The sequence below is a fragment of the Echinicola arenosa genome (assembly GCF_014841125.1).
Lineage (GTDB): Bacteria > Bacteroidota > Bacteroidia > Cytophagales > Cyclobacteriaceae > Echinicola > Echinicola arenosa.
In genome coordinates, this window is sequence record NZ_JACYTQ010000011.1 from 57016 (window position 1) to 114686 (window position 57671).

45 protein-coding genes and 1 pseudogene (2 of these 46 only partly in view) are annotated in these 57671 nt (G+C 39.3%); 27 read left to right on the top strand and 19 right to left on the bottom strand.

From position 1 onward, the window contains the following. On the top strand, nucleotides 1-512 hold the 3' portion of the coding sequence (locus IFO69_RS20765; RefSeq protein WP_192012075.1) for a DUF3298 and DUF4163 domain-containing protein. It extends 319 nt beyond the left edge of the window; the window shows 512 of its 831 coding nt (coding positions 320-831); its start codon lies beyond the left edge, outside the window; its stop codon occupies nucleotides 510-512. A gap of 9 nt (nucleotides 513-521) precedes the next feature. Here IFO69_RS20765 and dnaA read toward each other — a convergent pair whose 3' ends face one another. Continuing rightward, on the bottom strand, nucleotides 522-1949 hold the full coding sequence (dnaA, locus tag IFO69_RS20770) for a chromosomal replication initiator protein DnaA (protein ID WP_192012076.1): 1428 nt from the start codon (nucleotides 1947-1949) through the stop codon (nucleotides 522-524). Nucleotides 1950-2394: 445 nt separating this feature from the next. Here dnaA and IFO69_RS20775 point away from each other — a divergent pair, with 445 nt between their 5' ends. From IFO69_RS20775 to IFO69_RS20785, 3 genes are read left to right on the top strand one after another with little or no spacing between them, the layout of a single operon-like run. After that, entirely contained in the window at nucleotides 2395-3783 is a 1389-nt protein-coding gene (locus tag IFO69_RS20775; protein WP_192012077.1) for a methylmalonyl-CoA mutase family protein, read from the top strand. Next, nucleotides 3780-5903 (top strand): methylmalonyl-CoA mutase, encoded by a 2124-nt coding sequence (gene scpA / locus IFO69_RS20780; RefSeq protein WP_192012078.1) that lies wholly within the window; start codon nucleotides 3780-3782, stop codon nucleotides 5901-5903. Before IFO69_RS20775 ends, scpA begins: the two co-directional genes overlap by 4 nt. Before the next feature lie 14 nt (nucleotides 5904-5917). Further along, nucleotides 5918-7828: a TIGR00341 family protein gene (locus tag IFO69_RS20785; RefSeq protein ID WP_192012079.1), complete on the top strand. Its 1911-nt coding sequence runs from the start codon at nucleotides 5918-5920 to the stop codon at nucleotides 7826-7828. A gap of 71 nt (nucleotides 7829-7899) precedes the next feature. Here IFO69_RS20785 and IFO69_RS20790 read toward each other — a convergent pair whose 3' ends face one another. From IFO69_RS20790 to IFO69_RS20835, 10 genes are all read right to left on the bottom strand, one after another. Beyond that, nucleotides 7900-8220, bottom strand: coding sequence for a 2Fe-2S iron-sulfur cluster-binding protein (locus IFO69_RS20790; protein WP_192012080.1), 321 nt, complete (start codon nucleotides 8218-8220; stop codon nucleotides 7900-7902). Between the two features lie 15 nt (nucleotides 8221-8235). Next, nucleotides 8236-9240: an NAD(P)/FAD-dependent oxidoreductase gene (locus tag IFO69_RS20795; protein WP_192012081.1), complete on the bottom strand. Its 1005-nt coding sequence runs from the start codon at nucleotides 9238-9240 to the stop codon at nucleotides 8236-8238. A gap of 98 nt (nucleotides 9241-9338) precedes the next feature. Continuing rightward, nucleotides 9339-9770, bottom strand: coding sequence for a MarR family winged helix-turn-helix transcriptional regulator (locus tag IFO69_RS20800; RefSeq protein ID WP_192012082.1), 432 nt, complete (start codon nucleotides 9768-9770; stop codon nucleotides 9339-9341). Between the two features lie 138 nt (nucleotides 9771-9908). After that, complete coding sequence (locus tag IFO69_RS20805) at nucleotides 9909-10904, bottom strand: ABC transporter ATP-binding protein (RefSeq protein ID WP_192012083.1); 996 nt, start codon at nucleotides 10902-10904, stop codon at nucleotides 9909-9911. Further along, the gene (locus tag IFO69_RS20810) at nucleotides 10905-11921 is read right to left on the bottom strand and encodes an iron ABC transporter permease (protein ID WP_225444241.1); all 1017 of its coding nucleotides are present in this window, start codon (nucleotides 11919-11921) and stop codon (nucleotides 10905-10907) included. A gap of 44 nt (nucleotides 11922-11965) precedes the next feature. Then, nucleotides 11966-13105 (bottom strand): ABC transporter substrate-binding protein, encoded by a 1140-nt coding sequence (locus IFO69_RS20815; protein ID WP_192012084.1) that lies wholly within the window; start codon nucleotides 13103-13105, stop codon nucleotides 11966-11968. A gap of 100 nt (nucleotides 13106-13205) precedes the next feature. Further along, on the bottom strand, nucleotides 13206-13751 hold the full coding sequence (locus IFO69_RS20820) for a hypothetical protein (protein ID WP_192012085.1): 546 nt from the start codon (nucleotides 13749-13751) through the stop codon (nucleotides 13206-13208). 60 nt (nucleotides 13752-13811) lie between these two features. Further along, the gene (locus tag IFO69_RS20825) at nucleotides 13812-15071 is read right to left on the bottom strand and encodes an LVIVD repeat-containing protein (protein ID WP_192012086.1); all 1260 of its coding nucleotides are present in this window, start codon (nucleotides 15069-15071) and stop codon (nucleotides 13812-13814) included. 115 nt (nucleotides 15072-15186) lie between these two features. Further along, nucleotides 15187-15600 carry a nucleotidyltransferase substrate binding protein gene (locus IFO69_RS20830; RefSeq protein WP_192012087.1) on the bottom strand — a complete coding sequence of 138 codons (414 nt, stop codon included), beginning with the start codon at nucleotides 15598-15600 and terminating at the stop codon, nucleotides 15187-15189. Between the two features lie 93 nt (nucleotides 15601-15693). Beyond that, complete coding sequence (locus IFO69_RS20835; protein WP_192012088.1) at nucleotides 15694-17157, bottom strand: S1C family serine protease; 1464 nt, start codon at nucleotides 17155-17157, stop codon at nucleotides 15694-15696. 290 nt (nucleotides 17158-17447) lie between these two features. On the opposite strand from IFO69_RS20835, the gene IFO69_RS20840 reads away from it, so the two are divergent. The 5 genes from IFO69_RS20840 (at nucleotide 17448) to IFO69_RS20860 (ending at nucleotide 24972) form a co-directional block, all read left to right on the top strand. Further along, nucleotides 17448-18614, top strand: coding sequence for a 1-deoxy-D-xylulose-5-phosphate reductoisomerase (locus tag IFO69_RS20840; protein WP_192012089.1), 1167 nt, complete (start codon nucleotides 17448-17450; stop codon nucleotides 18612-18614). 3 nt (nucleotides 18615-18617) lie between these two features. After that, nucleotides 18618-19937, top strand: a complete 1320-nt coding sequence (gene rseP / locus IFO69_RS20845; protein ID WP_192012090.1) for an RIP metalloprotease RseP — start codon at nucleotides 18618-18620, stop codon at nucleotides 19935-19937. Nucleotides 19938-20075: 138 nt separating this feature from the next. Then, complete coding sequence (gene lon / locus IFO69_RS20850) at nucleotides 20076-22559, top strand: endopeptidase La (protein ID WP_192012091.1); 2484 nt, start codon at nucleotides 20076-20078, stop codon at nucleotides 22557-22559. Nucleotides 22560-22791: 232 nt separating this feature from the next. Next, entirely contained in the window at nucleotides 22792-24192 is a 1401-nt protein-coding gene (hslU, locus tag IFO69_RS20855) for an ATP-dependent protease ATPase subunit HslU (RefSeq protein ID WP_192012092.1), read from the top strand. 54 nt (nucleotides 24193-24246) lie between these two features. Beyond that, nucleotides 24247-24972 carry an SDR family NAD(P)-dependent oxidoreductase gene (locus tag IFO69_RS20860; protein WP_192012093.1) on the top strand — a complete coding sequence of 242 codons (726 nt, stop codon included), beginning with the start codon at nucleotides 24247-24249 and terminating at the stop codon, nucleotides 24970-24972. Here the strand turns inward: IFO69_RS20860 and IFO69_RS20865 are convergent. Next, the gene (locus IFO69_RS20865) at nucleotides 24969-25460 is read right to left on the bottom strand and encodes a SixA phosphatase family protein (RefSeq protein WP_192012094.1); all 492 of its coding nucleotides are present in this window, start codon (nucleotides 25458-25460) and stop codon (nucleotides 24969-24971) included. The genes IFO69_RS20860 and IFO69_RS20865 overlap by 4 nt on opposite strands. Nucleotides 25461-25549: 89 nt before the next feature. On the opposite strand from IFO69_RS20865, the gene IFO69_RS20870 reads away from it, so the two are divergent. Beyond that, a complete protein-coding gene (locus IFO69_RS20870; RefSeq protein ID WP_192012095.1) occupies nucleotides 25550-25741 on the top strand; it encodes a cold-shock protein in 192 nt (63 codons plus the stop codon). 55 nt (nucleotides 25742-25796) lie between these two features. Here IFO69_RS20870 and IFO69_RS20875 read toward each other — a convergent pair whose 3' ends face one another. Both IFO69_RS20875 and polX read right to left on the bottom strand, forming a co-directional pair. Beyond that, entirely contained in the window at nucleotides 25797-26087 is a 291-nt protein-coding gene (locus IFO69_RS20875; RefSeq protein ID WP_192012096.1) for a hypothetical protein, read from the bottom strand. A 9-nt stretch (nucleotides 26088-26096) separates the two neighbouring features. Further along, nucleotides 26097-27803, bottom strand: a complete 1707-nt coding sequence (gene polX / locus IFO69_RS20880; RefSeq protein WP_192012097.1) for a DNA polymerase/3'-5' exonuclease PolX — start codon at nucleotides 27801-27803, stop codon at nucleotides 26097-26099. A gap of 114 nt (nucleotides 27804-27917) precedes the next feature. On the opposite strand from polX, the gene IFO69_RS20885 reads away from it, so the two are divergent. The 6 genes from IFO69_RS20885 (at nucleotide 27918) to IFO69_RS20910 (ending at nucleotide 35984) form a co-directional block, all read left to right on the top strand. Next, on the top strand, nucleotides 27918-29522 hold the full coding sequence (locus IFO69_RS20885; RefSeq protein WP_225444242.1) for a transcriptional regulator: 1605 nt from the start codon (nucleotides 27918-27920) through the stop codon (nucleotides 29520-29522). A gap of 125 nt (nucleotides 29523-29647) precedes the next feature. Further along, nucleotides 29648-30199: a bifunctional pyr operon transcriptional regulator/uracil phosphoribosyltransferase PyrR gene (gene pyrR / locus IFO69_RS20890; RefSeq protein ID WP_192012099.1), complete on the top strand. Its 552-nt coding sequence runs from the start codon at nucleotides 29648-29650 to the stop codon at nucleotides 30197-30199. A gap of 2 nt (nucleotides 30200-30201) precedes the next feature. Then, entirely contained in the window at nucleotides 30202-31125 is a 924-nt protein-coding gene (locus tag IFO69_RS20895; RefSeq protein ID WP_192012100.1) for an aspartate carbamoyltransferase catalytic subunit, read from the top strand. A 166-nt stretch (nucleotides 31126-31291) separates the two neighbouring features. After that, nucleotides 31292-32659 carry a cystathionine beta-synthase gene (locus tag IFO69_RS20900; RefSeq protein WP_192012101.1) on the top strand — a complete coding sequence of 456 codons (1368 nt, stop codon included), beginning with the start codon at nucleotides 31292-31294 and terminating at the stop codon, nucleotides 32657-32659. Nucleotides 32660-32745: 86 nt separating this feature from the next. Continuing rightward, nucleotides 32746-33375 carry a hypothetical protein gene (locus IFO69_RS20905; RefSeq protein WP_192012102.1) on the top strand — a complete coding sequence of 210 codons (630 nt, stop codon included), beginning with the start codon at nucleotides 32746-32748 and terminating at the stop codon, nucleotides 33373-33375. Between the two features lie 56 nt (nucleotides 33376-33431). Beyond that, nucleotides 33432-35984, top strand: coding sequence for an ATP-binding protein (locus IFO69_RS20910; RefSeq protein ID WP_192012103.1), 2553 nt, complete (start codon nucleotides 33432-33434; stop codon nucleotides 35982-35984). Between the two features lie 5 nt (nucleotides 35985-35989). On the opposite strand, the gene IFO69_RS20915 is transcribed toward IFO69_RS20910, so the two are convergent. Further along, nucleotides 35990-37375, bottom strand: a complete 1386-nt coding sequence (locus IFO69_RS20915) for a sigma-54-dependent transcriptional regulator (RefSeq protein WP_192012104.1) — start codon at nucleotides 37373-37375, stop codon at nucleotides 35990-35992. A gap of 316 nt (nucleotides 37376-37691) precedes the next feature. Continuing rightward, nucleotides 37692-38048 carry a hypothetical protein gene (locus tag IFO69_RS20920; RefSeq protein ID WP_192012105.1) on the bottom strand — a complete coding sequence of 119 codons (357 nt, stop codon included), beginning with the start codon at nucleotides 38046-38048 and terminating at the stop codon, nucleotides 37692-37694. A gap of 334 nt (nucleotides 38049-38382) precedes the next feature. On the opposite strand from IFO69_RS20920, the gene murI reads away from it, so the two are divergent. The 3 genes from murI (at nucleotide 38383) to IFO69_RS20935 (ending at nucleotide 42517) form a co-directional block, all read left to right on the top strand. Beyond that, nucleotides 38383-39189 (top strand): glutamate racemase, encoded by an 807-nt coding sequence (gene murI / locus IFO69_RS20925; RefSeq protein WP_192012106.1) that lies wholly within the window; start codon nucleotides 38383-38385, stop codon nucleotides 39187-39189. A gap of 286 nt (nucleotides 39190-39475) precedes the next feature. Beyond that, nucleotides 39476-41359, top strand: coding sequence for an amidophosphoribosyltransferase (locus IFO69_RS20930; RefSeq protein ID WP_192012107.1), 1884 nt, complete (start codon nucleotides 39476-39478; stop codon nucleotides 41357-41359). 105 nt (nucleotides 41360-41464) lie between these two features. Next, nucleotides 41465-42517 (top strand): M42 family metallopeptidase, encoded by a 1053-nt coding sequence (locus IFO69_RS20935; RefSeq protein WP_192012108.1) that lies wholly within the window; start codon nucleotides 41465-41467, stop codon nucleotides 42515-42517. Between the two features lie 49 nt (nucleotides 42518-42566). On the opposite strand, the gene IFO69_RS20940 is transcribed toward IFO69_RS20935, so the two are convergent. Next, nucleotides 42567-43016 carry a hypothetical protein gene (locus IFO69_RS20940; RefSeq protein ID WP_192012109.1) on the bottom strand — a complete coding sequence of 150 codons (450 nt, stop codon included), beginning with the start codon at nucleotides 43014-43016 and terminating at the stop codon, nucleotides 42567-42569. Then, the gene (locus IFO69_RS20945; RefSeq protein ID WP_394354480.1) at nucleotides 43003-43599 is read right to left on the bottom strand and encodes an acyl carrier protein phosphodiesterase; all 597 of its coding nucleotides are present in this window, start codon (nucleotides 43597-43599) and stop codon (nucleotides 43003-43005) included. The genes IFO69_RS20940 and IFO69_RS20945 overlap by 14 nt, the downstream gene beginning before the upstream one ends. A gap of 81 nt (nucleotides 43600-43680) precedes the next feature. Here IFO69_RS20945 and IFO69_RS20950 point away from each other — a divergent pair, with 81 nt between their 5' ends. Beyond that, nucleotides 43681-45609 carry an AAA domain-containing protein gene (locus IFO69_RS20950; protein ID WP_192012111.1) on the top strand — a complete coding sequence of 643 codons (1929 nt, stop codon included), beginning with the start codon at nucleotides 43681-43683 and terminating at the stop codon, nucleotides 45607-45609. A gap of 36 nt (nucleotides 45610-45645) precedes the next feature. On the opposite strand, the gene IFO69_RS20955 is transcribed toward IFO69_RS20950, so the two are convergent. After that, complete coding sequence (locus IFO69_RS20955) at nucleotides 45646-46173, bottom strand: DUF4924 family protein (protein WP_192012112.1); 528 nt, start codon at nucleotides 46171-46173, stop codon at nucleotides 45646-45648. A gap of 174 nt (nucleotides 46174-46347) precedes the next feature. Between IFO69_RS20955 and lepA the strand changes: the two genes are divergently transcribed. The 7 genes and pseudogenes from lepA to IFO69_RS20990 form a co-directional block, all read left to right on the top strand. Beyond that, on the top strand, nucleotides 46348-48141 hold the full coding sequence (lepA, locus tag IFO69_RS20960) for a translation elongation factor 4 (RefSeq protein ID WP_192012113.1): 1794 nt from the start codon (nucleotides 46348-46350) through the stop codon (nucleotides 48139-48141). A gap of 196 nt (nucleotides 48142-48337) precedes the next feature. Then, nucleotides 48338-48505: pseudogene (locus IFO69_RS21880) on the top strand (four helix bundle protein); the annotation flags it as partial. Nucleotides 48506-48670: 165 nt separating this feature from the next. Then, a complete protein-coding gene (locus tag IFO69_RS20970) occupies nucleotides 48671-49555 on the top strand; it encodes a bifunctional 5,10-methylenetetrahydrofolate dehydrogenase/5,10-methenyltetrahydrofolate cyclohydrolase (RefSeq protein ID WP_192012114.1) in 885 nt (294 codons plus the stop codon). A gap of 130 nt (nucleotides 49556-49685) precedes the next feature. Next, on the top strand, nucleotides 49686-50315 hold the full coding sequence (locus IFO69_RS20975) for a 7-carboxy-7-deazaguanine synthase QueE (RefSeq protein WP_192012115.1): 630 nt from the start codon (nucleotides 49686-49688) through the stop codon (nucleotides 50313-50315). A 4-nt stretch (nucleotides 50316-50319) separates the two neighbouring features. Next, on the top strand, nucleotides 50320-52230 hold the full coding sequence (locus IFO69_RS20980; protein ID WP_192012116.1) for an OmpA family protein: 1911 nt from the start codon (nucleotides 50320-50322) through the stop codon (nucleotides 52228-52230). Nucleotides 52231-53371: 1141 nt separating this feature from the next. Continuing rightward, entirely contained in the window at nucleotides 53372-56350 is a 2979-nt protein-coding gene (locus IFO69_RS20985) for a SusC/RagA family TonB-linked outer membrane protein (RefSeq protein ID WP_192012117.1), read from the top strand. A 12-nt stretch (nucleotides 56351-56362) separates the two neighbouring features. Next, nucleotides 56363-57671: the 5' portion of a RagB/SusD family nutrient uptake outer membrane protein gene (locus IFO69_RS20990; RefSeq protein WP_192012118.1), read on the top strand. Its footprint extends 143 nt past the window's final position; only the first 1309 of its 1452 coding nucleotides appear in the window; it begins with the start codon at nucleotides 56363-56365; its stop codon lies off the right edge, out of view.

Sequence of the window (57671 nt, forward strand, 5' to 3'; positions counted from 1 at the left end):
TTGAGGCAGGTGCTGAAAAATTTCTGGATGGTTTTGTGGACTTTGGCAGGGATTATCCAGAGTCTGTCCACTCGTGGTTTAATAATACAGAGAGCGAAGTGAGCATGTTGGATGATGGGACGCTTTCTATTTTCTTTTCAAACAGCAGTTTCACAGGAGGGGCTCATCCCAATCATTCAGTAATGTTTCTCAATTTTGATTTGATCAACAAAAAGCTTTTGAAAGAGGAAGACCTCGTCTTGGATAAGCAGGAACTTTTGGAGTTGTCTGAGAAAAAGTTCAAAGAATACCATGATGTGGAAGTAGAAATTAACCTCAAAGATGATGGTAGGTTCTTTCTGGACGAGAATGAACAATTCTTTTTACCTGCTGCTATTGGCTATGAAGGAGAGGATTTTGTAATGATTTACAATAGTTATGAGATAGGTCCTTATGCTATGGGACAGACAGAACTTAGGTTTTCTCTGGAGGAACTGGAAGGAATCGTTAGGCCAATAAAAAAGGGGAATTGATTTCCCCTTTTAATATGATCTCATTTTGAATTTTTTTCTTTGTTCGTTGATGGCATTTCTGAAAGCAGTATCCGTTTCCATTAGGTCGTTGACGGTTTGTACAGCATGAATTACGGTACTGTGGTCTCTGCCTCCAAAATGATAGCCAATCGACTTTAATGAATGGTTGGTAAATTCTTTAGAAAAATACATGGCGACTTGTCTGGCTACCACAATTTCCTTCTTTCTTGTTTTGGCTTTTAGGTCATCCAGTTTGATGCCATAATAGTCAGAAACAGTTTTTTGAATAAAGTCAATGCCTACTTCTGTTTCGATGTCTTTGACGATGTTTTTCATGATCGTCTTTGCGAGGCCTAAGTCTATTTCCACCCTGTTGAGTGAAGCGTGTGCAATCAAAGAAATCAATACTCCTTCAAGCTCACGAATATTGGTGTCGACAGTATAAGCAAGATACTCGATTACATCATCGGGAATATAAATCCCTTCAGATTGCATCTTTCTTTTGATGATGGCTACTCTGGTTTCAAAATCAGGCATATGAAGATCTGCTGTCAGTCCCCATTTGAAACGGGAAAGTAATCGTTCTTCAAGTCCCTTTAAGTCTTTTGGAGGGCAGTCAGAAGTCATGATGATCTGCTTCTTACTTTGGTGCAGGTGGTTGAAGATGTGGAAGAACATCTCTTGGGTACGATCCTTTCCTGCAAGGAACTGAATGTCATCAATAATCAATACGTCTACTTGCATGTAGAAATTTGTAAAGCTCTTCACATTGCCATCTTTGATGGAATCCATGAATTGGTTTACAAACTTTTCAGAAGAAACATAAAGCACAAACTTTTCTTCGGGGCCGTTCTTGATTTCATTACCAATGGCTTGGATCAAGTGAGTCTTGCCAAGTCCTACTCCGCCGTAGACCATCAAAGGGTTAAAAGAAGTAACTCCTGGTTTTGTAGCAACGGCATATCCAGCAGATCTTGCCAAACGGTTACAGTCACCTTCTATGTAAGAATTGAAGGTGTAATTAGGGTTCAAGTTGGACTGAAGAAGGGCATCGCTGTCCAGTGACTTCATGTCAAAAGGACTTCGGCTTTCTTGTTCAGCCTTGTCTGCATTTTTCTTTTTATTGGGGCTGATATTGCCTTGCGGATAGCTTACGACATAGGGTTGGTTCTGGGAATTGCCCCTATCCACTACCACGGCATATTCTAACTTTCCGTTTGGACCCAAGGTGTTTTTTATGGCAAGTTTGAGCACTTGCACATAATTGTCTTCTAGCCATTCGTAAAAAAATTGACTGGGAACCTGAATGGTCAACGCAGAGCCGTCCAATCTCACCGGGTTAATAGGTTTAAACCAGGTGGAAAAGCTCTGTTCATTTACGTGCTCTTCAATGACACGCAGACACTCGTCCCATACTGCTTTTGCCTCTGAACTCATTTAAAATAGGTTACAAGAAAGAATTAAAGATGTCCCGCTTCACCTTGGAAGGGCAACAAATTTGGGGAAAATATATCTAAATTAAAAATCAAAGTTTGCTTGACTTAGCTAGTGTTTTGTGTTAATGTCATTGCGGTTACTAGTGAGAATTATGTGATTTAAATTATTGTATTTTCAAATTGTTGAATGCGAAAATTTGAGGTTTTTAAAGCAATTAGTGTCATAAACACTAGTTTCAAGTGAGAAACGTATGGATTGGATTTTCGCAAATCCTTTTAAGTCTTTAAGATGGAAGATACAAAAATATTGTCGGATTAGGAATATATAATTGAAAGAACTAGACTCACTAAAGTGAAGAGTAGAAAAATGGTATTTTAATTGCAAAATCTTATTTTTATAAAGTGCTCATAAGTAATGAAAAACTCTAAGACCTAGTAAACCCGATATGGCTGAACAATCTTTTTATGGCTTTCTTCCTCTGAATAAACAGGAATGGATCGCCAAAGCATTAAAGGATACCCGCCTCAATAATTTTGATGATTTGGTGTCCCATAATTCAATAGAGGATATTTCTATCCCACCAGTATTGTTAAGTGAAGATGTTGAAAAATGGGATTGGTTAAGGGCTTATGATATTGGTAAAAGAGAAGATAAGGACAAAAGAGGTTGGGATAATATTTCTTGGGTGGACTTGGACCAAGATGACCTACTTACATTCCAGTCCGTTTTGTCTTTTGGTATTGAGGGAGTTGTCATGGAGTGGTCTGGGGATGGAGATTTAGAGGAATTACTTTCTGATATCCATCCTGAAAATATCTCCATTTGGATTAAACCCAAGAAAGATCCAACAATGGTTTTAGAGTCCTTTTTGAAATGGTTCCATGTAAAGGGTTTGTCTCCGAGTGACTTAAAGGGAGGTTTTTTATGGGATTTTCTTCTGCTTTTTTTTGAAAAAGATGTTGACCAGTTCAAGTTAAAAGAAGAAACAGTAAAGGTATGTCAAATGACCAAAGAATTTCCTTTTTTTAGGGGGCTGTGTTTAGATTTTTCTATTTATCACAATGCAGGAGGAAACGCCATCCAAGAATTATCATTTGGCTTGTCCGCTTTAATAGAGTTGATGGATTTCATGACTGAAAAGGGGAATGCCCCTAGAGATATTTTTTCCAATCTCTTTTTGCTCACTGCAGTGGGGGGGGATTATTTTATGAATATTTCCAAATTGAAAGTGCTGAGGGTTATGGTTTCCCAGCTTGCAAAACTTTATGGATTAGATTGGAGTTCAGATGCTATTTATTTTTTTACCACATCAAGTGTTTGGACCAAGGATATTATGGAACCAAACAATAATAAGGTCAGAAACACAGCAGAAGGTTTGATGGCAATTCAAGGTGGATGTAATGCACTATTAATTCTTCCCCATGATTCTGGTAGTGCAAAGGTTTTTGAACGAAGAATATCATCCAATGTGTCCAATTTAATTAAATACGAAGGCCATTTTGATAAAGTGAACGACTTGACTGCTGGCTCCTATTTTTCACTGTTCCTTATGGGTACTGTTTATGATAAAGTAGAAGAAGCATTAAAGGAGATAGAAAGTAATGGAGGTTGGGTAAGCTTGGTAGCTAAGGGCACTATTCAGTCCCAAGTCAAAAGGGTAAGGTTACTGAGAATATCAAGAATGATATCTGGTGAGGATATTGTGGTAGGCTTGAATAAATATATTCAAGAAGAAATCTCTGAGTCAGAATTTGACTTTGAAGAGACGGCCCAACAGTTAAAAGCTGTTTCTAGGAGTTTGATTTTTTATAACAGTAGTAAGAAAGGAAAATGAGGCCAAACCTGAACCAACTAAGTCAGCACAGAAGTTTAATTCATTCAGTCACATCCTCAAGACATTTGTGGGAAACATCAAGTAAGATAAGTGTGCCGACTAGTTTTGATACAGAAAAGATCAAGGAACTGGGGCATGTGAAGTATGGATCTGGGATCCCTCCTTTTTTAAGGGGGCCATATACTACCATGTACAAAACCAGACCTTGGACAGTTCGTCAATACGCTGGTTTTTCTACTGCTGAAGCTTCCAATGAGTTTTATAAAAAAAACCTAGCAGCAGGCCAGAAAGGGCTGTCTGTTGCTTTTGATTTAGCTACCCATAGAGGTTATGATTCTGATCATCCAAGAGTGCAAGGAGATGTAGGCAAGGCGGGAGTGGCGATTGATTCAGTGTTGGACATGAAGGTGCTTTTTGATCAAATTCCTTTGGATAAGATGTCTGTTTCCATGACTATGAATGGCGCGGTTATTCCTGTAATGGCGTTTTACATTGTGGCTGCTGAAGAACAGGGGGTAAGCCCTGATAAGTTGAAAGGCACTATTCAGAATGATATTTTGAAGGAATTTATGGTTCGAAATACATACATCTATCCTCCAGAGCCATCAATGAAAATCATTGCTGATATTTTTGAATACACTGCTAAGAATATGCCGCTTTTTAACTCGATTTCTATTTCTGGATACCATATGTTAGAGGCTGGAGCCACACCCGATTTGGAGTTGGCCTTCACCTTGTCTGATGGCTTGGAGTATGTCAGGACCGGCTTAAAGGCGGGCTTGGCAATAGATGATTTTGCTCCTCGGCTTTCCTTTTTCTGGGGTATTGGCATGAATCATTATATGGAAATAGCCAAGATGAGGGCGGGAAGATTGTTATGGGCAAAGTTGATGAGACCCTTTGATGCTAAAAATCCCAAATCCCTTATGCTGAGAGCACATTGTCAAACATCAGGATGGTCACTTACCGAACACGACGCTTTTAACAATGTAGCCAGAACAACTGTGGAGGCCTTAGCTGCTGTTTTGGGACATACACAATCCTTGCATACGAATGCTTTTGATGAAGCCATAGCCTTACCGACTGATTTTTCTGCTCGAATTGCCAGAAATACCCAATTGATATTGAGAGAGGAACTTGGGTTGACCAGCAATGTAGACCCACTTTGTGGAGCTGATTATTTGGAATATTTGACAGATCGGTTGGTTGAAAAGGCTTGGGGACTTATCCAAGAAGTGGAAGGGTTGGGAGGTATGACAAAGGCTCTTGCTTCAGGCTTGCCCAAAAGAAAAATAGAAGAGGCTGCAGCTAGAAAGCAGGCAAGGATAGATAGTGGTCAGGAGATCATTGTTGGGGTCAATAAATTTGTTTCGGAGAAAGATCATGACTTTGATGTCCTTGAGATAGATAATGAGGAAGTGCGTAAAAAACAAATAGAAAGAATTACTCAAATAAAATTGCTTCGGGATGAGGAAAAAGTTCTGTTAAGCTTGGGTGAGATTACAAAAGCAGCAAAAAGTGGGGCTGGAAATTTACTCGAATTGGCTGTGGATGCTGCTAGAAAAAGAGCTACATTAGGAGAGATCTCAATGGCTATGGAAAAGGTATTTGGAAGACATAAAGCAAGTGGAAGCATTGTCTCGGGAGTTTACATTAAAGAATTCCGAGATAGTGAAGCGGTCAAGAAAGCTATTCTATTATCAGACAAGTTTGAGCAATTCGACGGAAGGAGACCAAGAATCTTGATTGCTAAAATGGGGCAAGATGGCCACGATAGGGGGGCAAAGGTGATTGCTACAGGATTTGCGGATATGGGCTTTGATGTGGATATTGGACCTCTTTTTCAAACACCAGAAGAGGTGGCAAGGCAAGCCGCCGATAATGATGTGCATATTGTTGGTGCATCTTCTTTAGCAGGAGGGCATAAAACATTGATCCCACAATTGATTAAAGCATTAATTGATCTAGGTAGAGGGGATATTAAAGTAGTGGCGGGAGGAGTAATCCCTCCGCATGATTACGAGTTCCTAAAAAGTAAAGGAGTTTTGGCTCTCTTTGGTCCGGGAACCGAATTGCCCAAAGCAGCCATTGAGATTCTTCAAACATTAATGAAGGATTGATTTTTTAAGGCTTTATGAAGGAATTAATATTATTATTCGATGAGAAATTAACCAAGGAAGTTGAGGAAAAGGTTTTGCCACTTTTAAAGGGGCATTTAAAAGCAAAGGTTCCTTTTAGTAATGAGCTCAACCTAACCCTATTAAAGGATGATTTAGTGGTCACTTATTTAAGTGATAAAAAATTGAAATTGTTGGTTCAAATCGCTATTAGTCAAGGGTGGAGCATGGCTTTTTTGCCCCATCCAGAAATGGTCCATGGGCGACAAGGGTTTGGTATAGGAGCAAATCTGGAAAAGTCAGTCAAGCATATTCTGGAAAACGAATCATCAAAGCAGATTGATGTGTTATTGGTGAATGGTGATCATGTGATCAATACCGTTATCATAGGTGAGTCTATGGGAGTGATGTATGGAACCGCTGAGTTGTCTTGGCTAAAGCAATTGATGGAGAAAGTGAAGAATCTTTTTGGAATGTTCAAGAGGGTTTTTTTGCATCCATATACCATTGTAATTCCGCAAGAAGAGAATGAAAGTGAAGAAAAGGAAGGTAAGAAAAATGAGATAAATACAGCAGCATTAGGAATGGTCATAGTACAACATGGTCGAAGTTCATTGTTGAGCAGGAGGATTTTGGAGGATAGTTTTGTGGATGATGGCATGATGCACAACTTGGTTTTGGCTCCACAAAGTGTAATGTCTCTCATAGGCTTTGGTTTGAAAAGCTTTTTCGGATCAAGAAAGAACCCCAAACTTCCTCCGTTTGTAGCGCATATTAGAACCCGTAAAATGAAGATTTCTAGTCAAGAGACTATGGAGTACACTGTGGATGGTGTTTCTCAAAATGCTAAAGAAATTGAATTAGAGGTAAAGAATAAAGCTTTGCGGATTATTCCAGGGAGATATTTAGATACCGAAGCGGAAGCAAATAATAAAGAAGTTTTTAAAACACAGCTTTTGCCTAGAGGAGAGGCAAAGGAAGAATTGTTAAGAGGGCCACTTCCATATATCTACCATGCTACTACGGATGAGTTTAAAGATCTGTTTACCCAGCTTAGGGAAAATTCAGTTCCCAAATCTAGTTATTTGGTATTGATGGTTCTATCCACGCTTATCGCTACGTTGGGGTTGTTTTCGGATTCCTCTCCCGTGATTATTGGAGCGATGATCTTAGCACCTTTGATGGCTCCTATAATTTCTTTAAGTATGGGAGTGCTCAGACAGGATAAACGATTGACTTTAAATAGTCTTAAGACAGTAGGACTTGGCTTATTACTTGGGTATATCTTTGCAGTGCTTTTGACTTGGCTTACCCCTTTAAATATCCTTAATGAAGAAATTACTGCGAGGATAAGGCCGAACTTATTAGATTTGGGTGTAGCTGCGGTTTCAGGAGTGGCCGGAGCTTACGCTCATTCAAAGAAAGAAATCGCAAAAACCTTAGCAGGTGTGGCAATTGCAGTTGCTTTGGTGCCTCCGCTCGCAGTGTCTGGAATCGGCTTAGGCTGGGGAGATTGGGCTGTGTTTTTTGGTGCCTTGTTGTTACTGGTGACAAACTTGGCAGGGATGATTTTGGCTGCGGCAATTACTTTTCTTCTCCTTGGTTTTAGTCCATTTAGATTGGCAAGAAAAGGTTTAGTGTGGTCATTTTTTTTGGTGGTTGGAGTCAGTGCACCTTTGGCACTAGGTTTTTCTGAAATGGTTAGAGAAAACAAATTGCTGAAAAATCTAAGTGGCTATCATATAGAAGAGGATGTGACACTCAGGAATGTAAAAATTAGGAGTTTGCAGCCGATATGCATTTCTCTAACGATTATTTCAGAGCATGCCCTAAAAGAAGGAGAGCTAGAGAGAATAAAAAAAGAAATTGAAGAGCTGGTAGGCGAAGAGGTGGTCTTGGAAGTGACTATTGGTGTAAAGATGAAATGATTTGAGCAAAAAAATAAAAGGTTGACAAAATGATGCATTGCCAACCTTTTTTAAATTATACACAGGAAATCTTAATTTTCTTCTCCTCTTAGCTTGAAAACCGCCCCTTCCAATTCCTCACTAATTCTGATTTGACAAGCAAGTCTGCTGGTGTCAAACATTTCCGGCAATGCTTCCAGCTGGTCAAGCTCCACATCAGTGGCTTCACCAAGTCCATCTTTACCTTCCAACACTTCTACATGGCAAGTAGCACAAAGTGCCATCCCACCACAAGTGGCTAATACAGGGTATTCAGATGCTTTCAGAACCTCCATTAGGCTCAGGCCCATGTCGTCAGGTGCCTCAATTGATTGACGGTTTCCGTCGTGATCTTCTACTTCAAATGTTACCATGCCGCAAATTTACAATTAAAATGAATTTACACCATTAACAGTCGTGTATTTAAAGCTTAATTTTTGATCTGGATAAACATATTTGAAAGCGCTGTGGCACATCAAAGCTGCCTCATGGAATCCACAAAGGATCAACTTAAGTTTATTTTCATAGGTGTTGATATCTCCAACGGCATAGATTCTCTCAACATTGGTAGAGTAATCGGTAGTATCCACTTCAATGGCATTTTTGTCAATATTCAAACCCCAGTCAGCAATAGGTCCCAGTTTTGGGCTTAGTCCGAAAAGAGGAATCAAATAATCTGTATCCACTACCAATTCTTCTTTAGCTTTATTTTTCATGGTGACACTTTGTAGGTGTCCATTACCTGATATTTTGGTAAGGTTGGAACTCAAGATTAGATCAATTTTACCGTTGTTGGCTAAATCAAAAACCTTTGCCGCAGAGTCAGGTGCTCCTCTGAAAGTTTCATTTCTATGCACCAAAGTTACTTTTTCGGCTACATCAGACAGGAAGATGGTCCAATCCAGGGCAGAATCACCGCCTCCAGCCAAGATCACTTTTTTGCCTCTGAATTGCTCAGGATCTTTTACCATGTAAGTGATGCCTTTGCCTTCGAAGTTTTCAAGGTTTTCCAGAACAGGTTTTCTTGGTTCGAAACAACCCAATCCTCCAGCAATCACAATTACTTGGGCATGAACTTTTGTTTTGTCACTAGTGGTCACCACATAAGATCCATCGTCCTGTTTGGTAAGGTGGTCCACTCTTTCGCCCAAGCTAAAAGTCGGATTAAAAGGTTCAATCTGTTTCATCAGATTGTCCACCAAATCCTGGGCTTTGACTTCCGGATAACCAGGGATGTCATAAATTGGCTTTTGTGGATATATTTCAGAAAGCTGTCCACCTACCTGTGGCAATGCGTCAATCAGGTGACAACGCATTTTCAGCAAGCCTGCTTCAAATACAGTGAATAATCCTACAGGTCCAGCTCCGATGATGCAAATGTCAGTTGTTATCATGGTATATATATCTATTTACTTGCTTACCAAATTGAAATTGTCTGTTTTTTCCGTGCAAATATAGGTAGTAAAACAGCCAATCCCATAATTATTTAAAACTATTCTAAATTACTGTAGATCGTATTCAATATTCTTTTGAATTCTTCAAAATCATTTTGATCCAATTTTTTCCAAGCTTTCTCTCTGATAAGAGAAACTTTAGGTTTTAGCTCATTGACTTTATCATGTCCATCACTGGTCAGATGAATTTGGTAACTCCTCCTGTCAGCGGGATGCTGTACCCTTTCTACATATCCTTTTTTACATAGGATATCAATGATTCGGGTTAAAGTAGGCTGGTCTTTGAAAACTAAAGCGGCTAACTCTGATTGGCTTATGGCCTCGTTTTCCGCTAGTCGCTTTAAGATGAGCCATTGATCAACAGTTACGTCAAAATCTCCATTTTTGAACTTTTGCTGGGCGTATTGTTTGACCCTCCTGGCTGTTCTGTCCAGTAAAAAGGAGTATTGGCTAAATTGTTCTTTTGTCATCGCAATTATTAGTATGACAAATATAATGGAAAATTGTTTTACGAAAAATAAAACCCTATAAAAAAGATAGGGTTAATGAGTTTTTATTGAATTGACCCATTTTTAAGATGATTTGATGTTATCTAGAAAATGAATGATTTAGTTGTTTTTCTGGAGAAATTGAAGGACTTCTTGAACCGACTGTGCTTTGAAAACGAAATTCGGGCGACTGATTTCAAAAGTAAGTGGAGCTTCAGTGACATGGATGGAAGTTTCTTCAGATAGACTTATGCTATTTTTTTGAAGAGCCAGATTCAGCCATTGGGTAATTGGCTGGGGTCCCTTAATAGAAGGAGGCAAGGGAAATGACTTAGGCCGAATCTTTCCAGTATTTGAATCGAAAGACAGCTCCTCACTAGGGAGAAGCTTGTTGATTTTTCCTGATAGAATAAGGTCTTCTGGTGTTCCGCATAAAAGGGGATCACCACACTGCATGATCCAAAGTTCATCTGCAGTTTCAATGGCAATGTCCAGATCATGGGTGATAACCAAAATGGATTTATGTTTGTTTTGTGTGACTTCTCTAAGCAAATGCATGATTTCGTATCGGTTGACCAAGTCTAGGTGTGCGGTAGGCTCATCAAGAATGATCAAATCACCATCTTGGGCCAAGGCCCTTGCAATCATTACTTTTTGAAGCTGTCCATCACTTAATTCCGAAACCAATTGATCTTTAAGGTAGTAGGTTTTAGTGGCCTTCATGGCTTCATTCACTATTTCTTTATCTTCAAGAGTGAGTTTGCCAATCCAGTTTGTAAATGGAGTTCTTCCAAGGCTCACCAACTGTGCGACAGATAGATTTCCTGGAGAAATTCTATCTGTCAGCACCACGCTGATTTTCTTGGCCAATAATTTGGCATCAATCTCTTGGACAGGAAGATGACCAAAATTGATGCTCCCTTCAAGACTTGGGAGCTGTCCCATAATGGTTTTTATGAAAGTAGATTTTCCTACTCCATTAGGACCAAGCAGACAGGTCAATTTTTCTTTTTGTAGCTTAAAGGTCAAGGATGCGCCTATTTTTTTGGAGGACTTTCCTTTTTTATAGCCAATGCTGACGTTTTGCCCTGTTAATATGTATTTGTCCTTTACCATTTAAAATTCACTACTCAAGTTTCTCTTTAGAATTAGCCAAATTACCAAAGGTGCACCAAATAAAGAAGTGATTACGTTGATCGGTAAAGTCTCTGCAGAACCGGGGATTTGGCTAATAGCATCACTTATCAGTAGAAAACAGGACCCTATCAAAGCAGAAGCAGGAAAAAGGATTCTGTGGTCACCTGTCCTGAATATCATTCTAGCCAAATGGGGAACAGCTATTCCTATAAAAGCGATTGGTCCACAAAAGGCTGTGGCACTTCCTGCCAACAATCCCGTACTCAAGATCATGGCCCATCTCAGGCTTTTGATATTGACGCCCATACTGGTGGCATAGCGCTCTCCCATAAGCATGGCATTGTAAGATTTCAATAACGCGATTACCGGAATAATGCCAATGAAGCAAATAATAGATAAAATTTCTAGCTGCGTTCCACTAATGCCGCCCAAGCTCCCCATGGACCATATAGTGAAAAGCTTCAAATCTTCAGCATTACCAAAATAAGACAATACGCTGACCACAGCACCTGAAGCACTGCCAAACATCAATCCAATTATCAAAAGCGTCATGCTATCTTTAATTTTCCATGCAGTCAGGCTCATTAGCAGCAATACCAAAATGGCTCCTAAACTTCCTGATATGATGATTCCCCAAATGCCCCAAGTCATATAATTGGAACTGGAAGAAAATGTGATTCCAAGCGCACTGCCTCCCATAATCATGATGGCAACGCCTAATCCTGCTCCAGAACTTATTCCAAGAACATAGGGGCCTGCTAAGGGATTTCTAAAAAAAGTTTGCATTTGAAGACCACTCACTGAAAGTGAAATTCCTACTAAAACAGCTGTAATCGCTTTTGGTATACGGTAAAGGAAAAGTATGGTTTCCCAACTGGCTTTATCTAGGTCAGCGCCTAATAACCCATGAATTAATTGGGGTATTGGGATGTATACAGAGCCTATGGAGATGTTGACAAGGAAGAATACCAAAAGTAAAACTACTCCTATGATCAATTTGAGTTTTATATTTTTTCTGAAGTTCTCCAAATTAAAAATGACTAATCTAATTTTTGGTAAAAATAAGGCCTATAGTTGGGTAATAGCCCAGGATGAAAAATTTTTATCAAGTCTTTAAGGATTATGTCAGGCCTAGTATACCCTAGCTCAAAGTATTCTAGCCCTCCGGTTTCTCCTCGGGTATTCGAAAAGGTATAAACCTCTCCTTGTTGAAAGGATGAAAACTGGGTATATCTTTCATCTGCATTTTTCATTTGATCCAAGGAGGTGAATTCGGCTGTACTGATCCAAGTGTTAGCATTTAAACCTTTTTCCAACACATATTCATAATTCAGTTGAAGACTTCCTAAGCTTTCCTGGTCCTTGAATATATAATCAGCGCCTGCGTCTTTTAGAAATATCGCTCCCCAGTTGTTACCTGCAGGAGCATACCAAATATCCTTGTACATATTGCCGCTAATCACCGTTGGGAGATTTTCGAGGTTAGCCTTTTTTACAGATGATTTTAAAGCATTGTAATTTTGTTTTACTTCGTCAAATTTTTTTGTTGCTTCCTGAAGTTTTCCGGTAAGCGCTCCCGTAAACTTAATCCATTCAGCCCTTCCTAGGGGATGTTGTTCCATATAATCTCCATTAATAACGGTAGGGATATTGGCTTGGTCAAGAAGTTGGAGGTCCTTTAGGTTGTCCCCCAATGTGGATATGACCACCAAATCTGGTTCCATATCTATGATTTTTTCGATATTGTATTTGGCACCTGTGCCAAGATCTTCTATGTCGCCTTGGTCTATTTGTTTTCTGATTCTTTTGGAAGAAATCAATTTGGTGTTTGGAAATGCTATAAGGTTTTTAGATAGGCCCAATTCATCCAAGTGGGGGATTTGTGTTGTGGAGGTGAGAATGATTTTTTGGACCGAGGAATCGATTATTGCATCAAAATGGGATTCAGGTACTTCTGCTTTTCCTGTTTCTTTAACCAAGTACCGAAAGGTTTGGTGTTCTCCTGGGAATCCATGTAATACCTCTACTATCTTGTATCCTTTGCCTTGGATTATTTTAAAACCTACGGCATGATCCACAGGGATTTCCTTTAGTTCTTCAGTAAGAGATGCTTTTTGGTTGGGGGCAGAGCATGCTGCAATACTAAAAATGATTGTCAAATAAAATAATACTTTCCTCATAACCAAAAACCAGACTTGGATTATTGATGATATTCTTAAAAACCTTTCTTTTATGATCAGGTACCAAAGGTACATGAAAGCTCCCATTTCTTCCAACCCCTCAGAAAAATACTCCCAACCTTATAGATGCACGGTTAAAAATGTACCTTTCAGCCCTCAGAGAGTGATAACCGGATGGTAATGAGTTGTTGAAGTTGGTTTGCTGTGGGTCCAGCACTGCGGAGTATTCAGTAAGTATTTGCCTTTTGTAGCCAAGGGTAAGGCTGAGCTTGGTCTTTCCCTTTGTTTTCATGAGTACTCCAAATGTAGGATTGAGCAAAAGTCCTCCTTCGTGCCACTCCGTTTCGGTTTTCTTTTCCAATAAGGTAGAGCCGAGACCAATGTCTAAAGAAGCCAATGGGAGGAATTTTTCATTTCCCCAATAGGCTCTGGCCCCCAAAGCCAGAGGTAGAATGTTAGCAATGTTGTATCGGTCTATGCCTGTGGTAAAACCCAGATTTAGCCATGGGTTGATTTTTAAACCATTAAAAGTTTGTAGGGTAAAAGCGGATGCAATTCCGATACCTTGATTACTTTGCAAAATGCCTATTTCGGTATGATTGGTGAAGGGAAGTGTCTGAGCCTGGACACTTCCCTTAAAAAACATTATTACCAAAGTTAAAACAATCCAACTATAAGTCTTAAAAACCAAAGTCATTCTGAATGTTTAATAAAGTTGCTGTTTTTCAATCTGCATACAGCTTAACAGTTTGAGTTGACCTGGGTTGCTATAATCGTATTGGCAGATTACATCATTTCCGATTACGATAAGCGATTTTGGCCCTGGAATTAGATCAATAGCATTTATATTCTCCAAGTGTTGCATTTGGTTTTTATCAAGGTTCATCACGTCCTGTACTTTGAAGCTTTTTAAGCCATATTCCCCCTCACAAACGAAAAGGTTGTAGCCTGATAAGCCCAATCCGTGAGGGTTTTTCATTTCATAAGATTTGAGCAATTTTGGGTCGGATGGATCCTTGATATCAAGTACCTCCAATACATTCATGCCCTGACGACAGAAAGTACCGCTCCTCAAGGTGACAAAAGCATAGTCATCATTGGCTACCACAGGGTCACAGCTGGTGAAGTGAGAATAGACAGAAAGCATTTCCGGTTCCGATGGGGTAGAAACATCATAGATGTGCATGCCCGTATTCGAACCGATAAATAATTTGTCCTTGAACGGGAAAATGGTCTCTATTCCCCAACCAAGGTTGATCTGTTTTACGAATTCCGGGGAAGATTTTTCACTTACATCGAATAACCTTAAATCATAATCATCAACTGTATAAAGGTATCCGCTAGATAATGTGAACCTGGCCATTGATCCACCTTGCCCATAGCTTCCTCCTGCATCGGCATTGGAAAAAGCGGCGGTTTCTAACCAAAAGATTGGTCCTCCCCAATTTCTTCTCGGCTCGGTACTGGTCATCACCGAATCCTTGAAATACATGAAAGTTCCTACTTCCGGGTTAGTGTAATAGTTCATAAAGACATCTTCCACTCTTTTGACCATTTTGACATTATAAGGGTTGCTAATGTCAAAGGCCAGTAGGTCAATGTAGCTATCTGCGTAAAGTATATTGTCATTTATCGCTAAATCCACTGTGCCAGGGACTTCTATGAAACTGATGTTTTGAGGGTTTGAAGGGTTGGTGTTGTTGATGATATGGATGCCTTCATGGGGCTCATTGACAAATAAAAAGTCGCCAAAGATATAAATTTTACCAGTTTCGCTTATCTCTCTTGGAGCCATTTGTCCTACGGGCATGCTTCTTAAGGTACTGGCTTCCATCGAAACTGGAACCATGGCGTGATAAGTGTAGGTGCTCTCTACTTGGTCGTTGCATGAGGAGTATCCAAGGACTAGCAAAAAAAATGTCAGCACTTGAGACCAATTTTTGGAAATGAGTAGACGCTGTTTCATGACTAAGAAATTTAAGGTTACTAGTTTAATTAAAAGCTTTATATTCCTTAGACGTAGTGTTTGTCTCAAGTGCTACAATGTGAAGAATAAAATTTCAGTTTTTTGGAAGTGTTATTTAATTGAGCCTGTCGTACATTTTCTTTTCGAAATTTTCAAAGAGATGTACATAGTTTTTCAGAATGTTTTCCGTTATAGAGTTCGGTGTATTTTCAGTGTAGACGGGAGTGGCTTTGATCCGCCAAATGATCATGTCCAACCAGCCTTTTCCATCGTCAATAAGTTCTTCATTGAAAGCATCAAGGGTGACATCTCTTGAACCGGAGTAAGGAGGTCTGCCTTGTTTTTTGAAAAACTCAGTCATGGTGTTCAGCGCAAGCTCATGGGTGATTTCAAAAGACCGTTGCAAATGTTGTTCAAGCTTTGGGTTTATTCCTTTCAATTTAACTTCCTCAATGACTTCCTGAAGCTCGACAAGTGAAGTTTGGAAATCATCAAAGCACTTTTCGCAAGTTAGCGGCTGTGTTTTCATAATCGATGTCGTTTTCTTAAAAGTACAAAATTCCAATAAAGAAAGCACCGAAATTATCCGGTGCTTTCAATTTAATTTTTGTCTAAATTAGTTTTACCTGACACTGTATGATTGTCTAAAAGGCCTGCCTCTTGAAGTGAGTCCTTCGATGACTAATCGGCCACTGTAATCTTCTAGGAAGGAGCCTATTTCTTTGGGGTCTTTTGCGGGTTCACCATTGACTTCAGTGAGGATGAAGCCATTTCCTAACCCTAATTCGTTTAGATATCCTCTGGTCAAGGACGTGACCTTGATTCCATAATCAATCTGAAGTCGGTCTTTTTCTACCGTGTTGACCGATTCTAGTCTTGCTCCTAATAAAGCAGAGGAGTAAAATGCCCTTTTGATTATTCCTGTGCCTCCCTCGAGATTCTGAAGGATGAGTTCAGTGCTTTTTTGCTGGTTGTCTCGGTTATAAGTGATGTTCAATTTATCACCTGGATAGTAATAGGAAAGCACCTCTTCAAAACTTCCTTTTCCGGTAACTTTAATACCATCTACACCTTTAATGACATCCTTTACTGCTATGCCAGCTCGGTCAGCAGCACCACCTCTAATGACATGGGTGACCACCACACCATCCAAGGACTCAAGGTTCATTTCTTTGGCTAATTCAGGGGTGATTTCTGCTGCTTCAACACCTGGGATGGCTTTCTGTACTTCACCATATTTGATCAGGTCATTGGCAACCTTGGAGGCAATATCCACAGGTACTGCAAATCCATAACCTGTGTAAGAACCGGTTCTCGAAAGAATGGCAGTGTTAATGCCAACTAATTCCCCTTTGACATTGACCAGGGCTCCACCAGAGTTTCCTGGGTTAATTGCAGCATCTGTTTGGATAAAAGATTCCAGTGGGAAGTCTCCTCCAAGGATGTTAATTTGTCTTTCTTTGGCAGAAACAATTCCGGCCGTTACAGTCGAAGTAAGATTGAAAGGATTTCCAACTGCAATGACCCATTCCCCTATTTTAAGGTCTCTGCTGCTGCCTTTTTGGATAGTCGGAAGTCCTTCTGCATCAATCTTCAGTACAGCAATATCAGTATTGGGGTCCGTGCCAATGAGTTTTGCCTGATAGGTTTTTTTATGATGGATTACCTCTAATGTTTCGGCATTTTCAACCACATGGTTATTGGTGATGATATAGCCGTCTTGGCTGAAAATAACCCCAGATCCTGTACTGACGCGTTGACTTGATCCTCCTTGTGGACCGAAGAAGAAGTCAAACATGCTGTACCTTCTATAGTCTGTTCCAGAAAAGTTCTTTATAAAAACCACTGACTCTGTACTTTTTTCTGATGCATCTACAAAAGAAATTGGTGGATCGTTTTTAGCTAAAGTAGGACTAGGCTTAATCTCTTCTTCCGTATAGTTGTGAACTTGCTGGGAAGAGTATATCTGGCCAGAAGAGGTCTCTAAATTGGATAGATTGTCATGAGTGAATAACTGCTGATACGCCCAGGCTCCCAGCAGTCCGGCAACAAAGGCCAAAATGAAAGTAGTGAAGCTTTTTTGCATGAGACTAATTTTTTAGATCAATTTACGTCTAAATTTATATTACGATCTTTTGTTTAACATTTTTTAATAAACTGGCTTTTGACCATGAATTAGAACCCCCGTAATAAAATCCATAGAACAATTTAACTTCTAAAACCCTCTCCAAGGAAATGCCAGAAAGGCTGAAGGTGAAAAAGTGGCAAAAAACAAAGGAAAAGTCTTTTAAGCTTGTAAATTTGTCAGCTTAATAAGATAGCTTTGAGTTAAAAGAGGAGACATAAAGTCTCTATTGCAGAGAAATAAAGACATCAATGTCAAGTAAGAAAAGAGTAGCCCTGCTGGGATCTACGGGCAGTATCGGTACCCAGGCTTTGGAAGTGATGAGAAATCATAATGACCGCTTTGAGGTGGAAGTGCTGACAGCCCAGAACAATGTGGATTTATTGATTCAGCAGGCCATAGAGTTTACGCCCAATGCTGTGGTCATTGCAAATGAGTCTCATTATAAGCAACTCAAAACTGCTTTGGATCCTCATTATATTAAGGTTTATGCAGGAGAGAAAGCCTTGGCTCAGGTGGTTGAAATGGATACTATTGATGTTGTGCTTACTGCGCTGGTAGGGTATTCAGGTTTATTGCCTACGATAAGTGCCATCAATGCTGGTAAGCAAATCGCATTGGCCAATAAAGAGACTTTGGTCGTGGCTGGGGAGTTAATTACGCAGTTGGCTAGGGAAAAAGGTGTAAATATTTATCCTGTTGATTCAGAACATTCCGCAATATTTCAATGTTTGGTAGGGGAATTCCATAATCCGATTGAGAAACTGATTCTGACCGCTTCGGGAGGACCGTTTAGAGGGAGAGATATTGCTTCACTTCAGACTGTCACCAAAGAACAGGCTTTAAAGCATCCTAATTGGGATATGGGAGCTAAGATCACTATAGATTCAGCCTCTATGATGAACAAGGGACTTGAGGTAATCGAGGCAAAGTGGTTATTTGGAGTGAGACCGGATCAAATTGAAGTCGTGGTACATCCTCAATCGATTGTACATTCGTTGATTCAATTTGAGGATGGAAGTATTAAAGCTCAACTAGGGTTGCCGGATATGCGTATTCCTATTCAGTTTGCCTTGTCATATCCGGACAGGTTGGTGTCCGATTTTCCAAGGTTTGATTTTATGCAATATCCCTCTTTGGATTTTGAAAAACCGGATTTAAAAACATTTGGAAACCTGCAATTGGCGTTTGATGCATTAGAAAAGGGAGGGAATGCTCCATGCGTGCTCAATGCTGCCAATGAGGTGGTTGTGGCCGCGTTTTTGCAGGAACAGGTTGGATTCCTTGAAATGTCCGATATTATCGCAAAAACACTAGAAAAAGTGGATTTTGTCAGTCAGCCGGCCTTACAGGATTTTGTGGAGACTGACAAAACGGCAAGAATTATAACAGAAGAAATTATAAAGTTTAAAAAATAAAGTATGGATACTTTGATTATGGTGGGCCAGTTGTTGCTGGGACTCTCTATTTTAGTGGGCTTGCACGAAGGGGGACACATGTTGGCAGCGAAGCTGTTTGGCATGAGAGTGGAGAAATTTTCTATTGGGTTTCCTCCAAAAATTGTAGGATTTAAATATGGAGAGACTGAGTATTCATTAGGAGCTATTCCGCTTGGTGGATTTGTTAAAATCTCTGGAATGGTCGATGAGTCCATGGATACTGAGCAGTTGGCCTCAGAACCGCAGCCTTGGGAATTTAGGGCTAAGCCGGCTTGGCAAAGGTTGATAGTGATGCTTGGAGGGATTATCGTTAATGTGATTACAGGTATCATCATCTTTATCGCTTTGACCTATGATCGTGGAGAAACCTATTTTTCCCGAGACCAAGTAATTGAACATGGAATAGTGGCGTATGATATTGGGCAGCAAATCGGTTTTCAGGACGGAGATAAGGTTCTTGAAGTAAACGGGCATACCTACGAAAGTTTGTCGGACTTGTCCAATGCAGACGTGTTGTTGAGCGAAAATGGTTACTACACAGTAGACCGTGATGGCGAGATCATTAAAATAGAAATACCTAGAGGGTTTATCAATTCATTTTCCAATCAAGAGGCCATGTCCAATTTTATTGACATAGGTGTGCCTTTTGTGGTTATGGAGTCAGTAAAAGGAACCCACGCAGCTAAGCTAGGCTTGCAAGAAGGAGACAAGGTATTGGCAGTGAACGGAGATAAAGTGAGGTATTTTACAGACTTTCAAAAGAAACTCGAAGAATATTCCTCGCAGCAAATAAGCTTAACTTACGAAAGGAATGGGGAAGAGAAGGAAGGGAAAATAGATGTGTACGAAGATGGAACCATTGGAGTACTTGTTAATCCTTTGATAGAGCCTGTAAGAAAGAGTTATAGTTTTAATGAGTCGATAGCAAAAGGTACCGAGAAGGCTTTCAGTGTAGTAATTGTTAATGCCCGTGCTTTAGGTAAAATGTTTACCGGAGAGGTATCTACTAAAAATGTCAGTGGTCCTATTGGAATGGCCAAGATTTATGGCAGCAGTTGGGATTGGGTAAAGTTTTGGAGTATAACAGGCTTGATTTCCATGATCCTTGCCTTTATGAATTTGTTGCCAATTCCTGCATTGGACGGTGGCCATGTCGTGTTCTTGTTATACGAAATGATTTCTGGTAGAAGTCCATCAGAGAAATTCTTGGAGAACGCGCAGAAAGTAGGAATGGTGTTATTGTTGGCCTTGATGATATTTGCCATTGGGAATGATATTCTGAAGTTGTTTACAGGAAGTTAAAACATTCGATAAACACTGCCATTTTGTACCTTTTTTGACATTGGCATATCCATTGAGTTTAGTAGAAGAACCTTTGTTAATTCAAGGTTCTTCTTTTATTTTAAATTTAAATATGACAAAATTACAGTCATTCTCTATATGAATAAAAACGACAGTCCATTATACCAATCATTGATCATGGGTGATTTTGCGAGTGAAGGTGATTTGATCCATTTGATCACTGATGATGAAGAAGCGGACCAATCACAACTTGAGAGCTATTCTGAGGAGATTCCCATTCTATCAGTTCGAAATACAGTACTTTTCCCTGGTGTAGTTATTCCAATTACCGTAGGAAGGGAGCGCTCCATCAAGTTGGTTAAAAAAGCTCAGAAGGGAGATAAAATGATCGGGGTTTGCGCCCAGGTCAATCCAAATAATGATGATCCTTCTTGGGATGATATTTATCATGTAGGGACCATCGCAAAGATTGTTAAAATGATTGTATTGCCTGATGGCAATACGACCATTATCATCCAAGGGAAAAAGCGTTTCAAAATAAGGGAAACTATTACTGAAGATCCCTATTTTCAGGCAAAAGTAGAGTACTTGGAGGAAACTTTTCCAGAGGGAAATAAAAAGATTCAGGCTTTGGAAGAATCGCTTAAAGATGCTGCAGCCAAGATCTTGCAATTAAATCCCGATATTCCAAGGGAAGCCCAAGTGGCCTTGGACAATATAGACAATACAGCCTTTTTGACCCATTTCCTTTCATCCAATATTACTGCTCCTGTTGAGTCCAAGCAAAAATTGCTAGAGATCAATGATGGAGTGGATAGGGCAACCTTGCTGCTTGAATTTATGATGAAGGATATCCAGATGTTGGAGCTGAAAAGTGAGATTCACAAGAAAGTTCACACAGATATCGACCAGCAGCAAAGAGATTACTTCCTAAGACAGCAGATGAAGGTGCTTCAAACCGAACTAGGTGAAGAGGGGCCAGAGAAAGAAGTGGAAGAATTGCGTGCTAGGGGTAAAAATAAACAGTGGCCAGAGGAAGTAGGGAAGCATTTTGAAAAAGAGCTGGACAAAGTATTGAGGATAAATCCATCTGCGGCTGAATACCCAATTGCATTGAATTATGCAGAAGTTATGGTTGATTTGCCGTGGAATGAGTTTACAGAGGATAATTTTGACTTGAGGAGAGCCAAGGATATCTTGGACAAGGAGCATCATGGCCTTGAAAAAGTTAAAGAAAGAATTATTGAGTATTTGGCTGTGCTAAAACTTAAGCAAGATTTGAAAGGTCCCATTTTATGTCTTTATGGCCCTCCTGGTGTGGGGAAAACTTCGTTGGGCAAGTCCATTGCCAAAGCATTGGGAAGAAAATATGTGAGGATGTCTCTTGGAGGCTTGCATGATGAGGCAGAGATCAGAGGACACCGTAAGACATATGTTGGTGCCATGCCTGGAAAGATTATCCAGAATATGAAGAAAGTCAAATCATCCAATCCTGTTTATGTGTTGGATGAGATCGATAAACTGAGCTCAGATTTCAGAGGGGATCCTTCTTCTGCTTTCTTGGAGGTACTTGACCCTGAGCAAAACAAGGCCTTTGTGGACAATTACCTTGAAGTAGATTATGACCTTTCCAAGGTGTTGTTTATCGCTACCGCCAATTCCTTGGAGACTATCCAGCCTGCTTTAAGAGACAGGATGGAGATGATTGAGGTGACAGGATATACCATGGAAGAAAAAGTGGAAATAGCCAAAAAGCACCTTATTCCAAAGCAACGCAAAGAACATGGATTAAAAGCAAAGGATATTTCCTTCGATAAAGCTGCCATTGTAAAAGTAATAGAAGATTATACAAGGGAATCAGGTGTAAGAAATTTGGAAAGACAGTTGGGTACAGTTATCAGGAATGTGGCCAAGTCCATTGCAATGGAAGTGGAGTACCAAAAGAAAATCACACCTGCTATGGTGAGAAAAGTTTTGGGGGGTGAAGTTTTTGATAAAGAAATGTACCAAGACAACAGTGTAGCGGGAGTGGTTACTGGGTTGGCTTGGACATCAGTGGGTGGAGAAATCCTCTTTATTGAATCCTCTTTGAGCAAGGGAAAAGGGAAACTAACCCTGTCCGGTCAATTAGGTGATGTAATGAAAGAATCTGCTATGACTGCCATTTCCTATTTGAGGTCCAAGGCTTACAAATATGGAATCGATAGCCGAATCTTTGATCATTATGATCTTCATATTCACGTTCCTGCTGGAGCAGTACCAAAAGACGGCCCTTCAGCTGGGATTACGATGTTAACAGCTTTGGCATCTCTATATACTCAAAGAAAAGTGAAAGCGAAACTAGCGATGACCGGTGAGATTACTTTGAGAGGAAAAGTAATGCCTGTTGGGGGAATTAAAGAGAAAATCCTTGCTGCCAAAAGAGCGGGAATAAAGGAGATTGTTCTCTGCAAACGTAATCAGAAAGATATCGAGGAGATTGATGAACAATATGTGAAAGGGGTAGCTTTCCATTTTGTAGACAATGTGGATGAGGTTTTGGAAATTTCCTTGTTGAATTCTAAAGTAGATGATCCTTTGAAGTTTACATTTGAAGAATTATCCAAATCAGTTGAGGTATAAGAATCAATAATAAATCCGGCAGCATTGAGTATAAAAATGTTGCCGGTTCTTTTTTAAAGAACCATTTTCAACCTGATTTAATTTGAGGTAAACAGCTTATAAGGTTAGCACACACAAAACCCGAACATCTAGTTTGAACTATCCACTTGCTGGCATGTTTTATGAGTAAGTGGGGTTAAAGAAAAGAAGATAATCGAAGTCAGTCAATCTGATTTCCTGACCGAAAGATATTATGAAAGAAATTAATCATTTGACACCAAAACAAATTGTCCATGAGTTGGACAAATATATAATTGGGCAAAAAGATGCCAAAAGAAATGTGGCCATTGCACTGAGAAACAGAATCAGGAGGATGATGGTGAAAAGTGACCTTCAAAAAGATATTGTCCCTAACAATATTCTTATGATTGGGTCTACGGGTGTAGGTAAAACGGAAATTGCCAGGAGGTTAGCCAAAGTGGCCAATGCCCCTTTTACAAAAGTGGAGGCTTCCAAGTTTACAGAAGTGGGATATGTAGGGCGTGATGTAGAGAGTATGGTGAGGGACTTGGTTGAACAGGCCATCAACTTGGTAAAAGAAAGCAAAAACGAAGAGGTAAAAGAAAAGGCGGCAGAAAATGTGGAGGATATTTTATTGGATATCTTAATCCCTCCTGTGAAAACTCCTTCTTTCAGTACTTCGAGAACAAATAGCAACGGAGAGTTTGATCCAGAGAAAGCATCTGAGCAAGAGCTGAACGAAAAGACAAGAGAGCGTTTCAGAGAGAAGCTTAAAAATGGAGAATTGGAAGAAAGAAAAGTAGAGATCAATGTCAAGCAATCCTCTCCAGTGGGAGTTGGGATGATTGGTAATGGAATGATGGATGATGCCAGCATGGCAGGACTTCAGGACATGATCAGTGGGATGATGCCCAAAAAGACCAAGAAAAGAAAAGTAACCATAGCCGAAGCCCGCAAAATATTGATGGAAGAAGAGACTTCCAAATTGATTGATTTTGATGAGGTTAAAGAAGAGGCCATTTTCTTGGCTGAGAACAATGGGATAATATTCATTGATGAGGTGGACAAGATAGCTTCCAAGAGCGGAAAAGGCGGTGGTGGCCCTGATGTAAGTAGGGAAGGTGTTCAACGGGATTTGTTGCCAATTGTGGAAGGAAGTGCGGTAAATACCAAATATGGTTTGGTGCATACTGATCACGTTCTCTTTATTGCAGCTGGAGCATTCCATGTGAGCAAGCCTTCTGACTTGATCCCTGAACTGCAGGGGCGTTTTCCTATTAGGGTAGAACTGGATAGTCTTTCTCAGAATGACTTTACCCGTATTTTGAAAGAACCAAAAAATGCCCTTACAAAACAATACCAAGCTTTATTTGGAGCAGAAGAGGTACATCTTGAATATACTGACGAGGCCATCGAAGAAATTGCCAGGATCGCTTTTAAGATCAACGAGGAAGTTGAAAATATTGGTGCTAGGAGATTACATACTGTGATGAGCCATTTGCTCAATGAATTCTTGTTTGAAGTGCCTGATACCATTCAGGCCAATTCAAAGATCATGATCACCAAAGAGATGGTGGATGAAAGATTAAGTTCCTTGGTGAAAAACAGGGACTTATCACAATACATTTTATAATCAAAAATAGAAGGAGGCAGTTTGCTTCCTTTTTTGTTAACCGGAATTAGTGCCATGAAAAACCTTTATATTTTGACGGGTTGTAGCAAGGGGTTAGGCAAAGCCCTTTTGGATAAATTGGTTGGAAGTGAAAAAAATCAGGTCATTGGGATTTCTAGGTCAGCGATGGAGTCTGGTGATGGCTTTACACATGTTGAATTAGATTTGGCGGATTCGGCGGGTTTAATCAAAGAATTATCTTCCATTTTTCCTCCGGGGAACTTTAAAAAAATAGTTCTGATCAATAATGCAGGGTGGATAGGGGAGATTGGGCCTTTGGGGAAATTGGATCCAACAGGAATTGCAAAGATCAATGCTGTAAATGTGGTAGCCCCGGCCATTTTGATAAATGAATATGTGAGAAAATACTACGATCAAAAGTGTGAAAAGCTGGTGGTTAATATTTCATCAGGAGCTGCCAGTAAGGATGTAGACGGTTGGTCAGGTTATTGTAGCTCAAAAGCAGCGCTCAATAGAATGACCCGTGTGGCCCAAGTGGAAAGTGAACTTAAAGGTTATGGGATCAACTATTATGCTTTGTCACCAGGAATCGTCGATACGCCCATGCAGGCAGACATTAGATCGGCTGATCAAGAGAATTTCAGTGGGTTAAAGAAGTTTAAGGCTTTCAAATCAAACAATGAATTAAGTTCTCCCGAAGCGGTAGCGGAAAAAGTACTCTATTTGATTGATCATTTGGACGAGTTTACAGAAGTAATTCAGGATGTTAGAGATTTTTAGCTCTCCTTTTTGGGGTAGTCTACAAACCAAAAACTTGCATTGGCTGGACTGATGTTTTTCCAGTGCTCGGTATTGAAAGTAAAACCGAATTGGCCGCAAGTGGGGAGGTTGTCGATAGTGCCTCCCAAATCTTCAATCAGTTCATTGAATCCTGGATTATGGCCAAAGATAAAGGCGACGTTATTCGTGTTGGGGATTTGATGTAAGCATTGGAGAATACTGTATGAAGAGGCATGATAGAGTTGTCTGTTTAGCATGATTTTTTCCTTTGGGAAATGAAGATTTTCAGCAGTAATCAAAGCGGTGGATTTTGCTCTTTCAGCATCTGATGAAAGCATATAATCTGGAAATATTTTTTTCTTTTTTAGTCTCTGGGCCATTCTTGGTGCATCCCTTAAACCACGTTCTGCCAATGGTCTAGCATGGTCATCGAGGTAGGGGGTATCCCAAGAAGATTTGGCGTGTCGATAAATTACTAATTTTTTCATGTTCATAAGATACTAAAAAAACATATTTGTTTTTTGGACGAATATTTTTACTTTAAGTATTCATTTAACCACTAACAATTTTAATTATTATGCTTACCGGAAAAGTGAAATTTTACAATGAAGCTAAGGGATTCGGTTTCATTATAGACGATGAATCCCAAAATGATGTCTTTGTTCATGCAACTGGGCTTGTAGACAAAGTCGAGCAAAATGACAAAGTATCATATGACGTTAAAGAAGGGAAAAAAGGATTGAATGCTATAAATGTTAAAAAAGCATAGAGTTATTTCAACCATTTTTTGTAAAAAAAGAGAGCTTTATCTGAGCTCTCTTTTTTTAACGGTTTAGAATGAAAAATAGCAGGGATACCCCTAATGCAATGATCATCCTTTTGGCTTTTTCCTGATGTTCTTGGTCAACCTTTCTTTTTCTCAATACCAACACCGCCATGCTTAACGCTACCAATTGCGCGCCCAGGCCAAAACCATTCAGGAAAAAAAGTTTTTCTTGATCCATAAAAGTTAAGATTGCATTAGCCATTGGGATAAGGCAAAGCACAATGCCTATTAATCCAATGACAAACGACCTTTGCAGCAATTTTCCTGCATCCTTGTCCATCCAACTCATAACTGCTGTTTATTTTTTAATGCCATTTATTCGGTTTGTAAAATATTCATCGATCTCTTTCAAGGTCATCGCGTTGAGTGTCATTTCTTTTGTCAGCCCTCCTTTTCTGCCTACCAGTACACCGTATTTCATATGGAAGTATCCTTTCTTTTCGTGGGCGTCAGGATTAATAGAAAGTTTGACGCCTTTTTCCATAGCATAATGAACCCACCTCCAATCAAGGTCAAGGCGCCATGGGTTTGCATTGATTTCTATGACTACCTTGTTCTCAGCGCAAGCATCTATGATGGCTTTGTGATCAATGGGGTATCCTTCTCTTCTCAGCAAAAGCCTACCAGTTGGATGTCCTAAAATGGTAGTGTAAGGATTTTCAATGGCTTTGATTAACCTAGCAGTAGCTTTTTTTCTGGTCATGTTCAGGCTGCTGTGGATAGATGAGACGATAAAGTCGAATGAGGCCAATACTTTATCAGGGTAATCTAAATTACCATCGGGAAGAATATCACTTTCTATACCGCTGAAAACCTTGAAAGGAGCCAGCTCTTTGTTTAAGACTTTGATCTCTTCTTGCTGCTTTTCTACTTTTTCTATGTCCAAACCTCCAGCATAAGAAGCTGTGCGGCTGTGGTCACTGATGCCTAAATATTCATACCCCAATTCTTGACAATAGAGGGCCATCTCCTTCAAGGTGTGTTTGCCATCACTGTAGGTAGAGTGGTTGTGGAGGATGCCTTTTAGGTCACTTTCTTCAAGGAGCAGCGGGAGTTTATTTTCTTTAGCTAAGGCTATTTCAAACTGGCCTTCTCTAAGCTCTGGTAGGACATAGGATAGGCCAGCTTCTTGGTAAGCTTCTTTTTCAGAAGAAAAAGATTTAGATTTAAAGAAACTGCCCAAGGTTTGCTCATTATCAATTGGAGCTAACAAGTGAGCTCGACTACCAGTTCTGAGCAATTGTTCATTGACAAAAGAACTGGTGCTTGCCGCAAAGAAAACTATTTCCAGCTCTTTCTCTTTTGTTTTTCCTCTCCATGTAAAGGGACTGGAAATCTTTTTGTTTTTCTCGATTGTTTCAAGCTGATCTATTTTATTAAAAATTTCTTTGCGTTGATCCGTCTTGATGATCCATTCCAGCCTTTCAATAATTTCTGCTTTTCTGGCAAAATCACCTGTGATAGTGATGTTATCTTGACCAAATAACCCTTCCAGTTTTTCCTGAATGGCAATTGCCTCTGGCTCAACATCAGCAAAGTGCCATTTTCCTCTGTTGGACTCCATGTACTCCAGAGACTGAATGATACCCTCTTGCGTTTTGGCACCAAAGCCCTTGATTTTGGCTACCTCTCCAGCTTGGCATGCTTCTAACAATTCATGGACAGAGGTGATATTTAGTTCTTTCCAAAGGACTTTGATTTTTTTTGGCCCTAAACCTTTTATTTCAAGTACTTCGAGTAAGCCTTTGGGCGTTTTATCTAATAATTCATCTAGATATTGGTGTGTTCCTGTCTGCTGCAGTTGTTCAATGACTTCGGCAATACTTTTTCCAATTCCATTGATTTTTTGAAGCTCATCTTTGCTTAGCCCTTCAAGACTAATGTTCCCTTGGTCGATAGAGTAAATGGCTGAGGTATAGCTGCGGATTTTGAAGGCGTTTTCCTCATGCAGCTCCATCAGTTGGGAGGTTAACTTTAGTATTTTGGTGATGTTTTTATTGTCCAAAGCTTTCTTGTTATTTGCGTTTTTGCTAGCGGCAAATGTCCGTAATAATTGTTTTAAAATAAAATCATAAGCCTTATCTTAAGGGACAATCAAGTTAAAAAGATGAGGTCACAAATGAATAAAATTCTGGTTTTATTTTTTGGTTTTTGCTGTGCTTTTCAAATGACAATTGCCCAAGTCCAATTTGTTCAAAGGATAGAAGTTCCTTCTGAATGGGACGATTACGACTATATCGTGTTGCCCACCCAAGAAGGCACAATTTCATTCAGGACCAAAGCTGAAAGAGGTTATAGCCTGCAGCAACGGGTTCAGTACTTTACGACAGACCGTCAGCTGAATGCTTCAAAGGTTTTTGAATTTCCGGTAAAGGATTATTTTGATATGACTGGGTTTGACCTTGATGGCGATTACTTGTACTTGTTGTTTCAGAAAGGAGAATCATTTGCCTCCGAAAAAGTAGTATATGAAATTAATTTGGTGAACCAAGCTTTAAGAGAGGTACCTATAGAGAATATTCTGGATATGGAACTCCAGGAGTTTTTGGTGATGGACAAGAAAGCCATCTTGATGGGGATAATGGATTATAGACCAGCGATTCAGGTATTCGATACAGAGAGTAAAAGTGTGTTTACAGTACAGGGAGTTTATGCAAATGAAGTCAGTATACTGCAATTGAGAAAAGATGAGGAGCTTAAGGTATTTGATGTTTTGGTAAGTAAAAGAGACCGTTTGAAACAGCGGAGCTTGTCATTAATGACTTTTGATATTGAAGGCAACAAATTACGGGAAGTAAAGGTGGAACCAGAAGATCGGCCAGATCTGGAAATTGTAGAAGGAGTACTGACCCCAATTCAGAATTATAATCAAGTGCTTATTGGGCCATATGGTGAAAGGAAAAGAGAACCCAATAGAGGAATTTATTTTTCTAAAATCAATGAGTTTGGAGAGTATGAAAATACATTCTATAATCTAACTGATTTTCAGAATTTCTATAATTACTTACCTGAAAAACAGCAGGAAAGAAGAAAGCGCTCATTAGAGAAAGCTATAGAAAAGGATAAAAATATTACCATACCTAATAGTTTGGTGACTAGGGAGGTGGTAGCAGGGAATGATTATTTTTTAATTTACAATGACTACTTTTTAACCAGCTCAGGAAGGTTTTCTCCAAGAGATATGATGTATTCCAGTGATTTTTATCGCTATGCTCCATTAGGTATGAGGAATAGGGTGATGAATGGTGGATATCCATGGTATTATTCTGGCCTGCCCGATCCAACCTCTAGTAATGAATACAAATTTATGGCCGCGCAATTTGTGCTTTTGGACGGTAAGGGTGAAATGATCTGGGACAATACTCTCTCACTTGAGGATTATGTGACTACCAGCCCAGGTAAGTTTGGAGAGGTCAGTTTTGACGGAAGAAACCTTTTTTATATGTATCTGGATGAGGACAAGTTGATGCTGTGCCACCTTGAAGATGGAGAAATCCAATATGCCAATAAAGAGTTTGATTTGGGTTTGCTCGATGAGGATGAAAGGATAAAAGAGACCCAAGATGAAAGTCTTTCATTAAGCTGGTGGTATGACAATTATTTTCTTTTATCCGGTAAGCAAAAAGTAAGGTACCTTAATGAATCAGGAAAGGAAGATACAAGAGAGACATTTTTCTTGACAAAGATAAAGGCTACACCAAGTGAAAAGCCAATTATAGAATGAATAAGAGAGTAATTGGTATAGACGGGATTTTGGGGAGAGGAAGGATTAGAAAGAGGTTGCATTAATAATGCTTTCATCGAAGGCTGCTTATAATTTATTTTTATATTTGTGCTCAAATCACAGCTATGCAAAAAAGACTCGTCTTAGATCAAAAGCAAATTGCCATTACCATAGATCGTTTTTGTCATCAGTTGATTGAAAATCACGATGATTTTGACAATACGGTTTTATTGGGTTTACAGCCAAGAGGGACTTTGGTGTTGGACAAGATAGTTAAGAGGCTAAAGGAAATCAGCGGTCATGATGTGCCTTCTGGTTACTTAGATGCCACTTTTCACCGGGATGATTTTCGAAGAAGGGATATTCCTCTGAAAGCGAACGAGACAAAAATCAATTTTTTAATAGAAAACAAGAAGGTGGTTCTTGTGGATGATGTCCTTTTTAAAGGAAGGTCTGTAAGAGCGGCTATGGATGCGATGATTGCTTTTGGAAGACCCAAAAAAGTAGAGTTAATGGTCTTGATTGACCGGAAATATACAAGGGATTATCCCGTGATTCCCAATTATTTTGGAAGGCAGGTAAATACCTTGGAAAGCCAGTATGTAAGTGTGGAATGGGCTTCTCAGGGCTTCTCTGAAGATGCGATTTGGATAACAGAAAAAGAAGTTAAAAGCTAAGGATGCAACAGCTAAGTACCAAACATTTATTGGGTATCAAAGGATTAACAGCAGATGATATCCAGTTGATTTTCGAAACTGCTGACAATTTTAAAGATGTTATCAATCGCCCGATCAAAAAGGTGCCTTCCTTAAGGGATATCACCATTGCCAATGTTTTCTTTGAAAACTCCACTAGAACCAAACTCTCCTTTGAACTGGCAGAGAAAAGGCTATCGGCAGACGTAATCAACTTTTCTTCCAGTAATAGTTCGGTAAAAAAAGGGGAGACTTTAGTGGATACTGTCAACAATATCCTAAGTATGAAAGTGGACATGGTGGTGATGAGGCATAGCAGCCCAGGAGCACCGCATTTCCTTTCAAAGAATATAAGTGCCAATATTGTCAATGCAGGAGATGGGACACATGAACACCCTACTCAGGCATTGTTGGATGCCTTTTCCATTAGGGAAAAATTGGGTGATGTGGCAGGCAAAAAGGTCGCCATTATTGGTGATATTTTACATTCAAGGGTAGCGCTTTCCAATATATTCTGCCTGCAGAAGTTGGGGGCCGAAGTAATGGTTTGTGGCCCGGTGACTTTGCTTCCCAAATACATTTCCAGTTTGGGAGTGAAAGTGGAATATGATGTGAAGAAAGCATTGGAGTGGTGTGATGTAGCCAATATCCTTAGGATCCAATTGGAGAGGCAGCAAATTAAATATTTCCCTTCCTTACGTGAGTATTCCCTTTATTATGGGGTAGACAAGAAGATGTTGGATCAGCTGGATAAGGAAATTGTCATTATGCACCCAGGACCTATCAATAGGGGGGTGGAGCTTAATTCCGATGTAGCGGATAGTGAGCATTCGATTATTCTCAATCAGGTTGAGAATGGTGTCGCAATCAGGATGGCTGTTCTCTACCTTCTTGCAGGAGTGAAATAAAATGAGCCATAAAACATGAGCAAAAGGAATGACTTTAAGTTAACGGTCATTCCTTTTTTTGTTTTTTGGGAAATTTTTTAATTAATAGAATGTTTTAATGGTAGAAAAGGCTTGTCTTTTGAAGTGAAAAATATTTGTAAATTGCTAACAAATAACCCTAATAGATATGATTTATAATTCCATCATAGAAACCATAGGAAATACTCCTTTGATCCGTTTAAATAAAGTCAATAAAGGTATCAAAGGCCAGATCTACGTAAAAGTGGAATATTTTAACCCTGGTAATTCTATGAAAGACAGAATGGCCATCAAAATGGTCGAGGACGCAGAGAAAGAAGGATTGCTCAAGCCAGGAGGTACTATTATTGAAGGGACCAGTGGAAATACAGGAATGGGGCTTGCCTTGGCAGGAATAGCCAAAGGATACAAGTGTATTTTTACCATGGCGGACAAACAGTCCAAAGAAAAAATAGATGTGCTGAAAGCCATGGGAGCAGAGGTGGTTATATGTCCTACCAATGTGTCTCCTGATGACCCTAGGTCTTATTACTCCGTGGCAAAAAAACTAAACAACGATATACCAAATTCCTTTTACCCAAATCAATATGATAACTTATCCAATTGGAAGGCACATTATGAAACCACTGGGCCCGAAATTTGGAAAGATACAGAGGGGAAAATCACCCATTATGCAGCAGGTGTAGGTACGGGAGGGTCAATGAGCGGTACTTCCAAGTATTTGAAAGAGCAAAATGCGAATATTATCTCCGTGGGGATCGATACTTATGGTTCTGTATTCAAAAAATACAAAGAGACGGGTGAGTTTGATGAAAATGAAATTTACCCTTATTTGACTGAAGGGATAGGGGAGGATATCTTACCAAAGAATGTTGATTTTTCTGTGATTGACCATTTTGTGAAAGTGACAGACAAGGATGCTGCGGTAATGACCAGAAGATTGTCCAGGGAAGAAGGTTTGTTTGTGGGTTGGTCATGTGGTTCTGCCGTTCATGGGGCTCTAGAGTACGCCAAAAAAAATCTGAAGGAAGATGATGTGATGGTGATTATATTGCCGGACCATGGTACTCGTTATTTGGGGAAAATATATAATGATGACTGGATGAGAAATCATGGTTTCCTTGAAGATACTACCTTTGGGACAGCTAGGGATATAATCACGAGTAGAAACGGAAGTTATGAGTTGGTGGTAGCTCAAAAAGGAGATAAGGTAAAAAGTGCCATAGAGCTTATGAATGAGAAAAGTGTGTCTCAAATACCCGTGATGGACAATGGCCAAGTGATAGGTAGTATCACGGATAATAAACTTTTGAGTAAAATCATTGTTAAGCCAGATTTGAAAGATTCAACTGTTGAGGAGGTGATGGAGGATTCTATGAAGTTTGTGGCCATGGATAGCACCTTGGATGTACTTTCTTCCATGGTGGATAAGGACAAGGCGGTGCTGGTGAGAGATGATTTGCATCAAATACATATCATTACTAAACATGATATCTTAGGAGCTATAACAAAGTAAATAATAGCGGTTAGGTTTAATTGCCTGTGGATAAAAGATGATAAAATACACGGTGAAGTCCGTGTGTTTTATTTTGATTCCAATATATGAACAAACAAAAAATCAATCAATTGATAGCCAAGGGCTATGATTTTGATATAGAAGAAGCTTTCAAGAACGGGTGGGAGCTGTTTAAGATAACCCCCCTTTTTTCGGTTGGATATACTGCATTTATCATTTCATTGGAATTATTGTTCTTGATTTATTTTAAGGAGTATGCCGTACTTTTCAGTGTCTTCTTGGCAGGGCCTCTTTTTTCAGGATTTTATTTAGTAGCCAATAAGTTGAAGCATGGTGATCCCGTAATATATCCTGACTTTTTTCATGGCTTTAGGTACTATATACCCATAATTTTAATTTGGTTAATAGGTCAGGTTTTGGTAAGTGTTGGGATATTACTTTTAGTGATTCCGGGAGTATATTTATTGGTGGGGTATTGCTTTGCGATATTGCTTCATATTTTCGCAGGTTTGGATTTTTGGGAGTCTATGGAATACAGTAGGAGACTAGTGACAGTGAAATGGTGGAAGTTTTTTCTGTTCATTTTATTGTTGATTCTGATTAACCTGATTGGGATATTATTTTTTGTGGGGGTGTTGGTGACCATTCCTTTCTCTTTTTATGTGGCTTATTGTGCTTTTGAAGCAGTTACTGAAGAGGTGTTTACAGAACATTGACTCAAGGCCATGCTGGTATTGTTTTTGTGTAGAACTTTGCTGAAATTCAGGGTATTGTGAAAAAGCCAGAAACCACCCATAAAGCAAGAAGAAAAGTAGTTGTAGGATTTTTGTTGGCCATTATTTTGGTCATGAGTGTCAGCGCGATTACTTATTTCAGCTTGGATAAACTTTTGAATACTGTCGAAACACTTTCGGAGCCAAGTGAAAGACTCAATCAGTTGAATGCTTTGCTGGCGGATGTCTACCAATTGGACAAAGTAAAAGGAAATTTTAAATCAGACGGAGATACCACGGTAGCTGAAAATTACATAGACCTGATTGAAAGAAGGCTGGATTATCTCGAAAGGTATGCCAATGATACAGCCGAGCTGAACCATTTGAAAAAGATTAATTTCAACATAAATGAACTCGTGACTGTCTATAATGGCTTGAGGGATGTCAAAAATAGCCTGATCAATAGGAATTTCAGCCGAGAAGCCCTTAAGAATTTAGAGACAAAAATAAAGAGACAGGAAGAACTTAACAGACTTCAAAGCTTGGGAAGGATAAGGTTTGACCATAAAATCCGAAGGACAAACAGGACAGATTCTGAATATACAGCTCCCAAAAAGGCATTAAACAATGTCGATTCTCGAAATACAAACCTGATGACAGAAGCTGAGATGGAAAATCTCAGGGATATGTTCCAGCAATTCAGACCAAGAAATAGTGCTGATACGTTAAGTCAGGGTATTGGTGCTCCTTCAGATTCTGTTTTGTACACGGTAAAACAGTTTTTGTTGGATATCAATTATGAGGAACAGAGATTGAGATCCAATTTGGCCAATTTGGAGCAAGAGCTGACCGAAAAAAACAAGGCGCTGATTGAAGAAACACAGTCAGTGATTTCAAATTTACAGAAAGACGCAATCCAGGAAGCCAAGCAGAAAAATAACTCCTTATATGATTTGGCCTTTGATGTTTCAATTTTATTGGGAGTACTGATTTTCGTAGGGGTAGTGGGCTCTTCTGCCTTTATTTATAGTATTCTCACTGAGATCAATAAAGATGAAAGCTATCGAGTTGAGTTGGAAAAAGCCAAAGAGCGTTCAGATAAGCTTGCGAAGGCCAAGCAGAATTTTCTTGCTAATATGAGCCATGAAATCCGTAATCCACTTCATGCTATTCAAGGGTATAACGACGCCATCAAAAAGACTTCCATGACCAAAGATCAGGAAGATTATGTGAACATGGTAGGATTTGCGGCGGAAACACTTTCCGGAATTGTTAATGATATTTTGGATTTGTCCAAACTAGAAGCAGGTAAAATTGCCATCGAAAATCACCCTTTTGACCCTTATCAACTTTTTAATTCCATAAAAAATTCATTTGAATTGAAAGCAAAAGACAAACAACTTGATTTTATCTGGAAGATTGATCTTCCTAAGGACAAGTGGCTTTCAGGGGATGAGTTGAGAATCAGTCAAATACTCAATAATTTGATAGGTAATTCCATGAAGTTTACTGAAAAGGGCAAAGTGGAGGTTCGGATTAATTATGAACCAACAGGGTACTTATCCGTGGTAGTAGCAGATACAGGAATTGGGATGACGGAAGACTTCAAGCAGAATATATTCAAGGAATTTAATCAAGGTGATGGTTCAATTAATAGGAGGTACGGTGGTACAGGTTTAGGTTTGGCTATTGTCAAAAGAATGTTAGATCTGCTAAAAGGAAAGATTGTACTGGAAAGTCAAATAGGAGAAGGGACAGAAATTAAGTTTGATGTGCCTGTTGAGTTAGTGGAGGCAGAAATTGCACATGCAGATGAATATAGTACTTCTTATAATCTTAAAGGTTTGAATATATTGTTGGTGGATGATGATCCAATAGGCTTAAAGTTTGCTAAGCTATTGCTGGAGAGCAACGGTGCTTATGTGCATGATTATTTGGGAGGGGTGTCCATGCGTGATGAGTTAGAAGAGGAAGCATTTGACATGGCTTTATTGGATATTCAAATGCCAGAGGTCAGTGGGTATGAAGCGTTGAGGATCTTAAGGTCAAAAGAAGCGTACAAGGATTTACCTGCTATTGCTATCACGGCCAATGTATTTGCAAAAGAACGCGACCATTTGGAAGATGCCGGCTTTGATGAAATTGTTTTAAAGCCATTTAAGGAAGGTGATTTAATAAAGGAAATAGGCAAAATTCTAAAGCTAGAAGCTATACAGGCCAGCATAGCACCCTCTTCAAAGACTGAAAATGGTGTAACGGTAGGGTTGGGGTACAACTTAGTGGACCTGAAGAAATTCTGCATGAATGATGAAGAAATGCTAAGAGAAGTTTTGTTGGATTTTTGTACTACTACTTCAACAGATTTAATTGAACTCGATCAGGCTAATCAATCTCAAAATTGGGATTCATTGCTGGAAATTGCACATAAGCTGGGCAGCAGGCTAGGTCAATTAAAGATAAAGTCTAGCATTTTAGCTAGGGGTTTGGAATATGACCTCAAGGAAGGGAATACATCTGGAGCAGCAGGTATGGTGGAAAAGATTAAGGATGAAACCCTGTTGGTCTTGGATCAGATTCTTGAAGATTATCAATTGCTCAGCCAAATGAGCTAATCCTATCAGTCTATGCCGTACTTCTCTATTTTGTTGTAAAGTGTTTTACGGTCAATATTTAAGATTTTTGCAGCCTTGGATTTATTGTGTTTTACATCGTTCAAAGTTTTTATGATCATGGCCTTTTCTTGGACTTCAAATGAAGACTTCAAATCTTTTGTGCCTGAATTGTTAGAACTGGAGTTTTCAGGTAAGAGTAAATCCACAGGCAAGGCTTCTTTTTGGATATAATCATCACTGGTGAGCAGTACGGCCCTTTTGATAATATTCTTAAGCTCCCTTAAGTTTCCTGGCCAGCTATAACTCTCGAATATTTCTTTCACATCACTACTGAATCCTTTAATGGATTTGCCCAATGATTCATTGGCGTCTTGGAGGAATATTTCAGAATAGTGAAACAAGTCTGCACCTCTTTCTCTAAGCGGACTTGATTTTAAGCTGAACTCATTAAGTCTATGATAAAGGTCTTCTCTGAATTCCCCACTTTTGGCTGCATTAGAAAGATCTTCGTTGGTCGCTACAATAATCCTTACGTCGATTGGGATATCTTTTGTACCCCCTATTTTTTTTATTGTTCTTTCTTGAATGGCCCTGAGTAATTTGATCTGAACTTCATAGCTTAGATTACCTATTTCGTCCAGGAAAATAGTGCCCCCATTAGCCATTTCGAAGTGACCCGTCTTATTATCCAATGCCCCGGTAAAGGCCCCTTTCACATGTCCAAAGAGTTCACTTCCTGCAAGTTCTTTTGACAAAGCGCCACAGTCGATGGCTACAAATGGCCCGTTGTTTCTTTTGGACTTTTCGTGAATTCTTTTTGAAATAAACTCCTTTCCGGTGCCGCTTTCTCCCAAAACAACTACACTCATTTCTGTAGGGGCAACCAAAGAGATGTATTGTTCTAATTGGAGCGCTTCAGGACTTTTGCCTACAACATAGTGGCTATTGTCTTCAGAAAGTTCCGACCGGGAGCTAGATGAATTTTTTGGTTTTGGAGGCGTTATCTCTGTACTCTCCCTAAAAGGAGTAGTTTTTAATGCTTCTTGAACTGTAGCCAACAATTCATCAGGATTGACTGGTTTGGAGATATATTCAAAAGCTCCAAGTTTCATAGAGCGTACGGCTGTCCTGATATCTGAGTAATTTGTAATTAGAATTACCCTAGTATTCTTCTTTTGATTTACTATGCTTTCTAGCACTTCCATACCGGTGCCATCAGGAAGTCGGTAATCTGTAATTACAAGATCGTAGGCTGCCTTTTCCATCATGTTGAAGGCTTCAGCGATTTTGGTCGTCTTATCTACTTCATACTCGTTTTTTTCGAGGAAATTTTTAATGATTTTCGAATATGTTAAATCATCTTCTATAAGAAGTATTTTTTCCTTGGACATATGCTTACTTTAGGATAACGGTAAATATGAGTAGCTGAAACTATGCCATAGTGCACAATTTTGAATAATTTTTACTTCTTCTGTGCGCAATGCACAACCCTTGCAAGGGATGCTATTAAAGATGTAAAAGATTCAAGATTTGTGAGTTGGCGTGCTTTTCAAGCGCTAAATTAACCATAAAATAGAAAAGCTTTTCAAAAAAAAGAACTGGTTTTTAATACTATTTTTCAATCACAACTATTTAATAGGATAATTGTTCTTTGTATGCTGTTTTTTGAATTTTTGAAAAATAGGGGTGAGAATTAATTTTACTTGATTAATAAAAAATAGAAAAATATTGCTTTTGGGGCTGCGCAATCTTAAGGTTAACCGTTTCATAAGGCACTAATCTACCTTCATGGTCAAACTTGGCACGGATAATAAAGTGTCCCTCATCCATAAACTTTAAATCATAAATAGGATCCCCGAACGAACGAGACTTGGTCACTTCTATCAATTCAAGGTCAGAAAAAGCTAAATTATTTTTTAAGTTATTGCTAATACTTTTGGGGAGGTCTTCTTCAGATATAACTTGATGAATATGAGTGGTACTATTAATAGAACCATTACCTGGACTTGAGCAGGCAGAAATGGTTGAAAGGATTAACACGATGGGAAATAATTTGGAAATCATAATATGCAAATTTTGTAGGGTAATTACTTTGCTATTAGGTGTTTATAGTTTGTGCTAAAATTAGGCCAGTACATAAATAAGCAGTGAATAAGTGGTTTTTAAGGGAGACTAGTTTTAATTTGGGGAGATTGTCTACAGTATGTGGAGCATTGTTTGGTGTTTTTGGCCTTTTTTGAGAGGCTTTGGCTCTTTTACTAAAATTACTATATTTGGTTAATACAAATAATTATTTAACTCTTTGCTTGCAAAATACCCTCAGGTACGTGCACCTGAGGGTTCTTTTTTGTATAGTTTTGTAAAGTAAAATGAGTGGAACATCTTTGAAATTGATAGCATGACAGCATCTTCTCCCATAGGGATTTTTGACAGCGGAATTGGCGGTTTAACCGTAGCTAGGGCCATCAAAAAGGTATTGCCCAATGAACAGCTTATTTATTTTGGTGATACAGCCCACTTACCTTATGGAGATAAAAGTACTGCTTCGATTCAGGCTTACTCGGTTAAAATAGCTGATGTGTTGCTTAAGGCGAATTGCAAGATGATATTGATTGCCTGCAATTCTGCTTCAACGGCTGCCTTCGAGTTGGTGAAAGCCTATGTGGCTTCAAGGGCTACTGTTTTTGATGTAATCGAGCCAGTTGTGGAATATGTAAAAGACCATCATTCGGGAAAGAAAGTAGGACTGATAGGAACTAAGCAAACTGTAAATTCGGGAGTTTACAGGCATAAAATTGAAGCATTAAATAAAGGTATAATATTTAAGGCACTGGCCACTCCTCTTCTTGCTCCTATGGTTGAGGAAGGGTTTCATAACAATGATATTAGCGAAGTGATTATTAAGACATACTTGGATGATGAGGAGCTGGAAGGAGTAGATGCCTTAATTTTGGGGTGTACTCATTATCCATTGATCAAGCCTCAAATAGATGAAATTTATCAGGGAAAGGTAGAAGTGATCGACAGCTCAGAAATGGTGGCAGAGGCGACTAAGGCTTATCTTATTGACGAAGGCCTTATAAACAAAGGGGAAAAAGCAAAAGATCGTTTTTTGGTTTCAGATTATACACCCTCTTTTGAAAATACTACCAAGCTTTTTTTCGGTAAGGAAGTTAATTTGGAGAAATACCCCCTTTGGGAATAAGGCAGTTTTACCATCTAGATTAGAATCAACACTCTTTTTTTGTTGTTTTACAAAATGACACTTTGGGGCAATGAATGCTCTGTATGGTGGTGAAATGAAGATGGAAATAAAGGGTTTGTGGGATATGACAAAATTTTGTTTACCGAATTGTTAGTTTGTCGCGTTCAAATTTTGTAAAAATGAATTTTTCTTTTTGATTTTGGGTTGTGAATCCAGAAGGTAACATGGGTATAAGTTATAAAAAAGATGTAACTTTGCCTCTTAAAATACTACTTGCTAATACTCGATGAGCGATCAAATTAAACATGAATGCGGTATAGCCATGATCAGGCTCCGCAAACCTCTTCAATATTACATTGATAAGTATGGAACTCCTCTGTATGCAGCGAACAGACTTTATGTCTTGATGCAGAAGCAAATCAACAGAGGACAAGATGGAGCAGGTATTGCAAACATTAAAATTAATAGCAAGCCTGGGACCCGATACATCAGTAGGTATAGGTCGATCGATCCACAGGCAGTCAACTCAATTTTTGCCAAAGTTTCCAAGAAATTTAAAAAAGCTAAGAAACAAGGCGGTGATGAAGGATTGAATGATGCTGAATGGATTAAGGACAATGTGGCCTTTTCTGGCGAAGTTTGGTTAGGGCACTTAAGGTATGGTACGCACGGAGAGAATAGTATTGAAACTTGCCATCCGTTTTTGAGGCAAAATAACTGGAGAAGTAGAAACTTGGTGATGGCTGGAAACTTCAATATGACAAATGTTGAAGAGTTATTCGGCAAGTTGGTTGAGCTTGGCCAGCACCCAAAAGAGAAAACAGATACAGTGACCGTGATGGAAAAGATTGGTCACTTTGTGGACGAAGAAAACCAAAGGATTTTCAATAAATACAAGGGACAATACACGAACCATGAAATTACGGAAGTGATCGAAAGAGAGCTGGATGTAGCTAGGATTCTAAGGAGATCTTGTAGGGATTTTGATGGAGGATATGCTATGGCAGGGATCATCGGAAATGGGGCTAGTTTTGTGGTGAGGGATCCTTCTGGGATCAGACCCGCCTACTATTATGCGGATGATGAAATTGTGGTCATTGCTTCTGAGAAGCCAGCGATCAAGTCTGCTTTCAATATAGACTATAACGCCATTCAAGAAATTCAGCCTGGACATGCCTTGATCGTGAATAAGGATGGTTCATATGGAGAGCATGAGATTATTCCAGCGTTAGAGAAGAAATCTTGTAGTTTCGAGAGAATATATTTTTCAAGGGGAACTGACCCTGATATTTACAGAGAGCGTAAGCAATTGGGCAAAGCGCTTATCCCACAGATTCTCAAAGCAATTGACTTTGATCTTAAAAATACCGTATTTTCTTATATCCCTAATACAGCAGAGACCGCTTTCTTAGGATTGATCGAAGGTCTTGAAGATTATTTGAGTACCAAAAGACGAGAAATATTATTGGAAGGTAAACCTCATTTGGGTGATATAGAGGAATTGTTGAATTTCCGTCCAAGGGTAGAGAAATTGGTGAACAAAGATGTCAAATTAAGGACTTTCATCACAAATGACAATGACCGTGACGTGATGGTTGCCAATGTTTATGACACCACTTATGAAGTGATCCGTCCCGGTGTGGATACCATTGTGGTTTTGGATGACAGTATTGTAAGAGGGACTACTTTGGAGAAAAGCATTTTGACTACTTTGGATAAATTAAATCCTAAACGTATCATCGTGGTTTCTTCTGCTCCTCAAATCAGATTTCCTGATTGCTACGGTATAGATATGTCCAAAATGAAAGAATTCATTGCTTTTAGAGCAGCATTGAAGTTGTTGGAAGAAACTGGTCAGGAATATATCTTGGATGAGGTATATGAGAAGTGCGTTGCTAATCCGACCTCAAAGGAAAATTACGTCAAAGAAGTCTATAATAGATTTACTCCTCAGGAGATATCCAATAAGATTGCTGAAATCATTACCACCGATCAGATAAAAGCAGAGGTGAAGGTGATTTATCAAACTGTAGAAAACCTTAACAAGTCTTGCCCAGACCATTTGGGAGACTGGTATTTTACTGGAAACTTCCCTACTGCAGGGGGGATGAGGGTTGTGAATAAATCCTTTGTTAATTTTAGAGAAGGAAAGGCCGTAAGGGCCTATTAATTAAGAGATAAATTTTATATTTGAAAAGGCCATTGTTTTGATGGCCTTTTTTGTTTTTCAGCTAGCTGAAAACTATCATTACATAACGAAATTTCAATAATAAATATGAGTATCAATACAGCACTTTTAAAACAAGTTTGCGAGATAGCAGGAGCGCCCGGATTTGAAAAAAGAATTAGGGACTTGGTGGTTGAGGTAGTAAGTCCTCTAGTGGATGAAGTGAAAGTGGATAATTTGGGAAATGTAATCGCCATTAAGAAAGGTGCCAATAACCCTGAAGGGAAAAAGGTTATGGTAGCAGCCCATATGGATGAGATCGGATTTATTGTTACCCATATCGATGATAATGGTTTTCTGAGGTTTCATACATTGGGTGGATTTGATCCTAAAACCTTGACTGCACAGCGGGTAATTGTTCATGGTAAAAAGGACTTGATAGGGGTGATGGGAAGCAAACCCATCCATGTCATGACCCCTGAGGAACGTAATAAACTGCCAAAAACCACGGATTACTTTATTGATTTAGGAATGAGTAAGGAGGAAGTACAGCAGTATGTGCAGGTGGGAGATCCCGTTACACGTGATAGAGAGTTGGTAGAGATGGGGAACTGTGTCAACTGTAAGTCTATAGACAATAGGGTGGCTGTGTTTATCTTGCTGGAAGCATTAAGGACTCTTAAAAATCCTCCATATGATGTTTATGCAACATTTACTGTGCAAGAGGAGGTAGGTCTTCGTGGAGCCAATGTAGCTGCTCACGGAATTGACCCTGATTTTGGGATTGCTTTAGATACAACTATTGCGTATGATGTTCCGGGTGCCTCTCCCCACGAGAAAATAACTGAACTTGGCAAAGGCACTGCTATCAAAGTGATGGATGCCATGACCATTTGTGACTATAGAATGGTGGACTATATGAAGAAGGTCGCAGGAAAAAGAGATATCAAATGGCAGCCTGAAATATTAACTGCTGGAGGTACTGATACTGCTGGAGTCCAGAGAATGGGTAAGCAAGGAGCGATTGCAGGTGCGATCTCTATTCCTACCCGACATCTGCATCAAGTTATTGAAATGGCCAATAAAGATGATATTGCAGCAAGCGTAGTGTTACTGAATGCCTGTTTGGAAGAGATCGATAAATATGATTGGAAGCATTAATAGACTGATCATTGAAGAAAAGAGGCCTGATATTTATTCAGGCCTCTTTTTATGATTTAACTTTTTTCTTAGGTATTTTCTTGATCAGGTAAGTGTACAACTCTGTGTAAGAAGTGTGTTCATGATTGCTTAGGCTAATGGAGGTTTTGTCTTCAAAAGCAATGGTCAGCTGCCTGAATTCCTTTTTATTTGTGATTACAATTTCTTCTTGCCAAGCCAAGACTTGATTCAAATCATAAGTTTTATTGAGTCCACGAAGAGGGAGCCGCACTTGGATTTTACTTTTTCCTGCACTGACAAAACGATATCCAGCCATCATTTTGACCAAAATCAAGAGAGTAACCAAGGTAAGAATGGCTGCACTAATCAAATAAAAGAAAAGGCCATAAGTCCTTTTTGTGCTGAAGTCATTCAGGATATAGGTAAGCCCCGAAATCAGAATGATCACCACTGCACTAAGAGAAATATAAGTGGCCCGTTTTGGTTTACAATGAATCATGGTTTTTACTTAACTCTTCTAGTTTTTCCTTGGCAAAATTAACCAAATCAGGAAAAAAAGCATCAAAATAGCCTTTTAGCTTTGATTCATTTTCTTTTAAGAAAAGGTGGGCGGTTTCCATGTGGGACTCAAAACTGGTATGTTTTGAAATTCCAGTCAAGGAAGCTTTCATTCCATCAATAGTCCCATAGGCAACCAACCAGTTTTCTTTTTTCATAAAATGAAAAAGGTACATAAAGTTTTGGGGCAGTAAATGGTCGTTTTCCTCAATAGTATGATAGACTTTTTCTGCAAATTCTTCAATGCTACGATCATCGTAATCATTCCAGTATTTACTTAGGAAATAATCAAAATACACATCTGTAATGACAAGCGCATACCTTTTGTAAGTTGGTTTAAGAAGTTCTTGGGCTTCTTTAACCACAGGGTGAGTGTCTGTATAGTGGTCTATTTCTCGATGGAGATTAATCCCAGTGACAATGTCAGGGTCAAACTGTTCTTCCAGGTTTCCACGCACAAAATCCCCTATAAAGTTACCTAACAGAACTTTAGGGTGATCAAATGATAAGTATGCGTGGGCCAAAAAATTCAAGTCAGAAAATAGGGTTTAATGGTTCAGTGATCTGTCAAATACATTAGCTTTGAATAATAAAAATAACCATTGATGTCGAAAATACAGGGAGAATTAAAATTAACTTTAAAACTTTTGAAAAAAGAGTGGGCCGAAGACTTGGAACAATACAGGTTGAAGACCTTGGGAGCATCTATTGCTGATAAAAAGAAAGAGGGAATTTGCTGGTATCCTGTTAAGTTGGTGAAGACTAAGATGGGGATGGGAGAAAGGCCAATCATTGAGGTAGAAAGGTCTGAGAGCAAAGAATCTCATGGCTTCCAATCTGGCAAGTCTGTTTCCTTATTTTCCAATTTTTCAGAAGGAAAACCCTTACGTGTCAATGGTGTGGTGAATTTCGTCAAGAAAAATACCATGACCATAACCTTGATGGGAAGTGAATGGCCAGACTGGCTTCATGATGGAAAATTAGGGGTGGATCTCCATTTTGATGAGGCTAGCTATCGAGAAATGGAATTTGCTATGGAAAGTGTGATCAAGGCAGGTCAGGGTAGGCTAGGGCAGCTCCGAGATATTTTATTGGGAGAAGTTCAGGCTGCAGAGCAGGAGCGAATAGTATTTAAAACAGTTGAAAATTTAAACGAGAGTCAAAAGCAAGCATTTGATGGAGCTTTGGGAGCTAAAGATGTGGGAGTGATTCATGGTCCTCCTGGTACTGGCAAGACAACCACCTTGGTGCAAGTAATTAAAGGGGCTTTGTCCCACCATCGTCAAGTCTTGGTTTGTGCTCCAAGTAATGCTGCTGTGGACTTACTAGTGGAAAAGCTCTCCTCTGAAGGAGTGAACACGGTTAGGGTTGGACATCCAGCAAGGGTAGATGACCAGATTTTGGAACAGACCTTAGATGCTAAGATTGCGGCTCATAGCAGTTATAAGGATTTAAAAAAACTCAGGAAATCAGCAGATGAATACAGAAGGTTAGGAAGAAAATATAAAAGAAGTTTTGGACATTCTGAGAGGGAGCAGAGGAAGAGATTGATGACGGAAGCTTCCAAAGCAAAAGAAGCTGCATCACATTTAGAGGACTATATATTATTTGATGTTTTTCAACAAAGCCAGGTAGTGGCGACAACATTGGTCGGGGCCAATAATCCTGTGTTAAAAGGAATGCAATTCCCTGTAGTGTTTATAGATGAAGCTGGCCAAGGGATGGAACCAGCTGCATGGATTCCTGTATTGAAATCTGATAAGGTGATCATGGCTGGGGATCACTGCCAACTCCCTCCCACCATCAAGTCGTTTGAAGCGAGTAATGAGGGATTAAGTGAAACTCTTTTTGAAAAAGTAATCAAAAGGCAACCGCATTCCAGCTGGATGCTCAAAATGCAATACCGCATGCCTGAGATAATCATGAAGTTTTCAAGTGACTATTTTTATAATGGGGAACTGGAAGCAGCTTCTAATACATTAAACCACCAGCTAAAAGAAGGTGAACCAGTCATGGAGTTTATTGATACTGCAGGGAGTGGGTTTGAGGAACATCTGGAAAAAGATTCATTGAGTAAGCTCAATGGAGGGGAAGCCAGGTTTGCTTTGGGAGTTTTGGAAAAGTTGATTGGTAGGGTCACTTTGGAAAAGTTTTTGGACGAAAAATACTCTATTGGGATTATATCTCCTTATAAAGCCCAAGTGAAAAGGCTTGTAGAATTAATGGATGAAAATGCAGATTTTGACCAATTGAGGGCTCTTTCTGAGCAGGTGACTATAGGAACCATTGATGGTTTTCAAGGTCAAGAAAGAGATGTCATATTGATCAGCTTGGTTCGCTCCAATGAAAAGGGTGAGATTGGTTTTTTAGCAGATACCAGAAGAATGAACGTGGCATTGACCCGGGCCAAAAGAAAGCTGATTGTTATTGGGGATAGTGCTACCTTGAGTGCCCACCCTTTTTATCAGCAATTTTTGGATTTTGTTAATGAAAACGGCTTATATAAGAGTATTTATGAAATGATGGAATTTTGAGAAAAAGCCCATCATTCTGTTTAGCAATCAGGGCTTTTAATTTTCTTTTTCCATATAAGCCAGATTAAGGTAACTCAAGACACTGCCAAATGCTTGTGCTGATTTTTCTTGTTCTGGGCTGAGTTTTTTTCCTGTCAATCTACATAATAATAAACCGTATACTCCATTGAGGCAGATTTGAATTTCATTGCCAAGGTCTTGACCTTCGGCGGCCATAATGGCTTCAATGATATGAGGCTTGGCTTCGTTATATATTTTAAAATATCCTTGGTCTTTCTTGAGTAACCCCCAGTGAATGTTTGCTAGCTTGCTTACTTCCTCTTGTGTGGTAGACAAATGTCCAGCTTCTTTGATGTTTTCTTTTTGCATTTGCTCCACAAGAGCTGAAAACCATTCTGTAATTTCTTCTTTTTCTTCTTCAGAAACTGGATAGTGGGATATTACATACTGCCGGATTTCCTCCATATTGAACTGATAGGATCGAATTAGGTCTTCCATTTGGTACATGTAAACAATGTATTCCCCAATATTTTGCTCTCGTTTCTTTTCCGCAAGTTGTTTCATTGTGATAAGGTTTTGAGACGACAAAGATAAGGATGGATCTAAGCTTCAGCAAGGCAAAGACTTTAATTGAGGCCTTCAAAGAGGGAAATCGAGTACGCTTGGATTTGGCTTGGTTATAAATATGTTAAACCTATACTATTAAAACACTAACTATTTACTATTTTTGCCCTCAGAATGGATATGCAAAAAATAAGAAACTTCTGTATCATAGCCCATATTGATCATGGGAAGAGTACATTGGCAGATCGTCTGCTTCAGTTTACCAACACGGTGACTGAAAGAGAGATGCAAGATCAATTGTTGGATAACATGGATCTGGAACGTGAGAGAGGGATTACGATCAAGTCTCATGCGATCCAAATGAAATATGATTACCATGGCGAAGAATATACGTTGAACCTGATCGATACGCCAGGTCACGTGGATTTTTCCTATGAAGTATCCAGGTCGATTGCTGCATGTGAAGGAGCACTATTGATTGTGGATGCGTCCCAAGGAGTGGAGGCTCAGACTATCTCTAACCTTTACTTGGCCATGGAGCATGACTTGGAAATTATTCCAGTGTTGAATAAAATTGATCTTCCTGGTGCTGACCCGGAAGTAGTAGCCGATGAGGTTATCGACTTGATAGGTTGTGAGCGTGAGGATATTATTTTGGCATCAGGAAAAGAAGGGCTGGGGATTGAGGATATTTTGAATGCAGTAGTTGAAAAAGTGCCGGCACCAGAAGGAAATCCTGATGAACCATTGCAGGCCATGATTTTTGATTCTGTCTTTAATCCTTTTAGAGGTGTCGAGGTTCTTTTTAGGGTATTTAACGGAACCATCAATAAAGGTGACAAGATTAAATTTGTCAATACGGGCAAGGAATATGATGCCGATGAAATCGGGATTTTAGGTATTCAGCAAAAGCCACAAGGCACTATTAGTGCCGGTAATGTAGGATACCTTATTTCTGGTATCAAAGTGGCTAAAGAAGTGAAAGTGGGAGATACCATTACCCATATCAAAAGGCCTTGTTCTACCGCAATCAAAGGCTTTGAGAATGTGAAGCCGATGGTATTTGCAGGAATTTACCCAGTAGATACAACGGAGTTTGAAGAATTGCGCGCTTCGATGGAAAAGCTTCAATTGAATGATGCTTCACTGGTTTGGGAGCCAGAAACGTCAGCCGCATTGGGTTTTGGTTTCCGTTGCGGGTTCTTGGGAATGTTGCATATGGAGATCATCCAAGAGAGATTGGAGAGGGAGTTTGACATGACAGTGATCACCACGGTGCCTTCAGTTCAATTCAAGGCTTTGATGAATAATGGTGAGTACCAATTGATCAATGCGCCATCAGATATGCCTGACCCTAACTTGTTCAAGCATATTGAAGAACCATATGTTCATGCTTCGATTATCACGAAAGCTGATTATGTGGGACCCGTGATCCAATTATGTATGGAGAAGCGAGGTCAAATTAAGAACCAAGTATATTTAACCGCTGACCGTGTAGAGTTGACTTTCGATATGCCGTTGGCTGAAATTGTTTTTGACTTCTTCGATAAATTGAAGACGATTTCAAGAGGTTATGCTTCCTTGGATTATGAATTAAGGGAAAACAAGCCATCCAACATGGTTCGTTTAGATGTGATGCTGAATGGGGAAGTGGTGGATGCCTTGTCTGCAGTAGTGCACCGTGATAAAGCCTATGAGTGGGGTAAGCGACTTTGTGAAAAACTGAAAGAATTGGTGCCTCGTCAAATGTTTGAGATAGCTATTCAGGCAGCCATTGGTACAAAGATCATTGCTAGAGAAACCGTAAAAGCAATGCGTAAAAACGTATTGGCCAAGTGTTATGGTGGTGATATTTCACGTAAGCGAAAACTACTTGAGAAGCAGAAAAAAGGTAAGAAGCGTATGAGACAGGTAGGTAATGTGGAAGTGCCTCAAGAAGCATTTATGGCAGTATTAAAGTTAGATTAAAAGAAAATACGAAGAGGGAGGCTTGAAGTAGGAAGTATTCAGTCAAATTAATTTGGTAACCGATCATTATTATTTTAACACTGAATTACTTTTTACTATGAAAAATAACCTGATTCAAATGACAAAAGACTATGCAGTGAAAACTTGGTTTTTTTGTTCCAAACTTCCCTAATCTAGAGAGTTTAATGCTTATGTTAATCAGTTGATAAGATGTTCTAGCTCGGTAGGCGCTAACTACAGAGCACCCCAAAGGGCTAAATCAAATGCTGATTTTCTAAATAAATTAATAATAGTTGGGGAAGAGGCAGACGAAAGTCTTTACTTCCTAGAAATATTAAAAGAGATAAAGCCTGACTTGTCTTAAGATATTGAAGTATTACATCAAGAAGGCAATGAAATATTGTCAATAATGGTAGCTTCAATTAAGAAAGTTAAGCTTCATAATAGTAAATAGGTGAAGATAGGGTCAAGAAGTTTTTTATTAAACTTCGTACTTCCCACTTCGAACTTCTCACTTAAAAAACAAATTATGCCTACAATAATAGACGGTAAAAAAACATCAGCTGATATTAAAAACGAAATAGCTGCCCGAGTAAAGGAAATCAAAGCAGAAGGAGGTAAAATCCCTCATTTGGCAGCCATCTTGGTCGGAAATGATGGTGCCAGTCAAACTTATGTAGGAGCCAAAGTAAAGGCCTGTGAATATGTTGGCTTTGAGTCTACTTTGGTAAAAATGGAGGAGACGGTTTCTGAAGAGGAACTTTTAAAAGCTGTAGAGGATATCAATGAGAATCCGGATATAGATGGACTGATTGTTCAGTTACCTTTACCGAATCACATTTCTGTTGAGAAGGTAACTTCTAAAATCAAACCTGAGAAGGATGTGGATGGCTTTACTCCTGCCAACGTTGGAAGGATGGCGTTGAATTGGCCTACTTATGTGGCGGCTACCCCTTATGGTATCGTAGAATTGTTGAAGCGATACAATGTAGAAACTTCCGGCAAACACTGTGTGGTGATCGGAAGAAGCCATATCGTGGGATCTCCTATGAGTATATTGATGGCCAGAAATGGTAATCCAGGAAATTGTACGGTGACCCTGACCCATAGCCGAACTCAAAATTTAAAGGAAATCACCAAAACTGCTGACATTCTCATTGTCGCAATTGGAAAGCCTGAATTTGTGACTGCTGACATGGTGAAAGAAGGGACTGTTGTAGTTGATGTGGGAATTCATAGAATTGAAGACGCAAGCAAAAAGAGTGGTTTCCGCTTGATTGGCGATGTGAAGTTTGACGAGGTAGCAGAGAAATCTTCAGCCATTACGCCTGTCCCAGGTGGTGTCGGACCAATGACAATTGCTTCTTTGCTTTATAATACGCTTCAGTCGGCAGAGAGAAAGGTGTATCCTTAGTTGTAGTAAAATACATTAGATAAACAGGCTTATTTCTGTCCAGTATGAATTTCTGGACAGAAAGCCTGTTTTTCATTTATAGAAATTAGAATTTTAAGCGGTTCAATCACCCGCTCAATCAAAAATTGAAATGGAAGAGACAAGAAAATCAATAGAGAAAGGAACAATGCTTCCAGTAATGGAATCATTTTATACCATTCAAGGTGAAGGAAGTTTTACAGGGTGTCCTGCCTATTTTATCCGTTTAGGAGGGTGCGATGTGGGTTGTGTTTGGTGCGATGTCAAAGAGTCATGGGAAGCAGGGAAATGGCCAGTTCAGACTATCGATGCAATAGTGGAAGGTGCTCTGCAATATCCCGGGAGATTAGTTGTGATCACAGGAGGAGAGCCGTTAATGTACGACCTAGACCCTTTGACATCTTTGTTAAAGGAGAAAGGGTTTACAATAAATATTGAGACCAGCGGTACCCATCCTTTTTCAGGTCATTTTGATTGGGTGTGCTTTTCACCAAAAAAGTTTAAGGCTCCACATGAGAGTATTTTTGGGAAAGCAGATGAGCTTAAGGTAATTGTGTTTCATAAAAGTGACTTTGTTTTTGCTGAAAAACATGCTGAGAAAGTAAGAAAGGACTGTAGGAAACTGCTTCAGCCAGAATGGAGCAAATCTGAAAAATATACCAGCGAGATAATTAATTACGTAAAAAATCACCCAGATTGGAATATTTCACTCCAAACTCATAAATTTATGGATATCCCGTAAATACATGAGAACAACCCAAATAGTCTTTTTTTTAATTTTTATCAGTTTCAATCTTTTCGGTCAAGAATTCACGATTGATGACAGGAGGGCGATCAAGCTTTACCAAGAGGGAGAAGACTTGGCCTTGAGGCGCAGGTATGATGAAGCGATTCTAAAATACGAGGCCTCTGTCAAGAGGAATGATAATTTTTTGGAGGCATATAAAAAATGGTCGCAGTTGCTATTGAGTAGAGGGGACAAAGAAGAGGCGCTTCAAGTGGCACTTTTAGGTGATATAAAAAGTAAGGAGAACCCCGAATTCAAAGCGAATTTTGCTTGGTTGATTACAAATATTTACCTCAAGTCAGGAGAATTCGATCAGGCAATAGATAAGTTTGAACGTTCTCAAACTTATTTTTCAAATAGTCTCAGATCTTCTAAGGTGTTTAAGGATATGGAAGAACAATTGGAGTTTATTAAAAACTCCATGTCTGAGGCTAAAGAAATCAATAAGGAAAAATTACCTGTTCCTTTAAACGAATTCCATTTACAATATTTTCCAGTACTTACAGCTGATAGTAAACAGATACTTTTTACTAAGAGAGATGGTCTTGATAGGGCAAAGCATGAAGACATTTTCACGGCTGTTTGGAATGGAGATGAGTGGAGCGATCCGGAAGCTTTGTCTCCGATTATCAATACCATGAGCAATGAAGGTACCTGTACCATTTCTGCCGATGGGAATATTTTGATTTATACCAGCTGCGATGCTCCGGATTCTTATGGAAGCTGTGACTTATACATTGCCTATAAAGTCAATGGTGATTGGCAAAAGCCAAAAAACATGGGTGAGAAAGTCAATTCTAGGTACTGGGACTCCCAACCTTCCCTTTCTGCAGATGGTAGCATACTTTTCTTTTCTTCCAATCGAAGAGGAGGTTATGGAGGAAATGATATTTATTACACCATGAGGTTGAAAAGTGGAGGTTGGTCAGAGCCTATCAATGTAGGAGAGGTCATCAATACCAAGTATGATGAGGTTTCTCCTTTTATTTATTTCAATAATGAACTTCTTTTTTTTGCTTCGGATGGACACATGGGATTTGGAGGGATGGATCTGTACAATTCCAAAATTTCCAGAGGAACATTTGAAGAGCCGCAAAACCTTGGATATCCCATTAATGATCATTTGGATCAGTTGGCATTATTTATCACAGCTCAAAGGGATTACGCTTACTATACTGAGAATAGTCTAAAGAATGGTACCTTAGAAAGGTCATTTCTTTATCGATTTCCTTTTCCTGAAGAAATAGATTTGGGAGAAAGACTAATTGTCACTGGGGGGAAAGTGCGCAACCAAAATACAGGAGAGCCGATCGCAGCTACTTTGGCACTCGTCAATTTGGAAAACGACAGTACCATGTATGAATTTAAATCTGATGGGGATTCAGGTAAATTCATGATGATTTACCCTGATAAAGCATTTTCTGGATTGTATATAGAGAAACAAGGGTTTCTTCCACAGATATACAATGTGGAAAAGGACAGTTTGAAAAATATCAAAAACATGGAAATTGGGCTAAAGCCAGTTGCTAAAGGGGAACAATTTATTTTTGAGAATGTCTTTTTTGATTTTGACAAAGCTGATTTGAAGCCTGAATCAAAAAGCTCTTTATTGAGGCTACTGAAATTTTTGGAAGAAAATGAGACGGTTGGGATTATCATCGAAGGGCATACAGATAGTGTGGGAGACAAACAGTACAATGAAGATTTAAGCCTAAGGAGAGCCAATAGTGTCCAATTGTACCTGATTGATCATGGTGTGCCTGGGGAAAGGTTAAAGGTGAAAGGACTTGGAGATAGCAAACCTTTGGTACCCAATACGAGCCCTCAAAACATGGCCAAGAATCGTCGGATCGAGATTGTTATAAATTAAAAGAAGCTGGAACTTTTATAGGATAAAAGAGGGGATAAGATTTTAAATAATCTGTGTATCCGCTATTTCACCAGTACATTTAACCCTTCAAAACATTCTTTCAAAAACAGCACAGATCTCACAGAAATGATTGTCTAAACCTTTCTACTGCCCCTCCTAGGTCCGTGGAATCTCCTTTGCGGGACGGACAGGCAGTGGGAGTCATGTTTATAGTGTCAAAATGGTCCATATTAATGAATGTAACATTTTTAACATTGCCACTTTAACCCGTATTTAACCCCTAGTTAAGCCGTGTTTATCCCGTGTTTTAGCCGTGTTTCTCTTATCAGAGATTTAGGCTAGTCTACACCTTAAGTCCTGGGGAAACTTGGGAGCATCCCTTTCAATGTTTTGGTTATAAGAACCTTGGGAATCCTTCTGTCCCTCATCGCGATAAGGCAATATTTTTCCAACTATTAAGGAGCTGAATGGCTGATTTGATTTTTCGAATTGTTGGGGGATCAGATAGCTCAGATAAGATTTTCTTTCTTGCAACATATTTCGACCAACACAAAGGTTGCTATCCTACTTTGGTCAAATTGTAGCATCGGGCTTTAATAAATGCATACTGAAGGAACAATTACATTATTTCCATTTTTGTTTAAAAAATGAAAATAGGATAGGGATCTGAGGATAATAGAAGCTCACCTTTATCGCCATACTTTCTGCTGTTAAATTAACTAGGAAGTAGGACGCACTTCATGCAAAAAGGTTTTACGTAAGCAATCTCGCTATTTCAGGTAAATTCTTGTGAGGCAATCAAAGCCATTTGAATAGAGGCGTGTTTTTAATGCGGTTAACTTTATTTATAATACACATTTTTGTATTAGATAAATTCAACGCAAATGAATTAGGGTTAATTTTTGTTAAATAAAATTCTGTTATTCATTTTTTTTACGAAAGTATTTATTTTCAAGTTGGTTTGTGTTTATTTTTTGTTATTGATCATCTTTTTAGAATAAAATATCGTATTTATTTCCTGATAGGGCTTGGTTATAAATCATTCTAGGTGTTTGTAATATGAAAAAAAGGATTTTTTTTGGATTATTATGGGCTAAAAGATTATCTTAACATAAGTTAAACCAAAATAAAATTATTTACTATGAAGAAAGTTTTACTGCTAGGACTATTAGTCCTTTTGGCCAACACTATGGTGTTTGGCCAAAGCCGTACTGTAACTGGCGTAGTTTCTTCTTCAGCTGATGGAGAACCTATTCCAGGAGCAACTGTTCTGGTAAAGGGTACCTCGGTTGGAGTTGCGACTGACTTAGATGGTCAGTATTCGATAAATGTTCCTTCCAATGGTTCTGTTTTGATTTTTAGTTTTGTAGGGATGAAATCCCAAGAAGCCGAAATTGGAAACAGATCGATCGTCAATGTTGCGTTGGAGTCAGATGTACAGACCTTGACTGAATTTGTGATTACTTCGTATGGTGATCAGTCTAAAAGAGAGATTACAGGTGCTATTGCTTCTGTAAAAGGGGAGATTTTTGAGAACCTTCCCATGCAATCATTTGATAGGGCCATGCAAGGAAGGATTGCAGGGGTTCAAGTTACCTCAGGTAGTGGACAACCTGGAGGTACCTTGAATGTAAGGATTAGAGGGGTTGGTTCCATTAATGCAGGAAATGATCCTTTATATATTGTTGATGGTGTCCAAGTTTCCTCGCGAGGTGTTTCAGGACAAGGAAGTCAAAATGCACTGGCTTCTATCAATCCAAATGACATTGAGTCCATCGAGGTATTAAAGGATGCAGCAGCTGCTGCGATTTATGGTGCTCAAGCAGCCAATGGCGTGGTATTAGTCACTACCAAAAAAGGGAAGGATGGAGCCACAAACGTTTCCCTTTCTGTGCAAGAGGGGGTTGTTAGGCCATTGGGCTTGTATGATGTAATGGATGCTACTCAACTGGCAACTATTAAAAGAGCTTCATATATCAATGCTGGCTTGGATCCCAATAGAGCGGCCGAGATTTACGGTAATCCAGAGGATTCAAACTTGGAAAGTACCGACTGGGTGGATGCCTTGTATAGGGACAATGCCAGATTGAGTATTTATGATTTGTCAGTTTCAGGTGGTGATGAAAAGACTACTTTTTATTTATCAGGTTCATACACTGCTCAGGAAGGTCAGATTATCCAATCAGACTATAAGAGGGGGACAGCTAGATTAAATATTACCCACAGGCCCAATGATAAATTTACTGTTGCAGCAAATATTTCCTTGGCTGCACAGAGAACTAATGGGACCATTGATCGGGGAAATTTTGTGAATGGCCCATTTGTGGCAGGATTCAGTGCTCGACCAAATGTGCCGATTTATGATGAGGAGGGAGAATTTGCTCCTTACCCTTCAGACCACCTGTTTGGTTATAATATTGTTCAAGGGGTTTATGAAGAATTAAGAAGAGCGACAACTGTTCAATCAGTTTCAAATTTAAGATTGAACTATCAGTTTACTCCTTGGTTGAGCTTTACCTCTTACGCGGGAATCGATTTTTCCGATAATAGGGATGAAAACAATCGTCCATCGACTATTCCTGCTTTTGCTCCCTATGGCGGTTCAGCTACTTACACAGATAGAAGATTCAATAACTTCAATACTAACCATAACTTCAATTTCAATAAAACATTTGATGATATTCATACTGTTTCTGGAATTTTGGGTTTTGAATACAAAAGTGCTCAGGATGAGTTGAGTACCGCAACCGGTAGAGGGTTTGCCAATCCTACCTTGAGGTATCTTCAAAATGCTGCGACTCCATACGCTGTGGGAGGTAATTATACAGAGTATAAAAGAGCGGGTGTTTTTGGCCAAGTGAAGTATGATTACAATGACAGGTACAATGCGGAAATCATCTTGAGAAGAGATGGTAATTCTAGGTTTGGCGCCGAGTACAAATGGGGGACTTTTTATGCCTTTTCAGCTGGGTGGAGGATTTCTTCTGAATCATTTATGGATGATCTGACCTGGGTAGACAACTTGAGAATGAGAGCTTCCTATGGGGTGACTGGTAATTCTGAAATTGATAATTTTGCTTCAAGAACACTAGTGGGAGGCACTGGGCAGTATCTTGGCGAAGGAGCACTTAGGGTTTCACAATTAGGAAATGACCTATTAACTTGGGAAGAAGCTGAAACTTTTAACATTGGTCTAGATTGGACTTTGTTTAATGGTAGATTGATTGGAACCGTAGATTTTTGGAGAAAAAATTCCAATGCCCTCTTGTTAAATACCCCTCTGCCGGTTGATTCAGGTTTTGGAGAAATAACCAGAAATACTGGCAAAGTGAGAAACCAAGGTATTGATATTGACTTACAAACGGTGAACATCGTTACAGGTGATTTTCAATGGAATACAGGGTTTAATATTACCTTCCTTGAAAATGAGTTAATGGAATTGTATGATGGCTTGGACCGAATAGGAAATGACCTTATAGTAGGAAAACCAATTGATTTTTTATACTCCAATGAATTTTTGGGAATTAACCCGGCAAACGGAAGAATTATGTATGCTGATGAGAATGGTGATTATACCTATATCGTAGGTGAATCTTCCTTAAGGTACATTGGAAGTGGCTTGCCAAGTAGCTATGGTGGCCTTTCCAATACCTTTACTTATGGTCCGGTCTCATTAGAAGTCTTTTTTCAATATCAATTTGGTAACAAAGTATTTAATCAGGATCTGTATAATATTGCTTACGCGGGGTCTGGTCCAGATAATCAGGATGTGTCTCAATTGGACTATTGGCAGGAGCCTGGTGATATAACCAAAACACCTAAACCCTATGAGGGAGGACAAGAGCCTGGTACTTCCAGTATAGGTTCTTCTTCAACTAGATTGATCAATGATGGGGGGTATATCAGATTGAAACAGGTAACCCTAAGGTATTCATTACCGGTAGCCATTGCCAATAAGATTGGTATGAAAAGAGCCAATATTTATGTTCAAGGGATTAACCTGGCAACGATTACTAAGTTTAACGGTATCGACCCTGAGGTATTGAGTGTAGGATCAAGTACTTATGGCGCTTATCCAAATGCTAAGCAAATTTCAGCAGGTATCAATCTAAATTTCTAATTCAGAATTCATATGAAAAATATATTAAAAATATTATTTGTAGGAACTTCCTTAGCTATGGGGTCGTGCTCTGATTTATTAGATACGGAACCTAGACAGAGTCTTACACCGGAAACAGCATTTGCAGATGTGGAGGGATATCAGTCCCTTGCATATTCTATGTATGGAAGAACAAGAAGTTTTAGCTACTACGGTCAGGTGATGATGATTGCGCCAGAAGTGATGGCTGATAATTTGAAGGTAATTGCAAACACTGGTAGATATATCGGTCAAGAAGCAAACGCTGACAGAGCTCATATCAATCTTTGGGATTTCTCCACTACCAATAATTTTAGAGGCTTGTATGCCTCGATTAATGATGCCAATATTATTCTGGATGGAATTGACGGTGTGGATGGAGATGAAAACTTAAGAAATAGAGTAAAGGGTGAGGCATATTTTATTAGGGCACTAAATTATTTTGATTTAGCTAGAGTTTATGGGTATGAGCCAGGCCAAGAAGTGAATGGTTGGGATCAGAGTGTAATTCTAAGGACTACTCCAACTTTAGGATTGTCTGCAGCAGACTTTCGGGCTAGATCTACTAATACTGAGATTTATGATCAAATAATAGCAGATTTGAATCAAGCAATTAGCTTACTTCCTACTGCAGAGATGGGAGAGGAAGATGTCTATCGTGCCTCACGAGGAGCGGCCCAAGCGTTGTTAGCTAAAGTTTATTTGTACACTTCTATGTATACAGAGGCAGCTTCCTTGGCCTCAGATGCTATGACTTCATTTGGCCTTTCAGCCTCAGGTAATGGCTTAATGGAAGTAGACGATTATGTAGCTGGTTTTTCTATTGCACCAAATCCAGAATCCCTTTTTGAAGTAGAGATCAGATCTCAAGACTGGAACAGCGTGGATGGATTGAATAATTCCGTATGCTCTTTAGTTGCAAATGTCTATCCTTCTGCGCAGTTTATTTTGACAGTGTCTGATGATTTGTTGGCATCTTATGAGCCTGGAGATGTACGTAGGGAGACTTGGACTCAGACAACTCGAGAAGGATCATCAGCGATAGTTTATCGGTCAAACAAATGGCTAGGTCATAAGGGTGATTTTCTAGAAAACTTACCGATTATGAGGGCATCAGAACTGTATCTGATTAGAGCTGAAGCGAGATATAATTTGGGTAATGAAGATGGAGCGCGTTCGGATATAAACGCTTTAAGAAGTAAAAGAGGATTAGGTGCTACTTCAGCCAGCGGCACCGCTTTGATGAACCAGATCATGTATGAAAACAGGGTTGAGTTTGCTGTCGAAGGACACAGATGGTTTG

Excerpts from the sequence above, each read along its gene's own strand:
- dnaA (WP_192012076.1), bottom strand. The coding sequence starts at position 1,949 with ATGAGTTCAGAGGCAAAAGCAGTATGGGACGAGTGTCTGCGTGTCATT.
- IFO69_RS20775 (WP_192012077.1), top strand. The coding sequence starts at position 2,395 with ATGGCTGAACAATCTTTTTATGGCTTTCTTCCTCTGAATAAACAGGAA.
- scpA (WP_192012078.1), top strand. The coding sequence starts at position 3,780 with ATGAGGCCAAACCTGAACCAACTAAGTCAGCACAGAAGTTTAATTCAT.
- IFO69_RS20785 (WP_192012079.1), top strand. The coding sequence starts at position 5,918 with ATGAAGGAATTAATATTATTATTCGATGAGAAATTAACCAAGGAAGTT.
- IFO69_RS20790 (WP_192012080.1), bottom strand. The coding sequence starts at position 8,220 with ATGGTAACATTTGAAGTAGAAGATCACGACGGAAACCGTCAATCAATT.
- IFO69_RS20795 (WP_192012081.1), bottom strand. The coding sequence starts at position 9,240 with ATGATAACAACTGACATTTGCATCATCGGAGCTGGACCTGTAGGATTA.
- IFO69_RS20800 (WP_192012082.1), bottom strand. The coding sequence starts at position 9,770 with ATGACAAAAGAACAATTTAGCCAATACTCCTTTTTACTGGACAGAACA.
- IFO69_RS20805 (WP_192012083.1), bottom strand. The coding sequence starts at position 10,904 with ATGGTAAAGGACAAATACATATTAACAGGGCAAAACGTCAGCATTGGC.
- IFO69_RS20815 (WP_192012084.1), bottom strand. The coding sequence starts at position 13,105 with ATGAGGAAAGTATTATTTTATTTGACAATCATTTTTAGTATTGCAGCA.
- IFO69_RS20820 (WP_192012085.1), bottom strand. The coding sequence starts at position 13,751 with ATGTTTTTTAAGGGAAGTGTCCAGGCTCAGACACTTCCCTTCACCAAT.
- IFO69_RS20825 (WP_192012086.1), bottom strand. The coding sequence starts at position 15,071 with ATGAAACAGCGTCTACTCATTTCCAAAAATTGGTCTCAAGTGCTGACA.
- IFO69_RS20830 (WP_192012087.1), bottom strand. The coding sequence starts at position 15,600 with ATGAAAACACAGCCGCTAACTTGCGAAAAGTGCTTTGATGATTTCCAA.
- IFO69_RS20835 (WP_192012088.1), bottom strand. The coding sequence starts at position 17,157 with ATGCAAAAAAGCTTCACTACTTTCATTTTGGCCTTTGTTGCCGGACTG.
- IFO69_RS20840 (WP_192012089.1), top strand. The coding sequence starts at position 17,448 with ATGTCAAGTAAGAAAAGAGTAGCCCTGCTGGGATCTACGGGCAGTATC.
- rseP (WP_192012090.1), top strand. The coding sequence starts at position 18,618 with ATGGATACTTTGATTATGGTGGGCCAGTTGTTGCTGGGACTCTCTATT.
- lon (WP_192012091.1), top strand. The coding sequence starts at position 20,076 with ATGAATAAAAACGACAGTCCATTATACCAATCATTGATCATGGGTGAT.
- hslU (WP_192012092.1), top strand. The coding sequence starts at position 22,792 with ATGAAAGAAATTAATCATTTGACACCAAAACAAATTGTCCATGAGTTG.
- IFO69_RS20860 (WP_192012093.1), top strand. The coding sequence starts at position 24,247 with ATGAAAAACCTTTATATTTTGACGGGTTGTAGCAAGGGGTTAGGCAAA.
- IFO69_RS20865 (WP_192012094.1), bottom strand. The coding sequence starts at position 25,460 with ATGAAAAAATTAGTAATTTATCGACACGCCAAATCTTCTTGGGATACC.
- IFO69_RS20870 (WP_192012095.1), top strand. The coding sequence starts at position 25,550 with ATGCTTACCGGAAAAGTGAAATTTTACAATGAAGCTAAGGGATTCGGT.
- IFO69_RS20875 (WP_192012096.1), bottom strand. The coding sequence starts at position 26,087 with ATGAGTTGGATGGACAAGGATGCAGGAAAATTGCTGCAAAGGTCGTTT.
- IFO69_RS20885 (WP_225444242.1), top strand. The coding sequence starts at position 27,918 with ATGAATAAAATTCTGGTTTTATTTTTTGGTTTTTGCTGTGCTTTTCAA.
- pyrR (WP_192012099.1), top strand. The coding sequence starts at position 29,648 with ATGCAAAAAAGACTCGTCTTAGATCAAAAGCAAATTGCCATTACCATA.
- IFO69_RS20895 (WP_192012100.1), top strand. The coding sequence starts at position 30,202 with ATGCAACAGCTAAGTACCAAACATTTATTGGGTATCAAAGGATTAACA.
- IFO69_RS20900 (WP_192012101.1), top strand. The coding sequence starts at position 31,292 with ATGATTTATAATTCCATCATAGAAACCATAGGAAATACTCCTTTGATC.
- IFO69_RS20905 (WP_192012102.1), top strand. The coding sequence starts at position 32,746 with ATGAACAAACAAAAAATCAATCAATTGATAGCCAAGGGCTATGATTTT.
- IFO69_RS20915 (WP_192012104.1), bottom strand. The coding sequence starts at position 37,375 with ATGTCCAAGGAAAAAATACTTCTTATAGAAGATGATTTAACATATTCG.
- IFO69_RS20920 (WP_192012105.1), bottom strand. The coding sequence starts at position 38,048 with ATGATTTCCAAATTATTTCCCATCGTGTTAATCCTTTCAACCATTTCT.
- murI (WP_192012106.1), top strand. The coding sequence starts at position 38,383 with ATGACAGCATCTTCTCCCATAGGGATTTTTGACAGCGGAATTGGCGGT.
- IFO69_RS20930 (WP_192012107.1), top strand. The coding sequence starts at position 39,476 with ATGAGCGATCAAATTAAACATGAATGCGGTATAGCCATGATCAGGCTC.
- IFO69_RS20935 (WP_192012108.1), top strand. The coding sequence starts at position 41,465 with ATGAGTATCAATACAGCACTTTTAAAACAAGTTTGCGAGATAGCAGGA.
- IFO69_RS20940 (WP_192012109.1), bottom strand. The coding sequence starts at position 43,016 with ATGATTCATTGTAAACCAAAACGGGCCACTTATATTTCTCTTAGTGCA.
- IFO69_RS20950 (WP_192012111.1), top strand. The coding sequence starts at position 43,681 with ATGTCGAAAATACAGGGAGAATTAAAATTAACTTTAAAACTTTTGAAA.
- IFO69_RS20955 (WP_192012112.1), bottom strand. The coding sequence starts at position 46,173 with ATGAAACAACTTGCGGAAAAGAAACGAGAGCAAAATATTGGGGAATAC.
- lepA (WP_192012113.1), top strand. The coding sequence starts at position 46,348 with ATGGATATGCAAAAAATAAGAAACTTCTGTATCATAGCCCATATTGAT.
- IFO69_RS20970 (WP_192012114.1), top strand. The coding sequence starts at position 48,671 with ATGCCTACAATAATAGACGGTAAAAAAACATCAGCTGATATTAAAAAC.
- IFO69_RS20975 (WP_192012115.1), top strand. The coding sequence starts at position 49,686 with ATGGAAGAGACAAGAAAATCAATAGAGAAAGGAACAATGCTTCCAGTA.
- IFO69_RS20980 (WP_192012116.1), top strand. The coding sequence starts at position 50,320 with ATGAGAACAACCCAAATAGTCTTTTTTTTAATTTTTATCAGTTTCAAT.
- IFO69_RS20985 (WP_192012117.1), top strand. The coding sequence starts at position 53,372 with ATGAAGAAAGTTTTACTGCTAGGACTATTAGTCCTTTTGGCCAACACT.